The sequence below is a fragment of the Myxococcus sp. AM010 genome (assembly GCF_013372585.1).
GTDB classification, from domain to species: domain Bacteria; phylum Myxococcota; class Myxococcia; order Myxococcales; family Myxococcaceae; genus Myxococcus; species Myxococcus vastator.
On the sequence record NZ_JABXEO010000064.1, the window covers coordinates 1 to 53,378 of the forward strand.

Consider the following 53,378-nt stretch of genomic DNA (forward strand, 5'->3'; position numbering starts at 1 on the left):
GGTGATGCCGGGCGACAACATCGCCATCGAGGTGGAGCTCATCACCCCGGTGGCCATGGAGAAGGAGCTGCGCTTCGCGGTTCGCGAGGGTGGCCGCACGGTGGGCGCCGGCGTCGTGGCGGAAGTCATCGAGTAATGCCGGGTCGGCCGTGAGGCCGCCGGGCTCACTGTCCCGACTCCGAAGGGAGGGCTGCGTTGTAGTAGCCTTCCCTTCTCGTATCTGGTGAGGTAGGTCATGCCGAAGGGCAATCGTTCCATCATTTCGCTCGAGTGCACTGTGTGCAAAGAGCGGAACTACACGACCACGAAGAACAAGCGGAAGAGCCAGGACAAGCTCGAGCTGAGCAAGTTCTGTCCTCGCTGCCGGAAGCACCAGGACCATAAGGAAGGCAAGGTCTAGGTCGGTAGTTCAGGGAAGGTTCTAGGCCAGTAGCTCCAACGGTAGAGCAGCGGTCTCCAAATCCGCGTGTTGGGGGTTCGAATCCCTCCTGGCCTGCCAACTCTCAGTAGTCGCGGGGCCCCCGGTACCTGGAGGTGCCGGGGGTTCCTGTGTTTTCGCAGTCCCGCGAATTCGCATCCGCAGTACCTCGTGAGGCACCATGGCGACGGCATCAGAGGCCAGCCAGCAGGCTAACCGCTCGGCGATGGATCCGAAGCGGCTCGTGGTCATCTTCTATCTTCTCGCCGGCATCGTCCTGGCCCTCTTCCTGGAGCGCTTGCTCGGGTTGCTGTGGGCGCGGTTCAGCTGGAGCGACCCGGTCCTCATCGAGGGCTTGGACTGGAAGGTCTCCACCCTGGTGGGCTACGTGCTGGCCGTGGGATTGGCCGTGGGCGCGTACTTCCACCCGCGCACCCATGCGCTGTCCATCGACGTGGCTTCGGAGTTGATGAAGGTCACCTGGCCTACCTGGTCGGAGACCAAGGCGTCGACCATGGCCGTCGTCGTGGCGTCCTTGGTGGCCGCCGTCATCCTCTTCTGCATCGATACCGCCGCCTACAACCTGATGGTGGAGTGGCTGCCGGCCGTGTGGGGGAAGCTGTAATGGCGATGAAATGGTACGTGGTCCACACCTACTCGAACTTCGAGAACCAGGCGAAGAAGAGCCTGGAAGAGAAGGTTCGTCTGGAGGGCCTTCAGGACCAGTTCGGTGAAATCCTGATTCCGATGGAGCAGGTCGTCGAAATGGTGAAGGGCGAGAAGAAGACCTCTCGTCGCAAGTTCTTCCCTGGCTACATCTTCGTGCAGATGGAGCTGAACGACCGGACGCTCCACCTGGTGAAGAACACGCCGAAGATCACCGGTTTCCCGGGAACGGCGCAGCATCAGAATCCACTGCCCATCTCCGACCAGGAGGTGGCGCGCCTGACGTCCCAGATTTCCGAAGGCACGCTCAAGCCGAAGCCCAAGGTTCAGTTCGACGACGGCGACACGGTGCGCGTCATCGACGGTCCGTTCGCCAACTTCAATGGCACCGTGGAAGAGGTCAACGCCGAGAAGGGCAGGGTGAAGGTGCTGGTCAGCATCTTCGGCCGCGCCACCCCGGTGGAGCTGGACTTCATGCAGGTGGAGAAGACCACCGGCTAGCAGTTGATGCCGCGCCGTGCACCCCTGTATGGGGTGCGCGGCGTTCGCATTTCCGGTCCCCGTATCGGGGCCGGGCTCATGGGTGGGAGGGCTTCCCCGTCTGGTAGCCCGCTCGCACCACCCACTCGAAAGGCAGTTGTCGTTCGATGAAGAAGATCACAGGTCAGGTCAAGCTGCAGATTCCCGCCGGAAAGGCGAACCCCGCTCCGCCGATCGGCCCCGCGCTCGGTCAGCAGGGCGTGAACATCATGGAGTTCTGCAAGCAGTTCAACGCGAAGACCCAGGCGGAGGCCAAGGAAGCGCTCATCATCCCGGTGGTCATCACCGTGTATGCGGACCGCTCCTTCACCTTCATCCTGAAGACCCCTCCCGCCGCCGTCCTCATCAAGAAGGCCGCGGGTCTCCACACGGAGAAGAAGAAGGGGTCGGGCGCGAAGAAGCCGGGCAAGGAGAAGGTCGGGCAGATCACCCGCGCTCAGCTCGAGGACATCGCGAAGAAGAAGATCCAGGACACCACCGCCGCGTCGCTCGAGGCCTGCATGAACACCATTGCCGGCACCGCACGCTCCATGGGCATCGACGTCGTCGGCTAGGCCGCCGCGCACCCACTCACGACAAGGATTTCTGTCATGGCTAAGACTGGGAAGAAGTTCCGTGCGGCCACCGCTCTGGTTGACCGCGACAAGCGCTACGCCCTCGGCGAGGGCTTTCAGCTCCTGAAGAAGACGGTGGAGGCTCGCGCCACCAAGTACGACCAGACGGTCGACGTCTCCATCAACCTGGGCGTGGACCCGAAGCACGCGGACCAGATGGTCCGTGGCGCCGTGGTGCTCCCGCATGGCACTGGCGCCACCGTGCGCGTGGCCGTGTTCGCCAAGGGTGAGAAGGCCACCGACGCGGCCAACGCCGGCGCGGACGTGGTGGGCGCCGAGGACCTCCAGAAGCGCATCGAGGAGGGTTTCCTCGACTTCGACACCGTCATCGCCACCCCCGACATGATGGGTGTCGTCGGTCGCCTCGGTAAGGTGCTCGGTCCCCGCGGCCTGATGCCGAACCCGAAGGTCGGCACGGTGACCATGGATGTCGCGAAGGCCATCCGTGATGCCAAGGGTGGTAAGGTCGACTTCCGCGCTGAGAAGGCCGGTATCGTCCACGCGAAGCTGGGCAAGTGCTCCTTCGAAGTGGAGAAGCTCGAGGCCAACTTCAACGCGCTGGTGGACCTGGTGATGAAGCTGAAGCCGGCCGCCGCGAAGGGCGTGTACCTCCAGGGTATCGCCATCTCGTCCTCCATGGGCCCGGGCATCAAGCTCGACACCACGGAGATCAAGGCGCGCCACGGCTAGTCGCCGCCCGGACAAGGGGGCGCAGCCCGGACTTTGAGTCGGGGCTGTCACCTGTCTGACGTCACAGGTTCGAAAGTTCTGGATCTTTGCTGAAGCCGGGGGTATAGGCCCCCGGCTTTTGCAATTGGGGCGCCACGTCGTGAGGCGCGGCGTCCCGACACCTGGTTCATGACAGCAGGGACCTGGGTGGAGAGGATGCATGTTCCGTTGGCAGCCGGGCAACCGGCCGGACGGCATCTTCGACCCCTGGTTCAAACGACCGCAAGGTCAGCCCTGCCGAGACTGGAGGTGCGGTGTGGTGCCTCTCGGAGGCTCCTCTCGCTCTGCCACTTTGGCCCAGGCATCACGCCCGTCCTGAAAAGGCGGGCCCAGTAAGGAGGTGAGTCAAAGTGCTGAAGAGCGAGAAGGAAGAGATGATCAAGGAGCTCCACGAGAAGTTCTCGAGGACGACCTCCGCCGTCGTCGCCGAGTTCACCAAGGTGGACGTGGAGACGGTGACCAAGCTCCGCAAGAAGTTCCGCGAGGGCAACGTCGAGTACAGGGTCATCAAGAACACGCTGGCGCGCCGTGCCGCGCAGGGCACGTCCGTGTCGGTCATCGCTGATGACTTCACGGGCCCCGTGGCCCTGTGCATCAGCTACGGCGACGTGGTGGCTCCCGCGAAGATCCTGGTCGAGTTCGCGAAGGACATCGAGGACAAGATCAAGATCCGCACCGCCGTCGTCGAAGGCCGCAAGGTCGACGTCGCCGGTGTGAAGGCCCTGGCGAAGCTGCCGGGTCTGCCCGAGCTTCGCGCGCAGCTGCTGGGCGTCATCAGCCAGCCCGCGAGCAAGCTGGTTCGGACCATCGCGGCTCCGGGTTCGCAGCTCGCCCGAGTCGTCCAGGCCAACGCGGACAAGGCGCAGGGGTAGTTTCCCCTCATCTGTTCGAGAAGTTTTTCTACCGCAACCTCTCCGGCCGAAACTCTCCAAAGGGGAGTTGGCCGTTAGTCGAAACCAGAAGGACACATTTCAATGGCTGACCTGAACGCGATTGTTGACCAGCTTTCCTCCCTGACCGTCCTCGAGGCGGCCGAGCTCGTGAAGCAGCTCGAGAACAAGTGGGGCGTGTCCGCCGCCGCCGTGGCCGTTGCCGCGGGCCCGGCCGCCGCCGCCGCTCCTGTCGAGGAGCAGACGGAGTTCACGGTGGTGCTGGCCAACGCCGGCGCCAACAAGATCAACGTCATCAAGGAGATCCGCGCGATCACCGGCCTGGGCCTGAAGGAGGCCAAGGACCTGGTCGAGGGCGCTCCGAAGAACGTCAAGGAAGCCGTCAGCAAGGACGACGCCAAGAAGATCAAGGACCAGCTCACCGCGGCTGGCGCGACCGTCGAAGTCAAGTAATTTCTACAGGGGCTGCCCGGTTTTCCGGGAAATTTCGGGCAGCCTCCTGACCGGATGTGCAGGCCGGCGCTCCCTGAGTGGGGGCGCCGGCTTTGCCCATTTGACCGTTGCAAATTTCCCGGCGCCGCCGCGCGTTACTGAAGTTTGCCCGCCCGAGCAGTAGTCCCCGGAGCCAGAATGCCGACGCAGATCCAGAACAATTTCCGCGTGCGGAAGACCTTCGCGAAGATCGCGAAGATCATCGACATTCCCAATCTTATCAACATCCAGAAGCAGTCCTACGAGAAGTTCCTCCAGGCGGACATTGCCGCCGACAAGCGCGAGGACCTCGGTCTTCAGGGCGTCTTCAAGTCGGTGTTCCCCATCCGCGACTTCAACGAGACCTCCTCGCTGGAGTTCGTGAGCTACCACCTGGAGCGCCCGAAGTACGACGTAGATGAGTGCCACCAGCGTGGCATGACGTATTCGGCGCCCATCAAGGTCGTCGTGCGCCTGGTCGTGTGGGACAAGGACGAGGAGACCGGCGCCCAGTCCATTCGTGACGTGAAGGAGCAGGAGGTCTACTTCGGCGAAATCCCGCTGATGACCCAGAACGGCACCTTCATCATCAACGGTACCGAGCGCGTCGTCGTCAGCCAGCTGCATCGCAGCCCGGGCGCCTTCTTTGACCACGACAAGGGCAAGAGCCACTCGTCTGGCAAGCTGCTCTACAACGCCCGCATCATCCCCTACCGCGGTTCGTGGATCGACTTCGAGTTCGACCACAAGGACCTGCTGTACGTGCGCATCGACCGTCGCCGCAAGCTGCCGGCCACGGTGCTCATCCGCGCGCTCGGCGCCGTCCCGGACACCGCGAAGAAGAACCCGCTGGAGTTCAAGGGCTCCACCGAGGAGATCCTCAACTACTACTACGCGACGGAGACGATCTACCTCCATAGCGCGGAGGAGTTCGAGAAGAGCGTCGAGCTCGAGCTGCTGCCCGGTCAGCGCGCGACGCGCGACATCAAGACCAAGACGGGCGAGCTGATCGTCAAGAAGAACCGCAAGTTCACCCGCGCCGCCATCAAGAAGCTCGAAGCGGCGAAGATGAAGACGCTCCCCATCGATGCGGACGAGCTCTTCACCAAGGTGTCCGCCTACGACGTGGTCGAAGAGACCAACGGCGTGGTGCTCCTCGAGTGCAACGAGGAGGTCACCCAGGAGAAGGTGGACGAGCTCCTCAAGCACGGCATCAAGGAGTTCAAGGTCCTCTTCATCGACAACCTCAACGTGGGGCCGTACCTGCGTGAGACGTTGATGCTGGACAAGCTCGAGACCCCCGAGCAGTCCATCATGGAGATCTACCGCCGCCTGCGCCCTGGCGATCCGCCGACGCCGGAGACGGCCATCAACCTGTTCACCAACCTGTTCTTCAACCCGGAGCGCTACGACCTCTCCAAGGTCGGCCGCCTCAAGCTGAACTTCAAGTTCGGTCTTGAGGAGCCGCTCGACGGGCAGATCCTCACCAAGCGGGACATCCTCGAGGTGATCCGCTACCTGATCGATCTGAAGAACGGCAAGGGGACCATCGACGACATCGACCACCTGGGCAACCGCCGCGTCCGCGCGGTGGGCGAGCTGCTGGAGAACCAGTACCGCATCGGCCTGGTGCGCATGGAGCGGGCGATCAAGGAGCGCATGAGCCTCCAGGAGATCGAGACGCTCATGCCGCACGACCTCATCAACGCCAAGCCCGTCACGGCGGTCATCAAGGAGTTCTTCGGGTCCAGCCAGCTGTCGCAGTTCATGGACCAGACGAACCCGCTGTCCGAGGTCACGCACAAGCGGCGCCTGTCGGCGCTCGGGCCCGGTGGCCTGACCCGCGAGCGCGCGGGCTTCGAGGTGCGCGACGTGCACCCGACGCACTACGGCCGCATCTGCCCCATCGAGACGCCGGAAGGTCCGAACATCGGCCTCATCGCGTCGCTGTCCACCTACGCGCGCGTCAACGAGTTCGGCTTCGTGGAGACGCCGTACCGCAAGGTCGAGGGCGGCGTGGTGACGACGGACGTGGCCTTCTACTCCGCGCTCGAGGAGGAGAAGCACACCATCGCCCAGGCGAACGCGGAGACGGACAAGAAGGGCAAGTTCGCCAACGCGCTGGTGTCCAGCCGCCGTGGTGGTGAGTTCGTCCAGGCGCGCGCCGAGGACGTGGACCTGATGGACGTGTCCCCGAAGCAGCTGGTGTCGGTGGCCGCGTCGCTCATCCCGTTCCTGGAGAACGACGACGCCAACCGCGCGCTCATGGGCTCCAACATGCAGCGCCAGGCCGTTCCGCTGCTGCGCACCGCGGCGCCGCTGGTGGGCACGGGCATCGAGTCCATTGTCGCCCGCGACTCCGGCGTCACCTGCGTGGCCCGGCGCGACGGCATCGTGGAGAGCGTGGACGCCGGCCGCATCGTGGTGAAGGCGGACGTGCCGGCCTCGCTGAGCGACGTCACGAGCGAGGTCGACATCTACAACCTGCTCAAGTACCAGCGCTCCAACCAGAACACCTGCCTCAACCAGAAGCCCATCATCAGCAAGGGCGACCGGGTGAAGAAGGGTGACGTCATCGCGGACGGCCCGGCCACCGAGACGGGTGAGCTGGCGCTGGGGCAGAACGTGGTCGTCGCGTTCATGCCGTGGCAGGGCTACAACTTCGAGGACTCCATCCTCATCAGCGAGCGCATCCTCAAGGACGACGTCTACACGTCGATCCACATCGAGGAGTTCGAGTGCATCGCGCGTGACACCAAGCTGGGCAAGGAGGAGATCACCCGCGACATCCCGAACGTGGGTGAGGAGGCCCTCAAGGACCTCGACGAGAGCGGCATCATCCGCATCGGCGCCGAGGTGAAGCCCGGCGACGTGCTGGTGGGCAAGATCACCCCGAAGGGCGAGACGCAGCTGTCTCCCGAAGAGAAGCTGCTGCGCGCCATCTTCGGTGAGAAGGCCGGTGACGTGCGTGACAGCTCCCTGCGCGTCCCGCCGGGCGTGGTGGGCACCGTCATCAACGCCAAGGTGTTCAGCCGCAAGGGCGTGGAGAAGGACGAGCGCGCCAAGCAGATCGAGTCCATGGAGGAGGCGAAGCTCCTCAAGGACCAGAACGACGAGATCAAGGTCCTCCAGGACAGCGCGTTCGGCCGCATCCGCGGCCTGGTGCGCACCAAGGAGGTCCAGGGCAAGCTCGTGGACGACAAGGGGAAGATCCTCCTGAAGAAGGGGGACATCCTCGACGACGAGCTGCTGTCCACGGTGCCCTACAAGTACTGGGGTGAGATCTCCGTCGGCGATCCGCTGGACTCGCGCCTGCGCGACATCCTGCGTCACCTGGAGGAGACGAAGGAGGCCGTGAAGCTGGCCTTCGGCGAGAAGATCGCCCGCATCAAGAAGGGCGACGAGCTGCCGCCGGGCGTCATCAAGATGGTGAAGGTGTACGTCGCCATCAAGCGCAAGCTGGCCGTGGGCGACAAGATGGCCGGCCGCCACGGAAACAAGGGCGTCGTGTCCCGCATCCTCCCCGAGGAGGACATGCCGTACCTGGAGGACGGGCGTCCGGTGGACATCGTCCTCAACCCGCTGGGTGTGCCCTCGCGCATGAACATCGGGCAGATCCTCGAGACGCACCTGGGCTGGGCCGCCAAGGGCACCGGCGAAGCGCTGCAGCGCTACGTCGAGTCCAACTGGAGCTCGGACGCCATCAAGGAGCGCCTCAAGGTCATCTACAGCGACCCGGCGTTCGGCGAGTTCCTCGACAAGCTCGACGACGAGGAGATCAAGCAGCTGTGCCGCCGCTCCAAGCGGGGCATCCACGTCGCCACGCCCGTCTTCGACGGCGCGGAGGAGACGGAGATCCACGCCCTGCTGGACGAGGGCCAGCTGCCCCGCACGGGACAGATGGTGCTCTTCGACGGGCGCACCGGTGAGCCGTTCGACCAGAACGTCACCGTGGGCGTCATGTACATGCTGAAGCTGCACCACCTGGTGGACGAGAAGATCCACGCCCGCTCCATCGGACCCTACTCGCTCGTCACGCAGCAGCCCCTGGGCGGCAAGGCGCAGTTCGGCGGTCAGCGTCTGGGCGAGATGGAAGTCTGGGCGATGGAGGCCTACGGCGCGGCGTACACGCTGCAGGAGTTCCTCACCGTCAAGTCGGACGACGTGGTGGGCCGCACGCGCATGTACGAGGCCATCGTCAAGGGCGACAACGTCCTGGAGAGCGGCCTGCCCGAGTCGTTCAACGTGCTCCTCAAGGAGCTCCAGTCGCTCGCGCTCGACGTGGAGCTGCTGGAGAGCGCCCCACCGGAGCGGCAGCGCAGCTTCGGAGGCGACTTCCTCGGCGGTGGTGACGGCGAGGAGCGCAAGACGGGAACCGAGGCCTGATTGCACGGAGCGCCCGCCTGACCGGCCGCCCGCCGTCCCGAAAGGGGCGGGCGCGGCCGGAACGGGGCGGGGGCCCGAATCAGCTGGCGGCCCCCCTTGGAAGAGGGGGGCGCCCAACGAGATTTCGGAGGCAACGTGAAGGACATTTTCAACTTCTTCGAGAAGCCGAAGGACCCGCTGTCGTTCAACGCCATCCGCATTGCGCTGGCGTCGCCCGACAAGATTCGCCAGTGGTCCCATGGCGAGGTGAAGAAGCCGGAGACGATCAACTACCGCACCTTCAAGCCGGAGCGGGATGGGCTCTTCTGCGCCCGCATCTTCGGGCCGGTGAAGGACTACGAGTGCAACTGCGGCAAGTACAAGCGCATGAAGCACCGCGGCGTGGTGTGCGAGAAGTGCGGCGTGGAGGTCATCCAGTCCAAGGTGCGCCGTGAGCGCCTGGGCCACATCACCCTGGCCACGCCGGTGGCCCACATCTGGTTCCTCAAGTCGCTGCCGAGCCGCATCGGCAACCTGCTCGACATCACGCTGAAGGAGCTGGAGAAGGTCCTCTACTGCGAGAGCTACATCGTCCTCGATCCGAAGGCGACGCCGCTGCAGAAGGGCGAGCTCATCAGCGAGGACAAGATGCACCGGCTCTACCAGGAGCACGGTGAGGACTCCTTCACCACGGGCATGGGCGGCGAGGCCGTCCGGGAGATGCTCAAGTCGCTGAACGTCGAGAAGCTGTCCGAAGAGCTGCGCAAGGACATGCGGGAGACGACCAGCGAGGCGAAGCGGAAGAAGTACGCCAAGCGCCTGAAGGTGGCCGAGGCGTTCCGCGTCTCCGGCAACAAGCCGGAGTGGATGATGCTGGACGTGATTCCGGTGATTCCGCCGGACCTGCGCCCGCTCGTTCCCCTGGATGGTGGCCGCTTCGCGACCTCCGACCTGAACGACCTGTACCGCCGCGTCATCAACCGCAACAACCGGCTGAAGCGCCTCCAGGAGCTGAACGCTCCGGACATCATCATCCGCAATGAGAAGCGGATGCTGCAGGAGGCCGTGGACGCGCTGTTCGACAACGGCCGCCGCGGAAAGACCATCACGGGCCCCAACAAGCGCCCGCTGAAATCGCTGTCCGACATGCTCAAGGGCAAGCAGGGCCGGTTCCGCCAGAACCTGCTCGGCAAGCGCGTGGACTACTCGGGCCGCTCCGTCATCGTGGTGGGCCCCGAGCTGCGCCTGCACCAGTGCGGCCTGCCGAAGATCATGGCGCTCGAGCTCTTCAAGCCGTTCATCTACAACAAGCTCGAAGAGAAGGGCTACGTCACCACCATCAAGTCCGCGAAGAAGATGGTGGAGAAGGAGCGCCCCGAGGTCTGGGACATCCTCGAGGACGTCATCCGCGAGCACCCGGTGCTCCTCAACCGCGCCCCCACGCTTCACCGCCTGGGCATGCAGGCCTTCGAGCCCGTGCTGATTGAAGGCAAGGCCATCCAGCTGCACCCGCTGGTGTGCGCCGCCTTCAACGCCGACTTCGACGGCGACCAGATGGCCGTGCACGTGCCGCTCTCCATCGAGGCTCAGATGGAGGCCCGCGTGCTGATGATGTCGACGAACAACATCCTCAGCCCCGCGAACGGCAAGCCCATCATCGTCCCGACGCAGGACATGGTGCTCGGCATCTACTACATGACCCGCGCCCGCGAGTTCGCCAACGGCGAGGGCCGCGTGTTCGCCTCGCCGGACGAGGTGCGTGCCGCGTACGACCACGGCGAAGTGCACCTCCAGGCGAAGGTCGTCTGCCGCATCGACGGCAAGCGCAAGGAGACCACCGTCGGCCGCGTCCTCCTGTGGGAGGTCGTCCCGCGCGCGGTGGGCTTCGACGCCATCAACAAGGTGCTCGACAAGAAGTCGCTCGGCGGCCTCATCGACCTCTGCTACCGCCTCACGGGTGAGAAGGAGACGGTGCTGCTCGCGGACCGCGTGCGCAGCCTGGGCTACTACAACGCCACCCGCGCCGGTATCTCCATTGCGCTCAAGGACATGATCATCCCTGCGAAGAAGCAGGAGTTCCTGGACTTCGCGCGCAAGGAAGTGTCGGAGATCGAGAACCAGTACCTCGAGGGTCTCATCACCGACGGCGAGCGCTACAACAAGGTCATCGATATCTGGGCGGAGATCACCGAGAAGGTCGCCCAGGAGATGATGCAGCAGATCTCCCAGGAGGAGACGTCCGGGGACCGCGACGGCAAGCGCGAGACGCGCAAGCAGCCGTCCTTCAACCCCATCTACATCATGGCCGACTCGGGCGCGCGTGGTAGCGCCCAGCAGATCCGTCAGCTGGCGGGTATGCGTGGCCTGATGGCGAAGCCCTCCGGCGAAATCATCGAGACGCCCATCACGGCCAACTTCCGTGAAGGTCTCTCCGTGCTGCAGTACTTCATCTCCACGCACGGCGCCCGTAAGGGTCTGGCGGACACGGCGCTCAAGACGGCCAACTCCGGTTACCTCACCCGCCGTCTCGTGGACGTGGCGCAGGACGCCATCATCAACGAGTACGACTGCGGCACCATGGACGGCCTGTTCATCGGCGCCCTGGTGGAGGGCGGCGAGATCATCGAGCCGCTCGGCGAGCGCATCCTGGGCCGCGTGGCCCTGGATGACATCCTCGACCCCGTCACGGGCGAGGTGCTGGTGCGCGCCAACGAGGAGATCGACGAGGAGCGCGTCCGCCGCATCGAGAACAGCGGCATGGACAAGGTGAAGATCCGCTCGGTGCTCACCTGCCAGGCCAAGCGCGGCATCTGCGTGGAGTGCTACGGCCGTGACCTGGCCCGCGGCCGCAAGGTGTCCGTGGGTGAGGCGGTCGGCGTCATCGCGGCGCAGTCCATCGGTGAGCCGGGTACCCAGCTCACGATGCGCACCTTCCACATCGGTGGCGCGGCGACGCGGCGCGCGGAGCAGTCCAGCCTGGAGAACCGCTACGCGGGCAGCGTGAAATTCGCGGGCCTCACCACCGTGCAGAAGACGGACGGCACGCTGGTGGCCATGAACCGCAACGGCGAAATCGTCGTCGTGGACGACTCAGGCCGCGAGCGCGAGCGCTACCAGGTCATCTACGGTGCCCGGATCCTCGTGAAGGAAGGCCAGCGCATCGAGCCGGGCGTCCTCATGGCGGAGTGGGACCCGTTCGCGATTCCGCTGCTGACCGAGGTCGGCGGTGTCGTGCGCTACGAGGACATCATCGAAGGCGTGACGATGTCCGAGGCGCTGGACGAGGTGACTGGCCTCTCGCGCAAGACGGTCATCGAGTCCAAGGACCCGGAGGCGCGTCCGCGCGTCACCATCCGCGATGCCAACGGCAACGTGAAGGACCTGCCCAGCTCCCGCAACCCGGCGAGCTACTTCCTGCCGCAGGGCTCCATCATCACCGTCAACGACGGCGATGAGATTCACCCGGGCGAGGTCATCGCCAAGGTGCCGCGCGAGACGACGAAGACCAAGGACATCACGGGCGGTCTGCCCCGCGTGGCCGAGCTCTTCGAGGCGCGCAAGCCGAAGGACGCGGCGGCGATCGCCGAAATCGACGGCGTGGTGTCGTTCGGCAAGGACACCAAGGGCAAGCGCAAGCTCATCATCACCCCCGAGGTGAACGGCGAGCAGCGCACGGACCTGGCCAAGGAGTACCTGATCTCCAAGGGCAAGAACATCAGCGTCCACTCCGGCGACCGCGTGAAGGCCGGCGAGGCGATGATGGACGGCTCGGCCAACCCGCACGACATCCTCAAGGTGCTGGGCGAGAAGGAGCTCGCGCGCTACCTGGTGGACGAAGTGCAGGAGGTCTACCGACTGCAGGGCGTGAAGATCAACGACAAGCACATCGAGACCATCGTGCGGCAGATGCTCCGCCGCGTGCGCGTCACCGATGTGGGCGACACCAACTTCCTGGTCGACGAGCAGGTCGAGAAGTGGGTGTTCGAGGAGGAGAACGAGAAGGTCATGTCGGAAAGCAAGCGTCCCGCCGTCGGCGAGCCGCTGCTGCTCGGCATCACCAAGGCCTCGCTCTCCACCGAGTCCTTCATCTCCGCGTCGTCCTTCCAGGAGACCACCAAGGTGCTCACCGAGGCCGCCATCAACGGCAAGGTGGACTACCTGCGCGGCCTCAAGGAGAACGTCATCATGGGCCGGCTCATCCCCGCCGGCACGGGTCTGCCGAACTACAAGCACCTGGACATCGCGGTGGAGAGCCCCACCGACGAGGTCAACGAGATGGAGGCCGCCCTGGCCGCCACCCACGGCGACACCGGCCCCCTGGGCGAGCCTTCCCGCCCGGTAGGCACGCAGACGACCGGCGCGGCCTAGCCCGCGCGCCAGCCGTCCTCAAAGCGTTCGCTTGAAGACAACCGCCGCTCCCGGAGCTTCCTCCGGGGCGGCGGTTTTCCTTTGTTCATGGCTAATCGCGTTAGGGGCTCGTCGTTGGCTTGACGCTCATGGCGCGCTGCGTTAGCTGTTGGACATTGCAGTGACGCACCTGGTTACCGCCCGGCGAAAGCCGGGATAGGGGAGGACGGTATGGCCACGATGAAGACCGAGACCGAGGCGACGCAGAACGAAGTTCAGAGCTCCGAGGCCGCCGCGAAGAGCGGACTGGCGCAGAACGTGGAGAGCTTCCTGAAGGCCCAGCTGTCTCAGGCGCAGAAGCGCATCGAGGAGCTGGAAGGCGAAGCGGGCAAGGTGGTGAAGAGCTTGGAGTCCCGTGGGCAGGAGGCCGCCAAGGAGGCCCAGACGCTGTGGACGAAGTTCCAGGCGGGTGAGCTGCTGACGGATCCGCGCGTGCAGGAGCTGAGCAAGCGCGCCAACGAGGCCAGCACCGAGCTGGGCCGGCGCGTGGACGCCGCGGGCACCGAGCTGCGTAAGCGCATTGACGGCATCCAGACGCGCGTCGTCGAAGCCGTGGGCGTGGCCAGCCAGGCGCAGCTGAAGGACCTCAACAAGGAGCTGGCGAAGCTGTCCCGCAAGGTGGACTCGCTGCTGAAGCCGGTGCGCCGGGTGAATGGCGCGAAGCCCGCGGGCAGCCCCGCGTCCTCGCCGCGCGCCTGAAGTTTCGTCAAATCACGACAGGCAGTGTGACCTCTCCCTTTCGCAGAGTGCGAAAGGGAAGGGGGAGGCACATCGCCGTCGTTCCCTTCACGTCGGGGGTGTGCTTATTTCGGCCGTTCCCCGACCGGTTCGGGCCTGAACGTCCGGCCCGTACACCTCCCGGAGAGACCCCATGGACAGCAAGCCCGAGGCCCCCCGAGAGAAGAACCCCGTGACGGAGACGTTCGAGCGTCTCTGGAGCCAGGCCCTGCTGGCGGTGAACACGGCCGAGGAAGAAGCCTCGCGGGCCGTGCATCGCGTGGCCTCGGTGGCGGGTTGGAGCCAGGACGAGGTCAAGCGCCAGGCCCGGGAGTTCAGTGAGCGGCTGGTGGGCCACCGCAGGGATTTGGAGCACAACGTGGAAGAGCGCGTGCGCCAGGCCCTGACGAAGATGAAGCTGCCCCGCCGCGAGGAGCTGGCGGCCTTTGGGACCCGGCTGGACAAGCTCGCCGAGCGCATCCAGGCCCTGGAGCACCGGAAGTGAAAGCCCCCGCCCCTTCGGGCGGGAGGTCCTTCGGTACGCGGCTCTTCGAACGTCTCCACGCCTTCAGCTCGGGTTGTTCCCGGCTCCCGCTGCTCGCGGGCGCGGCGCTCGTCGTGTCCGCGCGACTGGTGCCGCTGCTGGAGGAGCGGCCGGTGCAGCCCGTGGTCCCGGGCGTCGTGGCGGCGGAGGTCATCTCCCCCGACGCGTCGCTGATTGACGCGGTGCTGGCGCGCCGTGCCCCGGACCTGGGCCTGACGCTGCGCCGGCAGCTCATCCAGGCCATCGCCGAGGAGGCAGGGCGGCTCGCGTATGATCCGCTGCTGATTCTGGCCATCATCGACGTGGAGTCCGACTTCACGGAAGACGCCGTGTCCGTGAAGGGCGCGCGTGGGTTGATGCAGATCAAACCCAGCACGCTGCACTTCCTGGCGGAGAAGGAAGGCCTGCGCCTGTCCCGCGAGGAAGTGACGGCGGACACCGCGCTCTGCGTGCGGCTGGGTATCCGTTACCTGCGCTCGCTGCAGGAGCGCTTCGGTGGGGACCTGGACCTGGCCTTGATGGCCTACAACGCCGGCCCCACGCGCATCCGCAACGCCATCAAGCAGGGCGAACTGGAGCGCTTCCGGCGCTATCCACGGGCGGTCCGCCGGGACTTCCGGCGCTTCCGTGAGGGCCACGGGCTGGGCGGTGACTGGGCCCTGGCGCAGCGCGAGGTACCTCCCGAGCCCATGCCCTGAAGTGGGCTTGGGTGAATCTCCGGGCAGTTGGGCCGCTCCAACGGGGTGCACGCGCGCCTTGTTCCGTCCCGCCGGGTGCGCTAAGCGTTCCAAGTGCCCGGGACTGTTGGAGATTCTCAGGAGTGACCCACATGAAGAAGCCCCTGTTCCCCAGCGCCGCGCTGGCCGCCGCCCTGGCCCTGGCCCCGTTCGGGGCTCACGCCGGCTCCGTCTTCCTCAATGGCGTCAAGATTGACGGCGTCACCAACCAGAAGTTCGAGAAGGCCACCGTCCGCATCGACGAGGCCGGCAACGTGCACATCGACGCGCCTGGCTACGCGGCCCGGGTGTCGACGGTGACGCCCGCGGCCCCCGCCGCGCCGGCGCCGGCGCCCGCCGCCGCTCCCCCTGGGACGGCCGCCCCCGCAGCGAAGGCGCCTCCCGCGGCGCAGCAGGCGCCCGGCGCACCCACGGCTCCTGGGCGCCTCACCCAGCGCTACTGGCTGGTGACGGAGCAGACGGTGCCGGGGATGACGGGGTACGACATCGACGTATTCATCAACTCCACGTGGCTGCGCAAGCTGCGCGGCAACGAGGACCAGGTGGTGGTGGACATCACCCGCAACCTGCGGCCGGGGGCGAACAAGGTGACGTTCATCGCCCGGAAGGGGAACCCCGGGGACGCGCGCAGCAGTTCGCCTGCCCACGTGTTTCGGGTCATCATTGGCGAGGGGAACGAGGGCGGCGGGAACGTGATGATCGACAATCCCCTTCTGCGCTTCCAGAAGACCGCGGCGGACACGCAGGATGCGACGCAGGAGTTCACCCTCACCACGCGCTGACAGGTGTGGGGCTTCGGGTAACGGAGACAACCGTGTTCAACCTCGACGAGCGCTACCGCGGGCTGCCCGCCACGCGGGAACAAATCCTGGCGCTGCACACCTCCCTCAACACGCCGCACGTGGCCATTCCGGGCAAGCAGGCGGGGCCGGCGCAGGCCTTCGTCGTGGGCCTCCGGGGAGGGCAGGGGACCGCGGCGGTCTTCGTCTACCTGTACCTGGCGGAGGCCGCGGACTGCGCGGTGTACCTGTCCGGCCGGCGCAACGCGTCGGCGGAGGAGTACCGCGACGACGAGGGAGACGCGCTGGCCTTCGTGGAGTCGCTCGGGTTCATGATGGATGACGCCAACTGGCGCGCGCTGGCCCCCGAGCAGCAGGACGAGCACCTCAAGACGTTGCCGGTGTTCTTCAAGGACCCGACGCTCGTGCCCGCCGTGGTGGCGCGCGCCGAGGAGAAGAAGAACGTCACCACCACCCTGGGCCGCTTCCTGGCCGCCTTCTGAGTCTCCGCCCCCTCACCCTCGTCGAGAGCCGCTCCCCATGTTCCGCCTTTCCACCGCGTCCTGTTCGCTCGCGCTCCTGCTGGTGTCCTCCGGTTGCTCCCACACGCCCACGGAGAAGGAGAAGCGGAGCGCCGAGATTCACTACGACCTGGCGCTGCAGGCCCAGCAGGCCGGCGAGCTCCAGGAGGCGCTGCGCGAGCTGCAGCTGTCTCTGAAGAACGACCCGGACTACCCCGACGCGAACAACGCCATGGGCATCCTGTTGCACCTGGCGTTCCGCCGTCCCGACGAGGCCGTCAAGCACTACACCAAGGCGCTGGAGGTTCGCCCCGACTTCTCCGAGGCGCGCACCAACCTGGCCAACGTGCACCTGGACCAGGGCCGCTACGACGACGCCATCAAGCTTTATGAGTTGGTCCTCAACGACATGCTCTACCCGACGCCCTTCATCGCCCAGGGAAACCTGGGGTGGGCGTACTACAAGAAGGGTGAGGCGGAGCGCGCGGTGGAGAGCATCAAGGCCGCGGTGACGACCAACCCCAGCTTCTGTTTGGGCTACAAGAACCTGGGGCTCATCTACGACGAGACGGGGCGCACCTCCGAGGCGTGCCGCCAGTTCACGCACTACCGCGAGAATTGCCCGGACGTGGCGGAGGCGTACATGCGTGAGGGCGTCTGTCAGGCGAAGCTGGGGCAGGTCGATGCGGCGAAGGAGGCCTTTGCCACCTGTGAGAGCAAGGCGAAAGCTGGTGAACAGGTGATGAAGGACGACTGCCGGAGGCTGCTGGAAAAGCTCTAGCGCGTTGGGTATCTGGGGACCCGTGGACCACGTCGACTTCGGCAAATATCTGAGCCAGCAGCGAGAGCTCCGAGGACTCTCGCGTGACGACGTCGCGCGGGAGACCAAGATTCCTCCCACGCTCATCACCGCGCTGGAGGCCGGGCAGGTGGAGCGGCTGCCCTCGCGCATCTTCGTGGTGAACTACATCCGCGCGTACGCGCAGGTCATCGGCATGTCTCCGGAAGAGGCCGTGCTGCGCTACGAGGAGGTGGACAAGTCCGTCCCGGCGCCATCGCCCGTGCAGTTGGAGCAGGAGCGGCGCAAGCGGGCCTACGTGGGGCTGTCCGTGCTGCTGGCGGCCCTGCTCCTGGGTGTGTACCTGTTCCTGGTGCTGAGCGGAAAGCTCCCCAACCCGCTCGCGGGTTGAAGCATCTCCATGGAGCGATACGACGACGACGCGCTCGTGCTGTCCTCGGTGGACTATGGCGAGTCCGACCGGCTCGTCACCTTGCTGACGCGCGAGCACGGGAAGCTGACGGCCTTCGCGGCGGGCGCACGCAAGAGCAAGCGGCGCTTCGCCGGCGCGCTGGAGCCGTTCATGCGGCTGCGCGTGCACATCGTCGAGACGCGCGGCAGCACGGTGCGGCTGGACGGCACGGACATCGTCGCGGGCTTCTATGCGGCGCGCGAGGACCTGTCCCTGATTGCCCGGGCCCTGTACGCGGTGGAGCTGTGCCGCGAGCTGACGAAAGACCATGAGCCGCAGCAGGAGCTGTTCGCCCTGCTGGAGTCGTACCTGACGCGGCTGGATGCGAAGGAGGCCGGGCCCACGTCGCTCCTGGCCTTCGAGCTGTTCGCGCTGGCGCACGCGGGGTTGATGCCTCGCTTCGACACGTGCGCGCTGTGTGGCGGCGCGCCGGGCGAGCGGCCCCGCTTCGACCAGGCCCATGGCGGCGCGGTGTGTGAGCCGTGTGGCGCCCGTGCGCGTGAGTCCGTGGCGGTGCCGGTGGCGCTGCTGTCGGGCCTGCGCGCGCTCCAGGAGGGGGCTCGCACGCCGCTGCCTCCGGACCTGCGCGCGCGTGCTCGCGGCCTGCTCAACGTCTTTATCGCCCATCACCTGGGCCGCCGCCTCAAGAGCGTGGACTTCATGGCCCAGGTGGGCCTGGACTGACGGAGTTCGGAAGCGAGGGGCTCATGCCGCCGCCGGATGTCGTGTGCTTTGGCGAGACGTTGGTGGACTTCCTCCCGGCGGCTCCGGGGCACCGGGTGCGCGACGTGCCCGCGTGGCATCCGTGTCCCGGTGGCTCGCCGGCGAACGTCGCGGTGGGGCTGGCCCGGCTGGGGCTGCGCCCGGCCATGCTGGGCGTGGTGGGCGCGGATGAGTTCGGTCACTTCCTTCGCGAGCGATTGGCGGCGGAGGGCGTGGAGGTGAGCCACCTGCGTCAGACGGCGGAGGCGCGCACCGGACTGGTGTTCATCTCCCTGGATGGGAAGGGCGAGCGCAGCTTCACCTTCTTCCGGACACGCTCCGCTGAGTTCCTGCTGGGGCACGCGGATGTCGACGCGGCGTTCCTGTCGGGGGCGAAGGCGGTGCACTGTGGCTCCAACTCGCTCCAGTGGCCGGAGGCGCAGGAGGCCGCGGTGCGGATGCTGGGCCTGGCGCGCGACGCGGGGCTCATCGTGAGCTGTGACCCCAACCTGCGGCTGCATGCATGGGAGGACACGTCTCTGCTGAAGGGCCTGCTGGCCCGGATGCTGCCGCTGTGCACCGTGGTGAAGCTCTCCGAGGAGGAGATTGGCTTCGTCACCGGGACGGAGGTGCCCGACGAAGCGCTGACGCGACTGGCCGCGATGGGCGTGCCGCTGCCCGTGGTGACGCTGGGCGAGCGTGGCGCGCTGCTGCTGTGGAAGGGGGCGCGCATCCACGTCGCGGCGCCGCTGACGCGCGTCGTCGACACCACCGGTGCTGGTGATGGTTTCGTCGCGGGCCTGCTGCATGGGCTGGTGCGCTGGTACGGCGGCGCCGAGGGGCTGCGCGACGCAACAGGTGCGGAGCTGGCGGCGCTGGCCTCGTTCGCGTGCGAGGTCGGCGCCCGTGTGGTGGAGAGGCTTGGCGCGGTGGAGGGCCTTCCTCGTGCGGAGGCGCTGGCCCGGGTCATGCCGTCGCGTCCGGCCAGGCCTGGCGCGTAGAACGGCGCCGCTGATGTCGTCGCGCCCCCTCGCGGACAGCCCCTGGTGCGAAGTCGCTCAGGAGGCCAGTGGCGTGAGCAGCTCGTAGTCGAAGCGCTCGTACGGCGGTGTGACGGGCTGTCGACGTTGGTCGTACCGCTCCAGCACGTAGGCGGCGGGCTCCGAGCGCCTGCCTTGCGCCTGAAGCCAGGCCGCCAGCCGACTGTAGGCCGCGTTGATGGCGTCCGCCGTGCCCTGCACTGGCGTCATGGCGTAGTCGCGCGCGGGAATCATCAGCGTCTGTAACCCGTCAGTGACTGCGTCGAGGTCCCGAACCTCGGTGGTGACCCAGTACCGGTAGACGGGGTCAGCGCCCGGCTGCTCGTGGTCGCTGCCCGGCACGCAGCCATGGAACAGGTCGCGGTCCACCACGCCGGGCAGTCCGTCCACGCGCGAGAGGAGCTCCAGCCACGCCAGCGGGACGCGGTGGCTCAGCTCGCTGCGCCGGCCGACGACCTTGATGCCCACCAGCTTGATTTCACCTCGGGAGACGATGGAAACGTTCATGGTTTCCAAACCCTCCACCTTGAAGCTGGTTCAACCTCAAGGGGAAAGCCTCCGGATGCTGACGATTTCCCAGTTCGCGGACCGATGTGGCCTGGCACCGAGCGCGCTGCGCTTCTATGAGCGCAAGGGCCTGCTGCTGCCCTCCGCGAGGCGCGCGAATGGCTACCGCGCCTACGCTCCTGGACAGGTCGGAGAAGCGCGCTTCATCAGCAGCCTGCGCGCCGCGGGCATTTCACTCTCCGCCATCCGTGAGTTCCGCCGAAGAGACGCACGGACGCGCGAGGTGATGCTCACGTCATGGCGGCAGGACCTTTCCGCGCGGCTGCTTTCGCTCCAACTGGCGGACCAGTACCTCCGGGGGCTCGGCGCGTCGCCGGGGCCGCGGGTCCACCTGGAGCACTGGGCCGAGCCGTCCGTGCTCGTGTGGTTCCCCGTCACAGCTCCGCCCGGGCCCCTGGCGTTCCGCGCCGCGGTGCCCGGGTGGAAGCAGGCGCTCGAGCGTCGGGGCGTCCCCGTGCTGACGAGTGGCTACGTCCGCACGCTCGACGTGGTGGATGGGCAGCTCCTGGGCGAGGTGGGCTTCCGCATCAAACCCCGCCGGCGTCTTCCTCCAGGAAGCCGCCGGCAGGAGATGGCGCCGACCCTGTTCGCGACGCTGGAGTGCGCCGTCCGCGATGACGTGGCCGCGCACCGCGTGTTCCGCTTCCTGGCCGAACTGGGATTCCGCCCCGATGGACTCCACCTGGAGCGCTACCTGCCCGGCGTCGCGGACCGGTACCTCCTGATGCTGGGCGTGCGGCGCCTGCGCCCAGCGGTGGAGAATGGGGAAGGGGGCTCGTCCCCGAGGGCCTCGGAATGAAAAGATGGAACGGCCCATGTCTCAGCCCGTCCCCCAAGATGACTCCGAGGAAGTGGCACCGACGCAGGCCCCGCTGACGCTGCTGCGAATCCCGGGGGACTCCCCCGAGGCCCTGGACACCTTCTGGCTGCGCGAGGTCTTCCAGGCAGACAGGGTGCCGCAGCTCACCCTGCGGGCGGTGCTGCTCGGGAGTGGCATTGGCGCCATCACCTGCGCCACCAACCTCTACGCGGGCCTGAAGATGGCCGTGGCCTTTCCCGTGGCCATCACCGCCGCGTTGCTCGCGCATACGGCACACGGCGCGATGCGGCGCGTGGCGCCTGGCGTCGCCGGTGCGCCGCTCTCACCTTTGGAGACGTGCTCCGCGCAGGCGGTGGCGTCGTCCGCGGGCTATGCGACGGGCGGCGCCCTGGTGTCTGTCCAGGGCGCCTGGTTGCTCACGACGGGCAGTCATCCTCCCGGGTGGGCGCTGCTCGCGTGGACCTTCCTCCTGTCCGCGCTGGGGGTGCTCTTCGCGGTGCCCCTCAAGCGCAAGCTGGTGGACCACGAACAGCTCCCGTTCGCCACGGGCACGGCCGCGGCGGCGACCATCCGCGCGCTTCACACCACGGGCGTGTCGTCCCGTCCGCGGCTGTCGATGCTGGGCCTGGGCGGTGGTATCGCCGCGCTCGTCACCCTGGTGCGGGATGGGCTGGGCCGTCTTCCCTACGTGTTTCCGTTTCCCGGGACGCTGAGCGGGGTGTCGCTGGAGCGCCTGGGCTTCGGCTTCGAGACGAGCCTGCTTCCGCTGGGCGCGGGCGCGCTGCTGGGGCTGCGGCTCACCGCGTCCTGGCTCCTGGGGGCGCTGCTCATCCACGGCGTCGTGGCGCCGCGCGTGTTCACTTCGGGGCTGCTGCCTCCAGAGGGGGACTTCCTCGCCTGGAGCCTCTGGCCGGGAACCGCGGCGCTCACCACCGCGTCGCTGTTGCACTTCGCGCTGGAGGGCCGCGTCCTGGGGCGCGCGTTGAAGGGGCTCTTCAAGCGCTCCGCCGTGACGCCCCATCCAGTGGACGCGCTGCAGGTGCCGGGACGCTGGCTGCTGGCGGGCCTCGCGGTGTTGACGCCCGCCACGCTCGCCGTGGCCAAGGTGGGCTTTGGTGTTCCCCTGCCACACGCCGCGCTCGCGGTGGCGTTGTCCTTCGTGCTGTGTCTCATCGCCTGCCGCGTCACCGGGGAGACGGACGTCACGCCCGTGGGCCCGCTGGGGCAGGTGACGCAGATGACCTATGGCGTGCTGCTGCCTCGCAATGTGGAGGCGAACCTCGCCACCGCGGGCATCACCGTCAACGCGGCGTCGTCCGCGGCGGACCTCCTCAGCGACGTGAAGACAGGACACCTGCTGGGCGCCCATCCCCGGCGCGTGTTCCTGGCGCAGCTCATGGGCTGCGCGGTAGGGGCCGCCGCGGTGGTGCCGCTGTTCTTCCTGCTGGTGCCGGACCGCTCGGCGCTGGGAGGCGAGCGCTTCCCCGCACCCGCCGCCACGGTCACCGCCAGCATCGCCCAGGTGCTGGCTTCGGGCCTCTCGGGGTTGGAGCCGGGCACGCGTGCGGCGCTCGGCTGGGCCGCGCTGGCCGCCGCCGTCCTCACACTGGCGGAGCGGCTGCTTCCCACGCGGGTGCGACACTGGGTGCCGTCGCCCCTGGGCATGGGCCTGGCCTGCCTGTTGCCGGCCTCCACCGCGCTGGGGTTCTTCCTGGGCGGCGTGGCGGCGGCCTTGGCCCGCAGGGCGCAGCCAGGGGCGCAGGAGGGGCGGGTGGTGACGCTGGCCGCCGGCCTCATCGCGGGCGAAGGGCTGGTGGGGGTTGTCATCGTCCTGAGCCAGGCGCTCTGGTAACCTTCGTCTCACCCCATGCGCTGTCCGGTCTGCCACCGCCGTCTCGCCACCGGCGCGGTGTGTCCTGTGCATGGCCAGCGCGCTTCGTCGCCTGGCCCTGACGCGGAGCCCCTTCCGCTCCCGGACGTGCCAGGTTTACGCCCCGCGGCCTTGCTGGGCTCGGGTGGCTTCTCACACGTCTTCACCGCGTACCGCGAGGAGGATGGCCGTGAGGTCGCGCTCAAGGTGGGACGGCCGCCTCACCGTGAGCGCTTCGCCCGGGAGGCCGCCGCGCTCCACCGCGTCGGCGCGCCGACGACGCCCGCGCTCCACCAGTCGGGGGTGGTCCGAGGGCGGCCGTTCCTCGTCATGGAGCGGCTGCATGGCCAGACGCTCGCCGCGTGGATGGCGGCGCTGCCGGGTTCGGGGGCGGCGTCAGTGCCCCGCGTGCGCGAGCTGCTCAGTGGCCTCTGCGCCGCCCTGGAGCGCGTCCATGCCGCGGGCGTGGCCCACCGTGACCTCAAGCCGGAGAACATCTTCCTGCGTGAGGGAGGGGCGCTCAGCCTGCTGGACCTGGGACTCGCGCGGTTCCTGGACACGCCTGACGACGAAGCGCGCCCGGAGGCAGCGGGCCTGACGCTCGTGGGGCAGCGGCTGGGTACGCCCGATTACATGGCACCTGAGCAGTGCCTGGACGCACGCGAGGCCGGCGCCGCCGCGGATGTCTACGCGCTGGGCGTCCTCCTGTACGAGCTGCTCACCGGCGCGCCGCCCTTCCTCGGCGGGGCCGAGGAGATTCGCCACGGGCACGTCAGCCTTCGCCCAGCCCGGGTGTCGGCCCGCGCGCCCGTGCCGACGGCGCTCGACACGGTGCTGTCGCGGTGTCTGGCGAAGGCGCCCGCCGAACGCTTCCCGCGCGCTTCGGCCGTGCTCGCCGCGTTTGATGCCGCGTGCAGCCAGTCCCTGTCCATGGCTCCGCCGGAGGGTGCGCCCGCCGCGGTGCCCACGTCGTCCGGGCCGGGGGCCGGCGAGCGGTGGGTCGCGCTGCTGGGCGTCCGCGCGGACCTACCGGTCGATGCGCTTCGGCCGACCTTCGAGCCTCAGGGCGGCACGCTCGCGCGCGTCCGCACACGGGGCTATCTGGTCGGGTTCTCCGAGTCCCTGTCCGCCGAGGCCAACCTTCGCGCAGGTGCACTGGTGGCGCGCAAGCTGATGGAGGAGGGGAAGGCCGCCACCGTCCTGCACCTGGCGCGACTGCACGTTCATCCAGGCGCCACGACCACGCGCGTCGCGGGGCCCGCGCTGGAGGCCGTGGGGGACTGGTGGCCGGAAGACCTCGCCCTGGGAGAGGCGCGCGTCACTGCCTCCGCCGCGGCGCGGTTGGGGCCGGGCGCCACGGAGCCATTGTCCGATGGCGCGCGCCTGCGACTGCACGACGGTGGCGCGGCCACGTCCTCCTCGGATGCGCCGTCCCTGTCGGGCCGCGATGCCGTCCTGGCGGCGCTGGAGGCCGAAGCCTCACGCTGCATCGAAGAGGGGGTCCCGGGCCTGTGTGTTCTCACGGGCGACGTGGGGCACGGCACGTCCCGTGTCCTAGAGGCGCTGGCCACCCGGCTGGAGGCCGCGGGGCGGTGTCTCGTGGTGCGGCTCCGCGCGCCCGCTCCCGATGCCGCGTCCTCGGAGTCGTTGCTGGACGCGCTGAGGGCCACCGCCGAGCCACCGCGCGTCGTCCAGGCGCCGGGCCTTCCGCTCGTGGATGAGCGACACGCCGCCGCGCGCGCGCTCGCCGAGGGGCTCCAGCGCCAGGCTCACGAAGCCCCCCGTGTGTTGCTCGTCGACGACGCGCACCTGGCGGACCCCACCAGCCTGGACGCACTGGAAGTCGCCACCCTGGCCGGCGTGCGTGCACCGCTCTGGGTCTGTGTCGCCGCGCGGCCCGCGTTGCTCGGGTTGAGGCCGCACCTGGGTGAGCGCAGCGCCCGCGTCGCGCGAATCGCACTGCCGCCGCTGACGCCCGAGGCGAGCCGTTCCCTGTTGCTGCAGCTGCTGCGACCCGCGGAGCACGTCCCCGAGCCGGTGCTGGCGCGGCTGGAACAGCTGGCGCAGGGCGTCCCCTTGTCGTTGGTGGAGCTCGCGGGCGCGCTGCGGGCCGCGGGGGCCCTGCGGGCGTCCCCTGGGGGCGGGTGGTACATCGCGCCGGACGCGTTGCTGGACGTCTCCGTGACGCCGCTCTTCGAGCGACTCGCCGCGCGGGCGCTGGCCGGACTCCCCGCGGCACACCGAGTTCTTGCGCGGCTGTGCGCGGTGCTGGGAACGGAGGTGGAGGTGTCCCGGGTGGATGCCGCCCTGCGACACCTGGCGCCGAGCGAGGACCTGGCGCGCGTGACGTCGCTCGACGCGGGGGCCGGGCTCCAGCGGCTGGCGCGCTCGGGGCTGCTACGGCCCACGGCGCCGGGCCACTTCGCCTTCCGTCACCCCTTGCTGCGCGAGGCGCTGGAGGCCTTGCTGCCGGCGTCCTCGCGTCGCGTCCTCCACGCCGCGGCGCTGCGTGCCACGCCCCGGGACGGGATGGCCGAGCGCCGTCGCTGGGCCCACCATGCCGCGGCCTGTGGCGCTCACGCGGAGGCCACCACGGCGTTCCTCGCGCTCGCGGAGTCCGCGCGCCGCGCGCACCTGTCCGTCGAGGCGGAGCAGCACTACACGCGCGCGCTCGCGTTGTTGCCGGAGGGAGAAGTGGAGCGCAGGGCCCTGGCGCTGTCGGGGCGTGGGCGCGTCCGCCACCGGCTCCAGCGCTTCCGGGAGGGGCTGGCGGACCTGGGCGCGGCGCGGGCGCTGGCCGTGGCTCGTGGTGACGAGGCCCAGCAGGTGGAGCTGCTCCTGGAGGAAGCCACCGCGCGCGACTGGATGGAGGACGTGGAGGGCTCCTCGGCTTGTACGCGTGAGGCCTTGGAGCGCATCGAGCGGCTGGATGAGCCTCGCCTGTCCTTGCGCTGCTCGCTGGCCCGTGGCCGGCTCCACGTGCGGCTGGGCGAGTGGGGCGCCGCCGTGCGCGTCCTCACTGGCGTGGTGGAAGGCGCGGAGCGGGCACATGACCACGAGACGCTCGTGGTGTCGCTGGCGCTGCTGGGCTCGGCGCTCACGTTCCTGGACCGGACCGACGACGCCGCGTCCCACTTCGACCTGGCGCTGCTGCGCTGTGAGCAGGCCGGGGACGCACTGCACCGGGCCGCCACGTTCATCAACCGCGTGCTGCTGTGGTTGCGCCTGGGGGACGTGGCTCGCCTGGAAGAGGACCTGCGCCGCGCGATGGCGCTGGGCCGGGAGCTGGGCCATGCGCAGGTGGAGCGCTGGTCCACCTTCAACCTCGCCGAGGTGCTCTACATGCAAGGCCGCCTGGAGGAGGCGCTGCCGCTGGCCCGGCGTGCTCACGAGCTGGGGGTGCGCTTCTTCCGTGAGCATCCCGTCCCGGTGGATGCGTTGCTGCTCGGGCGCCTGGCCGCCGCGCTGGGCGACCTGGAGGAGGCGACGCGGCAGCTCCGGTGGATTGACGCCCACTGCCCGCCCGAATCGCTGCCCCCTACCGCCGTCATGCGCAGGCTGGTGGAGCTGCAGGTCCAGGACGCACGGGGCGGTGGCTCGGCGCGGGAGGCGTGGCTGGCCCTGGCGGACGACGCGGACACCCTGGCTTCGGCGGATGAGAAGGCGGAGATACTCCTCCAGGCCGCCCAGGGCGCGCTTCAGGCGGGACGCGCCGACGAGGCGCGCACCTGGGTGCTTCGAGCCGAGCGCGCGGTGGAGGAGGGCGCGCCCCTGTGGCGAGCCCGCCTGGAGTCCCTGCGGGCCGCCCTTTTCAACGTGTAACGAGAAATGTCACTGTCTGGCGGCGGTGTGACGTGAAGCGCTACGCGAATGCTGCCCGCAGATCTGCTCTCATGTCACCGCACACAACCTCCCAGGCTGGCTCGGCACATGCTTGCTGGGAGGAAGCTCTCCTTCCTTCCGTCGTTCCTGGAGGACGTCTCATGGCCCTTGGTTCGCCTCGCCTGTTGGCGGTTACCTCGCTCCTGTTTTTCGCCCTGTGGGGTTGCGGAACCGGGCCTCACGAAGAGGAGACGCCCACGGTAGGGGCGCAGGTGTCGGAGATTCGCATCGCCAACGCGCTCACGACGCAGGCGCTGGTGCTCAACGCCATCTCCACCAACGCCGAGTCCAACGAGCTGCTGGGAACCTCGGCCCTGCTCCAGCTGTTCCACCCCACGCTGGGCGACGCGAACACGCGCCGACGGCTGCATGACCCCAATGCGCAGCGGTTCATGGAGTACCTGGTGGGCTGCGCGCTGACGCCTGAACAGGAGGTCGCCTATTACGACCCGCGGCTGCCCAGCCCCGGCATCCGGAAGTGGGTTGGACAGGCGGGGCTCTGCCCTGATTGGGCCACCGCCGCGCCGTCGGAGGAGTGCCTGGAGCGCGTCTCCGCGTGCGTGCTGGCGCGCAACAACGCGGAGGGCCGGCGCGTGGAGCTGTCCATGCGCGGCGAGCACCAGTTCTACGCGTCGGGGCCCAACATCTACACGCTGGATGCGAAGACGCTCCCGGCCCGGCACGCTCCCATCACGGGCAGTCCGCTGGCCAGCTTCGAGGACTGCGTCCTGGGCGAGTCAGGCGCGCAGCGTGACTGCGGTTGGACGCCGGATGGCATCGGTAGCTGCACGCCCTCCTCGACCGTCGTGGTGGGCGCTGGCGGCCCGCTGTCCTGCGCGGGGCCGTCTCCCACGCTGGGCTCCAGTGTGAATGGGCCCGCCGCCCTGCGGGTGTGCCAGGGCATCGCGGGGTGCGACCATTTCGACGGGCGCAACCTGGGCGAGGCGACCGGGACATGCGGGGCCGCGCCCGCCAATCCGGTGGTCGTCTTCACCTGCCCGGCCGGGGGCTACTACAGCGTGATGACCGCGCCGGCTTCGAGCACGACCGTGGGGCTGGTGGCGAACGTCGAGTCTCATCCGGACTCCGCGTCCACCTATGGTCTCTCCGAGCAGCAGGTCTATGCCGTGCGCGAGGGCGCGTTCTACGGAAACATCTTCGTGCCGGGCGAGCTGGGGGCGGAGGTGGAGGTCGTGGCGCTGGGCGAGGGAGACAAGCGGCAGTACGTGGTGGTGGGCGCCGACGTCATCGTGCGCGGCTCCATCTACCGGAAGATGTTCTCCTGCTACGACCCGGCCTGGTCCAGCGGGGCGGCGTACGCGGCGAACCGCGTCTGCGCGCTGCCCACGTCGGGCTCCAACTGCGCCGCGCGCGTGACGGGGGCCTGCTTCATGTCCCTCAAGCCGCCGGTGGCCGGCAAGTGCCTGGTCCAGGATGGGCCCCTCACGCCGGGGGACGGTGACTACGAGCTGTGCCGCGACCATACCAACGCGCTGTGGACGGAGTCGGTGACCACCTACCTCCATGCCCCGTGTGACACGGTGCCGAAGGAGCAGCGCGCCCAGTCCTGCGTGCGCGCGGCGGTGCCCACCGAGCAGCTGCCTCCGGTGGGGGAGCTGCCCTTTCCCTTCCCTCGGAAGAAGTAGGCCACCTGCCGCATGGCGCCGGGTGACGAAGAGGCCCTTTATGGCGAGGAGCTGGGCGTCGGCGCCCTGGTGTCGGACTGGCTGGTGGAGCAGGTCCATTACCGGGGACCTGTCTCCACGCTCTACCGCGCCCGTCATGTCCGCACGGGCGGGCCCGCGGCGCTGAAGGTCCTGCTCCCGCAGCCCTCGGACGTCGCGCTGCGCCGCTTCCGCCGGGAGGCGGAGACACTCCAGCGGTTGAGCCATCCGCACATCGTCGATGTGCTCGGCTATGGGACGCTCGCGGACGGGCGGCCCTTCATCGCGATGGAGTGGCTGGAGGGGAGGGACCTCGCAGCGGAGCTGGCCTCACGCGGGCCGCTGTCGCCGGGAGAGGCGCTGGAGGTGCTGGAGCAGGTGGGCGGCGCGCTGCGTGCCGCCCACCAGGCCGGCGTCGTGCACCGCGACTTGAAGGCCCAGAACGTGGTGCGCTTGAGCACGGGCGGTGGCGCGCCGCGCGTGAAGCTGGTGGACTTCGGCGTGGCGAAGGGGCTGACGCCGGATGCGCCGGGCGCGTCCACGCTCACGCTGACGGGCGTCTCCCTGGGCACGCCGCTGTCCATGGCGCCCGAGCAGATTCGCGGCGAGCCGCCCGACGCCCGCACGGACCTGTACGCGATGGGCGTGCTGCTCTTCCAGCTCGTCACCGGACAGCCGCCGTTCCAGGGGGCAACCCGGCACGAGGTGGAGGACCTGCACCTGAATGCGCCGCCTCCTCGGCCCAGTGAGCGCGCCCCGGTGCCGGCCGCGCTGGATGCCGTGGTGCTGCGCAGCCTGGGAAAGCGGCGCGAGGACCGCTACCCGGACGTCGATGCCTGGCTCGACGCGCTCCGGCGCGCGGTGAAGGGCAGCCCCACGAAGGACGCCCCCATGCTCGCCGTGGCGCTGTACGCGGAAGCCCGGCTTCACGGCGCGGTGGAGCCTTCCGCCTTGGAGCGGCTGGATGTGTTGCTGGAGCGCGTGGGGGGAGCCGCGCGCGCCGCGGGGCTGGACGTGCGGCTGGAGGGGAGCGGCTGCCTGCTGGCCTTCGCGCCGCTGCCTCCGGACGCAGGGGCGGAGCAGGCCGCGCGAGCACGCGTCCTTCACGCCGCGCTGGCCCTGGTGGAGTTCGTGGCGGCGAGCGAGGCGCCGCGCCCGGTGGACCTGGCCATCACCGTTCACGTCGCGGAGCTGCCTGGCGAGGCTGGTGGCGGCGGTCTGCTGCACCTGCCGGGCTGGGTCGCGGAGCCACCGGGGACGGACCTGGTGGCGACCTCGCGTGCGCTCGAGGGCCTGGAGGCGGGCTTCCTGGCGACGCCCGTGTCCGCCGCGGGGCTGGGGTGCTGGCGCGTCAGCCGCCCGCGTTGAGGCTCACGGCTTGATGCCGTGGCGTCGCAGCAGGCGGTAGAGGTGGACGCGGTCCATGCCGGCGGTGACGGCGGCCTGGGCCACCTTGCCCTGGTGCTTCTCCAGCAGCGCGCGCAGGTAGCGGCGCTCGAAGTCGTCGACGACGTGCCGCCGCTGGTCGGCGTACGGCTGCGAGGGGTCCACCTCGGGCGGGCCGGAGCGGCGGGCCTCTTCCTCGGAGAGCTCCACGGCCTCCTCGAAGACGAGGCAGCGCTCCAGGTAGTTGCGCAGCTCGCGCACGTTGCCGGGCCACGCCGCGTGCCGCAGCCTGGCCAGGAAGTCCTGCGTGCGCAGCGCGCCCGTGCGCTCGCGGTCCGCGCCGAGCAGGTCGAGGATGCCCTCCACGAGCATGGGCAGGTCCTCCGGGCGCTGACGCAGCGGTGGAAGCAGCAAGCGCAGCACCGCGAGCCGGAAGAAGAGGTCGGAGCGGAACCGGCCCGCGTTGACCTCCGCGCGGAGGTCCCGGTGCGTGGCGGCGAGGAGGCGCACGTTCACCGGTTGATAGGTGTTGCTGCCCACGCGGCGAATCTCGCGGTTCTCCAGCACGCGCAGCAGCTTGGGCTGCAGCTCCGGGGGCAGCTCGCCAATCTCGTCCAGGAAGACGGTGCCTCCGTCGGCTTCCTCGAAGACGCCCGCGCGGCGCTGGACGGCGCCGGTGAACGCGCCCTTCTCGTGGCCGAACAGCTCGCTCTCCAGCAGGTGCTCGGGGATGGCGCCGCAGTCCACGATGAGGAAGGGGGCGTCTCGCCGGGGACTGGCCTGGTGGATGGCCAGCGCGGCCTGGCTCTTGCCGGTGCCCGTCTCACCTTCGAGCAGCACCGTCACGTCGCGGCCCGCCGCGCGCTCCATCATCGCGAAGCAGCCGCGCATGGCCACGGAGGCACCCACCAGCGTGCCGAAGCGCGTGCTCTCCGACAGCGGCAGGCGGTTGTTCTCCGCGCTGAAGTCGAAGCGCAGCACCACGCGTCCCAGGCGCAGCAGGCTGCCGCTGCGCAGCACGCCCTCCACCACCTGCACCCCGTCGACGATGACGCCGTTGAGGCTGTCCAGGTCCTTCACCTGGGGGCCCCGAGGCCCGATGCGCACCTCGCAGTGGAACCGTGACACCGTGGAGTCCTCCACGGCGAAGTCGTTCAGCGGGTGTGAGCCCACCGAGCACGTGTCGCCCGTGGACTCCCACGTCGTCCCCATGTTCGGACCTTCCGCCACCGTGAGCCGGAACCGGCGCACCGTGGAGGCGTCATAGCCCCGGCGTGCGTGCTCGTAGGGCAGCGTGACGTGCAGCGGCGTCTCACCCCCACCTTCGACTTCCATCCTCCATTGCGATTCGCCCTTCACGTCCGGCGAGGAGGGTGCGGCCCGAGCCCGATCCAGTGCAGACATGGAAGTCAAGATATCACGGGGGCCGACATCCGAACGCTTCTCTCCCGGGCTCATTTTTATTGTGGGGTGGGTATTGGCCGCCCGCTCTGGGAGCAAGGCAGGGCCCGCGCGGAAGGCGCGGCGTCTCCGGGGTTTCCGCTAGTCGAGGCTGTCTGGACCTCTTCGCCTGAGAGCGCTGTGTCACAGCGGACTCGGAGTGTCACGGACCCCACAAGTCGACGCGAGCGGTCGCGCCGGTGAAATCACAGACATGACACCGCGGGTGCCGCGCGGCGCCACATCCGCCCCGGGGGACTTCATGTCTGTCATTTCACGTTCACCGAACATGACGCGGGGTGCCCCGAGTACCCGCGCGTGCGTGTTGCCGCGGCGCGTCCGGCGCTGGTCCCCGAGCTGTTGGAGGACGCGTGGCGGCGGAGCGGGCGCGGGGCGCGGACTGACGCCAGCGTTTTCGCGGCGGGCGTTGGCAGGCCCGGCATTCAATGCGAGTCTCTGGGAGAAGAGGGGGGCAGGCCGGGAGGGGGCGCCACGCGTTGGCAGCGCCCATGCTGGCCGGTCTCACCGGAACGGGAGACCCAACATGTCAGAGTCAGCAGGTGGCCAGGGCGAGGGGAGCGGGCGGCTGCGCACGCCCGTGGAGGGGGCCCTCCGCGCGGTGCGCTCCCTGGTCGAGTTGGAGGACACGGACCGGGCGGCGCAGCTCTACGAGGAGCTGGGCGATGCGCAGCGCGAGCGCATCCGCCACGAAGCCGAACAGGGTCCGGCGAAGGAGCGCCGGGGCTTCGTCGAGGTGCTGCGGCGCGCGCGGGACTTCCTGGGCGCGGCCCGGCTGATGGATGGCCAGGGCGAGGACGCCACCGCCGGGGACCTCTATTTCCAGAGTGGCCAGTACATGGCCGCCGCGGAGAGCTACCTCCGCGCGGGGGAGGCCGAGCGCGCCGCCGCCGCCTTCGAGCGAGGCGGGGCGCTGGAGCGCGCGTTGGCCGTCTATCAAGAGCTGGGCTCGCGCGAAGCCATGGCGCAGTGCCTGGTGCGTCTGGATCGCCCCTTCGAAGCGGCCACGCTCTACCGGGAGCTGGGGCAGGCGCACGCGGAGGTGGAGGCGCTCGGGGGCGTGCGCGTGGAGGACTCGCGCTTCGTGGAGGCGGTGCTGCGCATCTGCCAGTTGCTGGACGCGGAGGGCTTCACGCACCGGGCGCTGGCGGTGCTCGCGGACGCGGTGAGCAGCTCGGAGGACGCGCGCGGAGACCCGGCGCTGGTGACGGAGAAGGCCCGGCTGCTGCGCCGCATGGGGATGGAGGCGGAGGCGGAGGCCATGCTCATCCGCCGCTCCGGAGGCGCGTCGGCGCCCGCGGCGAACGGGTACCGGTTCCTCAAGGCCATCCCCATCTTCGGCGAGCTGTCCCTGGAGGACATGAAGGACCTCTACCGGCTGGCGCGTCAGGTCGTCATCGCGCCCGGCGCGGTGTTGCTGGAGAAGGGCGCGCCCGGCGTGGGGCTCTTCGTCCTGATGGACGGCTCCGTGGACGTCTTCAGTGGACCCGAAGAGGACGCTCGGCACCTCAACGCGTTGGGGCCAGGGGCCTACCTGGGGGAAATCTCCCTGGTGCAGGACGGGCCCGTGTCCGCGCACGTCCGTGCGCGGACCTCCGTGCGGGCGCTGCGCATCAGCCGCGCCGACTTCGACCGCTTCGTGGACACGCACGAGGCGGCGGCGCTGCGCATCTACCGCCTCTTCACCCAGAACCTCGCGGGCCGGGTGCGTGCGCTGAGCACCTGACGGCGACGGCCCAGGGCGCGCTTCTACGTGGGGCCGAGCGGGAGCCGGACGCTGAACGTGCTCCCCTGGCCCACCACGCTGGACACCCGGATGTCACCCCCGTGCGCCGTGACGACCTGGTGGGCGATGAAGAGGCCGAGCCCCAGCCCGCTGTAGTTGTGGCCGGACACGGCCCGCATGAACCGGTCGAAGACGTGGGGCAGTGCCTCCGGCGCGATGCCGATGCCTTCGTCGCGGATGTTCAGCAGCGCCATGCCACCTTCCGCGCGCAGGCTGACGTGAACCGGCTTGCCCTCTCCGTACTTGATGGCATTGGAGAGGAGGTTGGTCATCACCTGCTCCACCCGGCGCGTGTCCCATTCGCCGCGCACGGGCTCCGGCGCGTCCAGCGCCACGGTGCTTCCGACCTGGGTGGCTTGTGGCAGGTAGCGCGCGATGACCTCCCGGAGCAGCGCGGTGAGGTCCGCGGGCACGTGCTCCAGGGTCAGCTTGCCCACGCTGATGCGTGACACATCGAGCAGGTCGTCCACCAAATCCACCAGCTTGCGCACCTGACGGACGGCGACGTCGAGGTCGCGTTCCACGCGCGCGCTTGGCAGCAGGCCACCCGAGGCGTTGTCGATGGCGCGGCGCATGGCCGTCAGCTTCAGTTGCAGCGGGGTGAGCGGGGTGCGCAGCTCGTGGGACGCCACGGACAGGAAGTCGTCACGGATGCGAAGCGCCTCCCGCAGGCGTTCCATCTCCCGTTGCTCCTGGGCCTGATAGCGGGCGGTGAAGTCGCGCGTCACCTTGCCGAAGCCACGCAGCTGTCCCGTCTCGTCGTACAGCGCGGTGATGACGACGTTGGCCCAGAAGCGGCGGCCGTCCTTGCGGACGCGCCAGCCGTCCTCCTCGAAGCGGCCTTCACGCGTCGCCACGTCGAGCCCGTACCGCGGCCGGTCCCGCGCCACGGCTTCGGGTGGATAGAAGCGGCTGAAGTGCTGCCCCAGGATTTCGTCCGCCCGGTAGCCCTTGATGCGCTCGGCGCCCGGGTTCCAGCTCGCGACGTACCCGTCCAGGTCGAGCGTCAGGATGGCGTGGTCGGTGACGCTCTCAATCAACAGCCGGAGCTGGTCCGCAGTGTCTTGCTTGGATTCGCCTTGCCCGGAGTATGCGATGCGCCTGGCGCTTCCGGGGCAGCCGTTGGTGTCTTCCATGGGCCTCCTGCTCCTGACTGGCTGGTATGAGAACACGCCCCCTTTCGTCACGGGGAATCGCGTGACGTGGCCATCGGCCAGCAGACACTCCGGTCGGTGCGCGAGCTGGCGGCCCGCCGCTACCCAGCCCCGACGCGGTGTGCCCGAGCACCCTTACGGCGCGTCAAGAAAGGGGTCGTCACGAAGGTCGACGTGGACCCAGGCGGGCGATAACATGCCGCGCGAATGTCCATGCAGGGTGGCGCCGGTGACGATCCCGATCGGGGGCGGCGCATCGGAAAATACGAAATCCTCACGCGCCTCTCGATAGGAGGTATGGCGGAGCTGTTCCTGGCCTACACCTCCGGGCCCGGGGGATTTCGCAAGTTCGTCGCGGTGAAGCAGATTCTCCCGGACATCAAGAAGGACGAGCAATTCGTCCAGATGTTCCTGGACGAGGCGCGCATCACCGCGGCCTTCTCACACGCGAACATCGGCCAGGTGTTCGACCTGGGCGAGGAAGGCGGGGAGCTGTACCTCGCCATGGAGTTCCTGCCCGGGCAGAACCTGGAGCAGGTGGTGAAGGCCTCCGCGCGCCAGGGCTACCCGCTGCCGCTCGGCTTCGTCGGGCGGGTGATTCGCGATACCTGCCTGGGCCTGCACTACGCGCACCACTTCACGGACCCGTCGGGCCGGCCCGCGGTGGTGGTGCACCGCGACGTGTCTCCGAAGAACGTGATGCTCACCTACGACGGCGTCGTGAAGGTGATTGACTTCGGCATCGCCAAGGCGCGCGGACGCTTGGGCCGCACGCAGGTGGGGACGGTGAAGGGGACCAGCGGCTACATGTCCCCGGAGCAGGTGCGGGGCGCGGCCACCCTGGATGGCCGCAGTGACTTGTTCTCCGTGGGCGTCATGCTGCACGAGCTGCTGAGCGGCCAGCGGTTGTTCAGCGGGCCACACGAAGCGGCGGTGATGATGCAGATCGCCGAGGCCGACGTGCCTCCGCTGCGCGGCCTCAACCCGGACCTCCCCGAGGCCTTGGAAGCCGTGGTGACGCGAGCGCTCTCACGGGACGTGTCCCAGCGCTTCACCAACTGCCGGGAGATGGCGCGCGCCATTGAAGCGGCGCTCGGCTCGGAGCTCTTCGACGAGGACGGCATGACCGCCGTCATGGGCGACCTCTTCGCCGACAAGCGTCAGAAGACGCGCACGCTGTTGGAGCTGGCCAGCCGCGCGGAGGACGCCCGCGTCAGCGAGGCGGCGGGTGCCCTCCAGCAGGAGGACAGCTCGGACGCCGCCCCCACGTCGCAGATGCCCGCCCCGCGCGGACGGCCCGGTTCGCCCTCGGCCCGGCCCTCGAGCGCGCCCAAGCCCCTGCGCCGTCCGGCGGAGGGCGGCGTGGCCTCGCGTGGACCCTCAAGCGCCGGCAACGGGAGCGCGCCCAAGCCCACCCCTCAGCGGCGCGCCAGTGAGGCGGCCCCTTCGGCTTCGCGCACGCCGCGCGGAGGTCAAGACAGCGCGCCGGCCTCGCGTACGCCTCGGCCGCGTTCCACTGCCCGGCAGGAGGCCCCGGCCGAGTCCTTTGACGAGCCGAGTGAGCTCCAGACGCAGCGGTTCCGTTCCAGGCCCCAGCGGCCCGGCGCGGACGGTGCTCGGGCCTCCGGACGGCCGGCGCGCCCTGGTGCGTCCCGGGCCTCGGACACGCCGGTGGAGACGCCCGCCGCCCGTCCGCCGTCGCGCTGGGCCCGTCGGCTGTTCCTGCTCCTCCTGCTGGGAGGCCTCGGCTGGGCGGCGACGTTGCCCGCCGTGCGTGCGCAGCTCCAGCCGGGCTTCGAAGCCGCCAAGGCGTGGGTGAGCGCGGAGCTGAATTCGCCGCCGCCGGAAGACCCCGCGAACCAGCCCTGGCCACCGCGGCAGGCGGGCCCGCCGCCGGGCTTCCGTCGGGCCGAGCCGGAACCCGCACCTTCCGCGCCCTCCCAGGCCGAGCAGGCCGCCTTGGACGAAGCGGCGGTGGAGGACGCACCCGGAGCCAAGGCTCCGACGAAGGCCCCTGCCGTGCGGAAGGCAAAGGAAGGCGCCTCTTCGCCGGCGCGGTGGGCGGCCGCTCCCAAGGCCGAGCCCGAACCGGCCAGTGCCAAGGTCGCGCAGGGCAGCCCACCTCCACGCGAGCCAGCGCCTCGCGTGGCGGAGGCCCTTCCGGCGGCTGAGCCCGTCACCACGGTGACGCAGGACCCGGAGGGAATGGCGGAGGTGCTGGACACCCGCACGGCGCAGGGGGCCGCGAAGGCGGGACTGGGGTGGATGACGCTCTACACGGTGCCGCGCGCGGCCGTGTTCGACGGCGCCACCCAGCTGGGGACCACGCCCCTGAAGCGATTCCCACTGCCCGTGGGCGTCTACCGCCTGCGCGTGGTGGACCCGACGGAGGTGGCTGCGGAGAGCCGGCTCCTGTCGGCCCCCATCAAGCCGGGCGAGGAGACGAAGCTTCAAATCCGGCTGGCGGACCTCCCACCGTACAAGGAGTGAGCGCCGTCCTTGACGCTCTGGACCCCCGTCACTAGGGTCCGCGCGCTATGTATTTTCAGGACCTTATCTTCACGCTCCAGAAGCACTGGGCCGACCAGGGGTGCATCAACACGCAGCCCTATGATGTCGAGGTCGGCGCGGGCACGATGGCCCCGTACACCTTCCTGCGTGCCCTGGGCCCGGAGCCCTGGAACGTGGCGTACGTGCAGCCCTCGCGGCGCCCCGCGGACGGCCGGTTCGGAGAGAATCCCAACCGCCTGTTCCAGCACCACCAGTTCCAGGTCATCCTCAAGCCGGCGCCGAAGAACGTCCAGGAGCTGTACCTGGAGTCGCTGCGGAAGATTGGCATCGACCCGTTGGCGCACGACATCCGGTTCGTCGAGGACGACTGGGAGTCGCCCACGCTGGGGGCCTGGGGCCTGGGCTGGGAGGTGTGGTGTGACGGAATGGAGGTGACGCAGTTCACCTACTTCCAGCAGTGCGGCGGCTTCGACTGCAAGCCCGTGTCCGCGGAGCTCACCTACGGGTTGGAGCGCATCTGCATGTACCTGCAGAACGTGGAGAACGTCTTCGACATCGAATGGGTCAAGGGCGTGAAGTACCGCGAGGTGTTCCACCCCAACGAGGTGGAGATGAGCAGGTACGCGCTCCAGGAGTCGGACGCGCAGATGCTCTTCGCGCTCTTCGACGCGTACGAGAAGGAGTGCAAGCGCCTCATCGAGCGCCAGTTGCCGCTGCCCGCGTACGACTTCGCGCTGAAGTGCTCGCACGCGTTCAACCTGCTGGACGCGCGCGGCGCCATCTCCGTCACGGAGCGCGCCAACTTCATCAAGCGCGTGCGCGACAACGCCAGGCTGTGCGCGGAGGGCTACCTCCAGATGCGTGAGCGGCTGGGCTACCCGCTGCTCAAGTCGCCGTGGACGGTGGGTGAGCAGCCCCCGGTGCTGGAGGGCAAGCCGGCCAGCGACTACTGGAAGACGGTCGTCCTCAACAAGCCCGTGGAGAAGAAGCAGAAGGCGGAGGTGACCCGTGGCGCGTGACCTGCTCCTGGAAGTGGGCGCGGAGGAGATTCCGGCGTCATTCATCGGCCCCGCGCTGGACGACCTGAAGCGCGTCATCACCGAGCGCATGGCCGACGCCCGCCTGAAGCACGGCGAGGTGCGGACCTTCGGCACGCCGCGGCGGCTCGCGGTGTGGGTGAGGGACGTGGCGGACGCGGGCGAGGACATCATCAAGGAGGTCCTGGGCCCCAGCGCCAAGGCGGCCTTCGACGCGCAGGGCAAGCCCACCAAGGCGGCGGAGAAGTTCGCCGAGGGCCTCAAGCTCACGGTGGACCAGCTGGGCCGCGCCACCACCGCCAAGGGCGAGTACCTGTCCGCGCGCGTGGAGGAGAAGGGTCGCCCGGCGGCGGACATCCTGAAGGACACGCTGCACGCGGCGGTGCGCGGCATCAACTTCCGCAAGTCCATGCGCTGGGGGGACGTGGACACGTCCTTCGCGCGCCCGGTGCAGTGGCTGGTGACGCTGCTGGGCGGCGACGTGCTGCCCGTGGTGTTCGGTGACGTGACGAGCGGCCGGACCACGCGGGGCCACCGCTTCCTGTCGCCCGGCGCCATCGAGCTGACGGCTCCGGCGGACTACGAGGCGGCGCTGGAGAAGGCGCACGTGGTGGCGGACATCGCGAAGCGCCGCGCGCAGCTGGTGGAGAAGGTGAAGGCCGCCGCGAGCAAGGCCGGCGCCCAGCTGTTGGAGGACGAGTCGCTGGTGGACCAGGTGACGAACCTGGTCGAGCTTCCCAGCCCGGTGGTGGGCACCTTCGAGGAGCGCCACCTGGACCTGCCCCCGGAGGTGCTGGTGCAGGAGATGAAGAGCCACCAGCGCTACTTCTCGCTGGTGGACAGCGCGGGCAAGCTGCAGCCGAAGTTCATCGCCGTGTCCAACACGCCGGTGCGCGACGAGCAGCTCAGCCTGCGCGGCTATCAGCGCGTGCTGCGCGCGCGACTGGCGGACGGCCGGTTCTTCTTCGACGAGGACCGGAAGACGCCGCTCTTCGACCGCGTGGAGAAGCTGGGCCGCGTGGTGTGGCAGGGGCAGCTGGGGAGCTACCTGGAGAAGGTGGAGCGCTTCCGTACGCTGGCGGTGTGGCTGGGCCAGCAGACGGGGCGGGCAGGGGAGGCGGCCACCATCGAGCGCGCCGCCACCCTGGCCAAGGCGGACCTCGTCACCGGCATGGTGGGCGAGTTCCCCGAGCTCCAGGGCATCATGGGCCGCGAGTACGCCCGCGCGGGCGGTGAGCCAGACGCCGTGGCCCTGGCCATCGCGGAGCACTACCTGCCGCGCGGCGCCGACGACGCGCTGCCCACGCAGGACGCGGGCGCGCTCATCGGCATCGCGGACCGGCTGGACTCGCTGTGCGGCATCTTCGCCATCGGCAAGGCGCCCACGGGCGCGGCGGACCCGTTCGCCCTGCGCCGCGCGTGCATCGCCATCATCCGGCTGGTGCTGGGGCGGGGTTACCGCTTCAGCCTGTCGGCCGCGGTGGACGAGTCACTCCGGTTGCTGGCCCCGAAGATCGCCAACGCGAAGCGCAAGGCCGGCGAGCCCGCGCCGCGTGAGCAGGTGCTGGAGTTCTTCCGCGGCCGCCTCAAGGCGCTGTGGGGCGAGCAGCACCGCACGGACGTCGTGGAGGCGGTGCTGTCCGCCGGCTTCGACGACCTGGTGGCCGCGCAGAAGCGCCTGGAGGCCCTGAGCCACCTCGTGGGCCGGGCGGACTTCCAACCCCTGGCCGCGGCCTTCAAGCGCGTGGTCAACATCGTGGAGAAGCAGGGCCGCGACGTACAGGGGGGGGAGACCAACCCCCAGAAGCTGGTGGACGAGCCGGAGCGGAACCTCCACACCGCCTTCACCCAGGCCCGGAGCACGGTGTCGGGGTTGGTGCGCGCGGATGACTTCTCCGGTGCTCTCCGGGAAATCACGGGCCTGAAGCCCGCCGTGGACACCTTCTTCGACAAGGTGATGGTCATGGCCGAGGACAAGGCCCTGAGGGAAAACCGCATCCGCCTGCTCGTGGAGATTGGCGCCCTGTTCAACCAGGTGGCCGACTTCTCGAAGATCCAGGCCGAAACGGCCGCCGCGGCCTGAGGCGTGGCCTGCCTGCCCTCCGGGGGAAGAAGCACCCCGGGGGGCACGGCGGCGTCGGGCGCACGGCGCATGGGAATGGCGCGCCGCGTTTCCGGTTGCCCGGGGGGAGGCCCCTTCCTACACTCCGCCCCCCTCTGATGCGCGCCTACCTTCTTACCTCCGCGCTGCTCCTCGTGTCCTGCAACGTTGGCACCGAGAGCAAGCCCCCCCCGTCCACCCGGCTCGTGTACCCGAGCGGTCTTGCCTTCTGGCGCCCCGAAGCGGGTCCGTCCACCAACGGATACCTCTACGTGGCGAGCGCCAACTTCGACAAGTGCTACGACTCCGGCTCGGTCATCGCGCTGGATTTGGACGCGGTGGGGGTGCGGCCCTTCGGGACGGACTTCGGCCCCGAGGAGTCGCTGCCCAACGACGTCACGTCGCTGGGGATTGGCGCCCAGTCCTACGTGCAGATTCAAAGCTTCGCCGGGGAGATGGCCATGTGGAGCCCCCCGGGCCGTCCGCCGCGGCTGTTCGTCCCAGCGCGGGCGGAGGGCAGTCTGCTTCACGCCATCGACGTGGGCGATGACGGCCTCAGCCTGAGCTGCGTGCAGGGCGGCGAGCGCGACTGCCGCGTCAACGCGCTGTCGCTGCTGGATGTCCCAGGGGCCTCCAACGGGTTGCCTTCGGCGCCGGGGCCGCTGGGTGTCAGCGTGGCCGGCAACGGCGAGGACGCTCGCGTCTGGGTGACGCACACGGAGCTGGCCGGGCCGCCGACGACCTTCGCCGAAGCGGACCTGGCGGGCTACGTGCTGCACCTCCCCGCGGCGAACCCCACGCGCGACGCGCTGAGCACCAGCGAGTTCGTGACGCTGGGGACCAATGACCGGCTCTCCGGCGTCGCCCACGCGACGGCGATTGGCAGCCGGTATGTGTACGCCTCGGGGCGCAACTCTTCCTCCACGCAGCTGGGGGCGCTGCCGGCGCGCTTCATCCTGCGGCTGGTGGACCGGACCGTCGCGGGCCGCGTGCTGGAGACCGACCTGGAGCTGTCGTACTCGGTGCGCGAGGCGCGCGGCGTGGCGGTCGTCCCGGCTGCCACGCGCGTGCCCGACCCGGCGTCACCCGAGCTCACCATCGTGGACGAGCGCGTCTACCTGCTGGCGCGCGGTCCGGACACGCTGCTCATCCTGGACGTGCTGAACGCGGCGGGCACGGCGCCCGACGCGGGGACGGCCCCCAGCGTGCGCATCGTGTCGGCGCTGCCGGTGCCCGCGGGTGCCAGCGAATTGGAGGTCATTCCGCGCGGCCCTGGCCGCGGCAACCTGGTGGCGGTGACGGGCAGCGGCGACGAGGCCGTGGCCATCTTCGACGAAGAAGTGGGGCAGCTCGTCGCCCAGGTGCAGGTGGGCGACAACGACCCGAACCAGCCCAGCCAGCCCTTCGGCCTGGCCGCGGATGTGCGCGACAACAGCGCTCGCATCTTCACCAGCACGTTTGGTGACGGCCGCGTGGCCATCATCGACATTCCCGACCTCGACCGGCCGCAGAACGCCCGGTTGGTGGCGCGGCTCGGCGCCCGGCAGGGAAGAGACCCGCGCCAGGGCACCAGCCTGTGCCAGGAGACCTCCCCGTGAAGCGCGGTACCCTTGCTCTGCTCCTCGCGAGCGCCGGCCTGTCCGGCAGTTGCTCATCGACCAACGTGACGACGGGCTTCGCTGGCCTGTCCGGCACCTTCGACGTGACGCTGGCCAACAACCTCGTCTTCGTCACGTCGTCGGACCGGGACGAGCTGCGCGTGCTCGACCTGGACTCGAACCCCCGCACCTTCGTCCCGGCGCCCAACCCGCTGGAGGCGCTGTCCATCCCCGTGCTGGACCGGCCGGACGGGCTCACGCGCGACGTGGCCTACAACGCGGAAGGCAACGACGTCCCGGGGCCGTACATCTACGCGCGCAGCTCGGGCTCGTCGGAGGTCTCGGTGGTGGCGTCGGCGCGCGACCAGCTCCGGCAGGTCGTCCGGCTCCAGGCGGCGAGCATCGTCACGGCCTTCGCGGCGCGCTCGCCCGCCGAGGGCAGCGGCGGCCCCAGCACGCTGTACTACGCCATCCAGGACCCCGACGGCCTCTTCGGCGCGGACACCGGCGGTGCCCGGGTGATGCGGCAGGAGCTCCCGGGGCCCGATGCACTGCAGGCCGCGGAGCCCGCGGCGATTCCCGAACCAGTGACGGTGTTCTGTCTCCAGCCCGGTGAGTCCATCCTGGCCATGACGATGCTGGCCGGCGAGGGCCAGTTCGCGGTGGCCACGCGGCAGGCGTCGGGCCGGTCGGGCCGCACGCTGCTCGTCACCGATTCGGGCCCGGTCGCCGACTGCCTCCAGCCCTCCGCGCCCACGGTGGATCTGTCCGAGGGCTTCGGCAGCGTGCCGGTGCGGCTCCTGGTCAGCCACCCCCGCATCGCCATCCCCGACGTCGAGCCCATCAACGCGGGCCGCTACATCTTCGGCGTCCGGGACGAGTCCGCGTGCTCCGCCGCGCGCGAGTGCTCTGGCGTGCTCGCGGTGGACACCGAGTCGTCCCCCCCCGGGCAGACGGCGCGGGACCTCAGCGGGGCGCCGATGCTCCCCATCTTCCCCGCGGGCGGCTTGCCGACCGGCCTGGCCCTGGTTCCGGACGCGCCGCTTCGCATCGTCCTGGACGACGGCTCGGTGCTCAACGACGTCCGGGTGCCGCTGCTGGGGGTGATGCCGTCATCCAACGGCTACATCACGCTCTTCTCGGCCGGCGATTTGCGCCAGTTCGACCTGTCGGGGGCGGCCGCGCGCGCCACGGTGACGCTGCTGGACAGCAACGAGCTGCCCGTCGTCATCGAGACGGCGGACCTGGTGACGGTGACTCAGGACCCGACGCTCCAGTCGACGGTGCTCTATGAGGGCTCCGTTCCGAACGGCTTCTACCGGATCATCTACCAGGGTGGATTGCCAGGGCTGAGCAGCCTGCCGCGGGACCTCGACGCCCCGCGGACCTTCGAGGCCGAGGCCACCGTTGCCGCCTCGGCGCGGGCCGGGGACCTCATCGTCCTGGAGGGCACGGATGTCCTGTGCGCCGTCGACCTGCCCATCACGTCGGTGGAGCCCGTGGCGGGGACGTCCCGGGTGCGCTTCGCCATCGCGGACGCACAGGAGATTCCGACGGACTGCGCCAGCCTGACGCGGTTCACCGTGCGTGCGGGTGGAGACCAGCCCTTCGTCCTCTTCGACGAGGCGGGCACCTTCCTGTCCCGCGATGTGACGGGGGCCTCGAGCTACAGCATCCCCACGGAGTACTTCTTCCACGCCGAAGGCTTCTACTTCGACGACGACTCCAACCCTCTGACTCCGCCGGTGCCGAACCTGTCCAGGTTCCCCCAGCCGCCGCCGCCGGTGCGCATCCGGGTGGCGGCCGTGGGCCGCGAGGTTCGTCGGGGAGACCGCTACGCCGTGACGGTGATTTCCGGCATCCGCAGCTACATCTTCACTCCGGATGTCACGGCGGGGACGGGCCTGGCATTCTACACGCTGCCTGGGCCGGTGGTCGCCGCCCAGAGCCGCAACACGAACATGGCCTACATCGCCTACCCGTCAGCGGACGGCATCCTCCAGGTTGGCTTTCAGGCCCTAACCGACAACCGGGCGCAGTCATTGGCGCTGGTCCCCTTCGAGTAACTGGGCGGACGGGGAGGCCTCTGCTATCGTCCGGGGCTTCCTGGTTCACGCGAGTCAAGACCGATGATCGATCAGAACTCCCGTCCTGCCCGCAAGGTTGGCATCGCCGACCACCTGTGGGAGACGTTCGAAGACATGGCCCAGCAGATGGGCTCGGATCGCGATGCCCTGATCAACCAGGCGCTCTTCATGTTCGCGCGCCTGAACGGCTTCCTCGAGGTGAAATCTCGCTCCGAGGCCGCCGTGGCACCCGCGGCCGCCGCTGCGCCGATGAAGCCCGTTCAGGCCGCTGCCTCCGCGCCTCCGCGTCCGTCCGCGCCGCCGGTGCTGGCGCCCGCGCCCCGTCCAGAGTCCACGCCCCCGCCCGCGCGGCCTCCCGTGCGCGCCACGCCGGAAGAGCGGGCCTCCGCCAACGGCCTCGACAATGACCCGGTGCGCCGCGAGGTGGCCGAGCGCGTCCTGGAGACCGCCGCGGAGCTGGAGCGCCTCATCAAGGGCAAGAACAGCGAGCCGCCTCCGCCCGCCGACGACCTGGTGGAGGAGGACGAGGAGCCGCTTCCCGAGGCCGAGGATCCAGGCCTCCTGGACGAGGAGCCGCTCCCCGAGGAGGCCGACGAAGAGCCCGCTGACGACCTCGCCGAGGAGGAGGAGGTCGGCGCGCTGTACCTGGTGACCGAGTCCGGTGATCAGGAGCAGATCGTCAAGGAGCGCTTCGTCATCGGCCGCGGCAAGCACTGCGACTTCGTCATCAACTCCGGCAAGGTCTCCCGTGAGCACGCCGTCATCTCCCACGAGGGTGACGACTGGATCATCGAAGACCTGGGCTCGTCCAACGGCACCTGGTTCAACAAGCAGCGCATCAAGCGCCGCAAGATTGAAGACGGGGACGAGTATTTCATCTGCAGCGAGAAAATCCGTCTCCTGGTCCGATAATCGGTGACCCAGGCCCCGTCCCGCGGGGCTTCTGGTTGTTCGCCAATTGACGGGCTCCAGGCGTCCCTGGTTTGATACCGGACGCCTGCCGCGAAGAGGACAGGCGCTGATGACGCCTGTTCAAATCGTGTTGTGGACGGTTCTTGGAGTGGCCCTCGTGATCTCCGTGGTGACGGATGTGCTTCGCCGCGAGATCCTCGACGCGGTCACCTACCCGCTGATGGCGGTGGGCCTGGGCGTGCGCCTGGCCACCGAAGGGGTGGGGGACCTGGAGCATGGGCTCATCAGTGGTGTGGTATCGGGGGGAGGGCTCGCGTTGATGCTGCTGCCGGCGGCGCTTCGTGGGCGGATGGGGTGGGGCGACGTGAAGTTGATGGGAGGGGTCGGAGCCGTGCTGGGCTTCCCGGCGGTGCTCGCGGCCGCGGCCTTCATCTCACTGGTGGGAGCGCTTCAGGCGGTGGTGACACTGCTCTGGCAAGGCGCGGTTTGGGACACGCTGGCGGCAGTGGTGCGCCGGTGGGCGGTGCGGGTGCGTTTGGCCAGCGCGGACGCGCAGCCGGCGCCCCAGCGCCACATCCCCTATGGAGTAGCCATCGCGCTCGGCACCGTTTGGGCGCTGTGGTGGCAGCACGGAACGTTGGGTTAGCTCGGACTTCTGGAAGAGAAGAGGGGACACGGACGATGTTCACACGCATCACGCATGCCGCGGCGCTAGGCGCCCTCATCGCACTGGTGGCGGGCGGCAGCGCCCTGGCGCAGGATGGCACCACCGTCAGCCTCGGCGTGGGTTCCCAGAAGGTGATCACCATTCCGGGCCTCAGCCGCGTGGCGCTCGGTGATCCGAGCGTCGCCGAGGTGAAGACGCTCGGCTCCGGCCAGCTGCTCATCACCGGTCAGGCTGAAGGCAAGACGACGCTGCTCGTCTGGAAGTCCTCGGGCCAGCGCGTGAGCTACCTGGTGGCGGTGCGCAAGCAGGACCCCAACGAGGTCATCTCCGAGATCCGGCGCCTGCTGGGGGAGATTGAAGGCGTCTCCGTCCGCATGGTGGGTGATCGCATCTACCTGGACGGTCAGGCCTACACCACGCAGGACGCCGACCGCATCGAGCAGGTGGTGGGCCTCTACCCGAACGTGAAGTCGTTCGTGAAGATCGCCCCCAACGCCAAGAAGCTGGTGGCCCAGAACCTCAACGCGGCCTTCCAGAAGGCGGGCCTGAAGAACGTCCAGGCCAACGTGGTGGGCGCCACCATCTTCCTGGAGGGCTCGGTGGAGAGCCAGCAGGACCTCCAGAAGGCGGAGCTCATCACCAAGGCCATCGGTGAGAAGGTGGAGAACCTCCTCGTCGTCGGCATCAAGCGGATGATCCTCTCCGAGGTCCAGTTCGTCGAGATCCGCCGCAACAGCCGCGACCGGTACGGCATCCGCTACCCGACCGACATCACCGGTACGGCGACGGCCATCGCCAACATCTCCCAGGAGCTCTTCCCGGGCACCTTCGGCTCGGGCGTTTCGACGCTCGCGCTCAACGCGGGCGCGGACTTCTCCTTCGGCTTCCAGGGCAACGACGGTTACGGCCGCCTGCTCGCGCAGCCCAAGCTGGTGTGCGCCAGCGGTGAGAAGGCGGAGTTCCTCGCCGGCGGCGAGGTCCCCATCCCGCTCATCACGAACAACCAGTTCACGGTGGAGTTCAAGAAGTACGGCGTCATCCTGAACCTGCGCCCCACCGCGGACCGCAACGGCAACATCCAGACGGAGATTGAAGCGGAGGCCTCCGAAATCGACACCTCCGTGGCGGTGTCCTTCGGTGGTTCGGCCTCCATCCCCGGCTTCCGGACCCGCAAGGTGAAGACGAACGTCACCGTGCGCCACGGGGAGACCATCGTCCTGTCCGGCGTGTTCAGCCACGACGAGCAGAAGTCCGTGTCGAAGCTCCCCGGCCTGGGTCACATCCCGATTATCGGTGAGCTCTTCAAGAGCCGCGGTTTCGACTCCACCAAGCGCGAGCTGGTCATCTTCGTCACCCCGCGCATCGTCAACCCGGACTCCGACAAGGTCCGGACCATCATCGAGGACGTGAAGAGCCGCTACAAGCAGGCCCGGTCCGAGGTGAACTTCAACATCTTCGACTGAGGTGGGCGCCCCGGGCGCCGCCTGAGACGGGCCTTTGGGGCCCACGGCACGGGTCGGCTTCTTCCCTTCCAGGGGCGGTTGCCGGCCCGTCGCCTTGCGGGCAAGCATGCAACCCGGTTCTCACGCTTTGAGGACGAGGGGGGCTTGCTAGCATCCGTCCCCATGTTTCTCATCACCCTCGCGGAAAAGGGCGGCGGGACCGAGCAGCGCGAGTATCACAAGAATGAAGTCACCATCGGCCGTCTGCCGGGCAATGACATCATCCTCGCGAAGGGCAACGTCTCCAAGTACCACTCGCGAATCGTTGCCAAGGACGGCAAGTTCATCATCGTGGACATGAAGTCCACGAATGGCACGTTCGTGAACGGCAAGAAGATTGCCGCGCCCCAGGTTCTCAAGCCGACCGACCAGGTCTACATCGGCGACTACATCCTCAACGTCGAGGCGCTCGCGGACGAGGGCCCGGTGATGACCCGGGCAGGGCAGCCCGAAGAGGAGTACTACGACGAGCAGGGCGAGGAGCCCTACGAGGACGAGGAAGGGGCTTACGACGAAGAAGAGCCCTATGAGGAGGAAGAAGAACCGCCTCCCGCGCCCGCGCCCAAGGGAATGCCGGCGTCGCTGGCGTCCGCCCTGGCGAAGAACAAGCGCAAGGTGGACCCGCGCCAGGAGCGCTACACCCGGCTCCAGAAGGAGATCCACGACCGGCTCATCGAGTACCTCGACCTGCGCCGCATGGACATGGACCGGCTCGGCGACGACGAGCTGTGGCGCCGCACCGAGAAGGCCATCCGCGACATCATCGACCAGATGGAAGCGGACGGAGAGCTCCCGGAGGACGTGGACCGCGAGGAGCTGCTCACCGACGTCATCAACGAGGCGCTGGGGCTCGGGCCCCTCGAGGCGTTCCTCGCGTCGGATGACATCAGTGAGATCATGGTGAACCACGCGAACCAGATCTACATCGAGCGCAAGGGCAAGCTGACCCTGTCGGAGAAGACGTTCTCCTCCAACCAGGCGGTGCTCGGCGTCATCGAGCGCATCGTGGCGCCCATCGGCCGCCGCATCGACGAGTCCAGCCCGCTGGTGGACGCGCGCCTCAAGGACGGCAGCCGCGTCAACGCCATCATCCCGCCGCTGGCGCTGAAGGGGCCCTGCATCACCATCCGCAAGTTCAAGAAGGACTCGCTGAAGATCTCGGACCTCATCAAGTACAAGACTGTCACGGCGCAGATGGCCGAGTTCCTGGAGATGTGCGTGAAGGCCCGGCGCAACATCGTCATCTCCGGCGGCACCGGCTCCGGGAAGACGACGACGCTGAACATCATCAGCTCCTTCATCCCGGAGGAGGAGCGCATCGTCACCGTGGAGGACGCCGCCGAGCTGCAGCTGCCGCAGGACCACTGGGTGCAGCTGGAGAGCCGGCCGCCCAACCTGGAAGGCAAGGGCGCCATCACCATCCGCGAGCTGGTGAAGAACTGCCTGCGCATGCGGCCCGACCGCATCGTCGTGGGCGAGTGCCGCTCCGGTGAGACGCTGGACATGCTCCAGGCCATGAACACCGGCCACGACGGTTCGCTCACCACGCTCCATGCGAACACGCCGCGTGACGCCATCGCCCGCTTGGAGACGATGGTGCTCATGTCCGGCATGGACCTGCCGGTGAAGGCCATCCGTGAGCAGATCGCCAGCGCGGTGCACATGATCGTGCAGCAGACGCGCTTCTCCGACGGGACGCGGAAGATCTGCTACATCACCGAAGTGTCCGGCATGGAGGTCGACATCGTGACCCTCCAGGACATCTTCTATTTCAAGCAGGATGGCTTCACGGAGGACCACAAGGTCCGTGGCCGCTACGTCGCTTCGGGCTTCGTGCCGAAGTTCTACGACGAGCTGCAGCGTAAGGGCATCCCCGTCAACATGAGCATCTTCCGCGAGGACTGACGCGCCCATGGCCACCCTGGTCGTCCGTCACCCTGACGGCACTGAGAACGAATTCGCCATCGCGGGCGAGCTGAAGATTGGCCGCCAGCAGGGCAGTGACATCCTCATCACCGAAGGGGGCGTGTCGCGGACGCATGCGCGCGTCTTCGACGAAGGCGGCGCCGTCTTCATCGAGGACGTGGGCAGCGCCAACGGCACGTTCGTGGACGGCCAACGCATCATGGCGCCCACGGCCCTGACGCCGCAGTCGGAGGTCCTCCTCGGGGACTACGTGCTGCGGCTCAAGGCGGCCGCCGCGCGGGGCTCGGGTGCCCGCCGCGCGGCGAAGCCCGCGGCGGGAGGCGATGAGGCCATGCCGGTGGGCGGCGAGGGCGGCGGTGCACGCGCCACCCGGGCCATGCCCAGCATCAAGAAGGGCCCGGGCGCGGCGAAGGGCGCGCCCGGCGCCGCGCTGGCGAAGCGGCCCGCGCGGCCGGCTCGTCCCGCCCCGGGTGGCGGCGCACGGCCGCCGCCGGCGGGGGGCCCGGTGCTTCGCGGCATGGTCGGTCCGTGGGCCGGCCAGACGTATCCGCTCAAGGGCAAGGTGCTCGTGGGGCGGCAGCCGCCCGCCGGCATCATGCTGGATGACGACTCGGTGAGCCGCCGCCACGCGGAGCTGGAAGCGACCAGCGCGGGCGTGACGGTGCGGGACCTGGGCAGCGCCAACGGGACGCTGCTCAACGGCGAGCCGTTGGACCAGACGCCGGTGCCGCTGGAGCCGGGGGATCAGCTCCAGTTCGGCGTGGTGGAGATGTCCTTTGAGCCCGAACCGTCCGCGGTGCCCGTGCGCCGGGGCGCGGCGGGCGCGGCGCGAGGGGGCGCGGACGAGGATCCCGCCGCCAGACGCAAGAAGCTCATCATGGTGGCGGCGGGGTTGGTGGGCGTGCTGCTGATGGTGGGCATGGTGTCGTCCATCCTGAACCCCACGCCTGTGGATGTTCAGGGGCCGGGCGCGGGCGCGCAGATGGATCCGACGCAGAAGATCCAGGAGCTGCTGAGCGAGTGCCGCTCCTACGCGTCCAGCGAGCTGGGCGCCCCGAACTGGGAGAAGGCCAACGAGATCTGCACCCAGGCGCTGGACCTGGACCCCATCCACGCGGAAGCGAACACGCTCATCCGGCGCATCAAGCTGGAGCAGGAAGCCTTCGAGCACTACTCGCAGGGCGAGCGGCTCTTGCAGCGCCTCAAGCCGGAAGAGGCCCTGGAGTCGTTCCGGAAGATTCAGAAGGAGAGCGAGTACTTCCGCCGCGCCCGCTCCAAGGCCCGCGAGGCCGCCGAGTCGGTGACGAAGCGCGCGCTGGATGACTGCAAGCGGTACCTGGGCAACTCGCAGTGGAGCGCCGCCGTGTCTCGGTGTGAGGTGTACATGTCGGTGTGGTGCCAGTCGAAGACGCGCGAGGATCTGCAGCCGCCGCTGGGCTTCACGCTGAAGCTGCTGGGCCGGCTGCGCCGCGACGAGTGGCGGCCCAAGGATCCCCTGTTCGTGAAGTTCCTCATCGCGCGCCAGAAGATGGATGCCAACGCGGCGCCCTGGGAGTGCCCGGTGGCGGAGGTGCTGGCCGGAGACGAGCGGGTCGTGGACCCGCGCACCTTCGTCATGGAGGCGGCGAAGAAGCGCTTCCCCAACAAGCTGATGCAGGCCGCGCTCCTGGACTACTGGGGGGGCCGTGGCAGCGAGGCGCTGGCCACCATGCAGAAGCTGCGCGCCAACTATGAGTCCGCGCAGTACCACGCCGAGGCGGACGAGCTGATGAAGGTCATGTCCACCGTGGATCAGCTCTTCAAGGCGGGCCAGAGCTACCTGGCCGCCGAGGATCCGGAGAAGGCCGCGGAGCCCTTCCGCGAGGCGCTGGCCATGGACAAGGCGGTGATGATGGAGCTGGCCGAGTCCAAGCCGTCCTTCTACCGGCGCAACATCCTCCAGGACATCGCGGAGAAGTCGTACCTGCGCGGCAAGCAATGGGCCGACCGCGAGGACCGCCGCCGCGCCTGCCGCGTGTGGAAGCTGGGCTTCAGCTTCTACGCGGGCAATCCGAACCTGAACAAGGCCGCGGCCTTCTGCTCCTCGCGGGCCCTGGAGGCCTTCCGTGCCGCGGAGGGCTGCGGCGACATGGCGGTGGCGCTGGACTACGCCGTCAAGGGCGACGGCGTGGAGGAGATGGTCATCGCGAAGCAGGCGGAGCTGGGCTGCAAGTAGCACGCGCCGTGGACAGGGCCGGGCGGGCGCGCTAGGCACGGGGGCATGGCCGACACCAGCCCTTCGCGCCCCGCGCCCACCCTGGTCCTCATCGACGCGTCCGGCTTCATCTTCCGCGCCTACCACGCCATCCCCCCGCTCACGACGAGCAAGGGCGTGCAGACCAACGCGGTGCTGGGCTTCACGCGCATGGTGCTCAAGGCCCTGCGCGAGCTGAAGCCCACGCACGTGGCGCTCGCCTTCGACAAGGAGAGCCGCACCGAGCGCCAGAAGATTGATCCCTCCTACAAGGCGAACCGCGAGGGGCCCCCGGAGGACCTCGTTCCCCAGTTCGCCCTCATCCGCCGCGTGGTGGAAGCCATCAACGTGCCCGTGCTGGAGGTGGCCGGCTGGGAGGCCGACGACGTCATCGGCACCCTGGCCGTGAAGGCGAAGGAGGAGGGCTTCTGCGTCCAGGTCGTCACCGGCGACAAGGACTTCGTGCAGATTGTCGACGACGACGTGCGCCTGTACGACCCGATGAAGGACGTGCACACGCTGCCCGCGGACGTGAAGGCGCGGCTGGGCATCGACCCGGGGCAGATGCGGGACTACCTGGCCCTCATCGGCGACGCGGTGGACAACGTCCCCAAGGTGCCGGGCATCGGCCCGAAGACGGCCACCGAGCTCATCCAGCAGTTCGGTGACGTGGAGACGCTGCTCTCGCGCCTGGATGAGGTGAAGAAGCCGAAGATTCGCGAGAATATCGCCTCGCACCGCGAGAGCCTCCTGCGCGCCAAGGTGCTCGTCACCTTCAAGACGGACCTGGCGCTGGACGTGCGCATGGCGGACCTGTCCCGCCGGCCGGTGGACGCGCAGCGCTCGCGCGAGCTGTTCACCGAGCTGGAGTTCTTCGCCCTCCTCAAGGAGCTGCCCCAGCAGGACGGTGTCTCCGGGGCGCCCGAGGACGTGAAGGAGAAGCCCGCGCCGCTGACGGTGACGCCGCGGCTGGTGGGCGAGGACGCGGCGCTCACCTGGCTTGCCGGCGCCGTGCGTGAAGCGGGCGCCGTCACCCTGATTCCCGCCTATGAGGGCTCGCCCTTCGCCGCGAAGCTGGTGGGCCTGGGCGTGGCGCTGCCGGACGGACAGACGGCGTATGTGCCGCTGCGGCACGCGCAGCTCGGCGTCACCCAGGTGCGCCCGGAGGCCTTCACCGCGGCCTTCCGCGAGGTGCTGGAGGACGCGGCGGTGAAGAAGGGCGGGCACGACCTCAAGGCGCTCAGCCTGACGCTGGCCAACGACGGCATCACCCTGCACGGCGCGCACGACGACGTGGAGCTGCTCAGCTACCTGCTCAACCCGTCCCGTCGCGAGCACGCGCTGGTGGACCTGTCGCGCGAGCGGCTGAACACGGAGCTTCCGCCCCTGCCGCCCGCCGCGGAGGGCAAGCGCGGGAAGAAGGACCGCGCGCTGGCGGACCACACGGTGGAGGAGGTGGCCACCGGCTTCGCCATCCGCGCCGAGGCCGCGCGCCGGCTGGCCCCCGAGCTGTGGAAGGAGCTGGAGGCGGCGAAGCTGGCGGAGCTGGCCCGGGACATGGAGCTGCCGCTGTTGCCGCTGCTCGCGCAGATGGAGCGCCGGGGCGTGCTGCTGGACACCGCCGAGCTGTCGCGCACCTCCGTGAAGGTGGACGCCGCCGTCGAGGCGCAGGTGAAGGAGGTCTACCGACACGCGGGCCGCGAGTTCAACATCGGCTCCAACCCGCAGCTGGTCGACGTGCTCTTCAACGAGCTGAAGCTGCCCATCATCAAGAAGGGCAAGACGGGCCCCTCCGCGGACCAGGAGGTGCTGGAGAAGCTGTCCGAGGAGCACCCGCTGCCGGGCGCCATCATCGAGTACCGCGGCCTGTCCAAGCTGAAGAGCACCTACCTGGACACGCTGCCCACGCTGGTGGCGGCGGACGGGCGCATCCACACCACCTACCACCAGGCGGCCACCGCCACCGGGCGCCTGTCCTCCACCGACCCGAACCTCCAGAACATCCCCGTGCGCACCGAGCTGGGCCGGGAGATTCGCCGCGCCTTCGTGGCCGCGGAGGGACACCAGCTGGTGAGCGCGGACTACAGCCAGGTGGAGCTGCGGCTGCTGGCGCACATCGCGCAAGACGCGGTGCTCATCGAGGCCTTCCTCCATGACGAGGACATCCACACCCGCACCGCGGCCGAGGTGTTCGGCGTGGCCAGGGAGCAGGTGGACCGCGAGCAGCGGCGCGTCGCGAAGATGGTGAACTTCGGCATCGCCTACGGCCTGTCACCGCACGGCCTGGCCGCGCGGCTCGGCATCGCCCAGGACGTGGCCCGCGACATCATCGAGCGCTATTTCACGCGCTACGCGGGCATCAAGCGCTACCTGGAAGAGACGGTGGAGCGCGCGCGCAAGACGGGCTACGTGGAGACGCTCTACGGCCGCCGCCGCTACATGGCGGACCTGAACTCGAAGAATCGCGGCGTGGCGCAGGCCGCCGAGCGCGCCGCCATCAACATGCCCATCCAGGGCACCGCCGCGGACCTCATCAAGAAGGCCATGCTGGCGGTGGACGCGGCGCTGACGGCCCAGAAGCTGCGCACGCGGATGCTGCTGCAGGTCCATGACGAGCTCCTCTTCGAGGCGCCCGACGCGGAGGTGGAGCAGGTGAAGGCGCTGGCGGTGAAGGCCATGTCCTCGGTGGCCGAGCTGAAGGTGCCGCTCAAGGTGGACGTGGGCGCGGGGCGCAGCTGGGCGGACGCGCACTGAGGCGCGGGCGGGGCGGCGTGGAAAAAACACGGGAGGAGCGCCCACCCCCGTAGGCTGTCTCTTATACACAACT

The 53,378-nt window shown here is 69.1% G+C and carries 38 protein-coding genes, 1 tRNA gene and 1 pseudogene; 37 read left to right on the forward strand and 3 right to left on the reverse strand.

Annotated features, from left to right (window positions below; genetic code table 11):
- The 20 genes and pseudogenes from tuf to HV826_RS25640 all read left to right on the forward strand — a co-directional run.
- Positions 1-136, forward strand: a pseudogene (tuf, locus tag HV826_RS25545) (elongation factor Tu); the annotation flags it as partial.
- 99 nt (positions 137-235) lie between these two features.
- On the forward strand, positions 236-400 hold the full coding sequence (gene rpmG, locus HV826_RS25550) for a 50S ribosomal protein L33 (protein ID WP_011553120.1): 165 nt from the start codon (positions 236-238) through the stop codon (positions 398-400).
- Between the two features lie 23 nt (positions 401-423).
- A tRNA-Trp gene (locus HV826_RS25555) sits at positions 424-499 on the forward strand.
- Positions 500-599: 100 nt separating this feature from the next.
- Positions 600-1,043 carry a preprotein translocase subunit SecE gene (gene secE / locus HV826_RS25560; protein WP_176419591.1) on the forward strand — a complete coding sequence of 148 codons (444 nt, stop codon included), beginning with the start codon at positions 600-602 and terminating at the stop codon, positions 1,041-1,043.
- Positions 1,043-1,585 (forward strand): transcription termination/antitermination protein NusG, encoded by a 543-nt coding sequence (nusG, locus tag HV826_RS25565; protein WP_090494984.1) that lies wholly within the window; start codon positions 1,043-1,045, stop codon positions 1,583-1,585. The genes secE and nusG overlap by 1 nt, the downstream gene beginning before the upstream one ends.
- Positions 1,586-1,731: 146 nt before the next feature.
- Positions 1,732-2,178 carry a 50S ribosomal protein L11 gene (gene rplK, locus HV826_RS25570; RefSeq protein WP_163783666.1) on the forward strand — a complete coding sequence of 149 codons (447 nt, stop codon included), beginning with the start codon at positions 1,732-1,734 and terminating at the stop codon, positions 2,176-2,178.
- A 36-nt stretch (positions 2,179-2,214) separates the two neighbouring features.
- Complete coding sequence (gene rplA / locus HV826_RS25575; RefSeq protein ID WP_176419592.1) at positions 2,215-2,928, forward strand: 50S ribosomal protein L1; 714 nt, start codon at positions 2,215-2,217, stop codon at positions 2,926-2,928.
- 389 nt (positions 2,929-3,317) lie between these two features.
- Positions 3,318-3,839 (forward strand): 50S ribosomal protein L10, encoded by a 522-nt coding sequence (gene rplJ, locus HV826_RS25580; RefSeq protein WP_176419593.1) that lies wholly within the window; start codon positions 3,318-3,320, stop codon positions 3,837-3,839.
- 102 nt (positions 3,840-3,941) lie between these two features.
- On the forward strand, positions 3,942-4,310 hold the full coding sequence (gene rplL, locus HV826_RS25585; RefSeq protein ID WP_176419594.1) for a 50S ribosomal protein L7/L12: 369 nt from the start codon (positions 3,942-3,944) through the stop codon (positions 4,308-4,310).
- Between the two features lie 177 nt (positions 4,311-4,487).
- Positions 4,488-8,714, forward strand: coding sequence for a DNA-directed RNA polymerase subunit beta (rpoB, locus tag HV826_RS25590; protein ID WP_163783662.1), 4,227 nt, complete (start codon positions 4,488-4,490; stop codon positions 8,712-8,714).
- A 135-nt stretch (positions 8,715-8,849) separates the two neighbouring features.
- Positions 8,850-13,061 carry a DNA-directed RNA polymerase subunit beta' gene (rpoC, locus tag HV826_RS25595; protein WP_163783661.1) on the forward strand — a complete coding sequence of 1,404 codons (4,212 nt, stop codon included), beginning with the start codon at positions 8,850-8,852 and terminating at the stop codon, positions 13,059-13,061.
- A 210-nt stretch (positions 13,062-13,271) separates the two neighbouring features.
- On the forward strand, positions 13,272-13,799 hold the full coding sequence (locus tag HV826_RS25600; protein WP_176419595.1) for a hypothetical protein: 528 nt from the start codon (positions 13,272-13,274) through the stop codon (positions 13,797-13,799).
- A 172-nt stretch (positions 13,800-13,971) separates the two neighbouring features.
- Complete coding sequence (locus HV826_RS25605; protein WP_176412683.1) at positions 13,972-14,322, forward strand: phasin family protein; 351 nt, start codon at positions 13,972-13,974, stop codon at positions 14,320-14,322.
- On the forward strand, positions 14,319-15,059 hold the full coding sequence (locus HV826_RS25610; protein ID WP_163783658.1) for a lytic transglycosylase domain-containing protein: 741 nt from the start codon (positions 14,319-14,321) through the stop codon (positions 15,057-15,059). Before HV826_RS25605 ends, HV826_RS25610 begins: the two co-directional genes overlap by 4 nt.
- 131 nt (positions 15,060-15,190) lie before the next feature.
- A complete protein-coding gene (locus HV826_RS25615) occupies positions 15,191-15,880 on the forward strand; it encodes a hypothetical protein (protein ID WP_176419596.1) in 690 nt (229 codons plus the stop codon).
- 32 nt (positions 15,881-15,912) lie between these two features.
- On the forward strand, positions 15,913-16,380 hold the full coding sequence (locus HV826_RS25620; RefSeq protein WP_176419597.1) for a social motility and stimulation tgl protein: 468 nt from the start codon (positions 15,913-15,915) through the stop codon (positions 16,378-16,380).
- Between the two features lie 37 nt (positions 16,381-16,417).
- A complete protein-coding gene (gene tgl / locus HV826_RS25625) occupies positions 16,418-17,179 on the forward strand; it encodes a social motility TPR repeat lipoprotein Tgl (RefSeq protein WP_176419598.1) in 762 nt (253 codons plus the stop codon).
- A gap of 22 nt (positions 17,180-17,201) precedes the next feature.
- Entirely contained in the window at positions 17,202-17,588 is a 387-nt protein-coding gene (locus tag HV826_RS25630) for a helix-turn-helix transcriptional regulator (RefSeq protein ID WP_176419618.1), read from the forward strand.
- A 9-nt stretch (positions 17,589-17,597) separates the two neighbouring features.
- Positions 17,598-18,332 (forward strand): DNA repair protein RecO, encoded by a 735-nt coding sequence (gene recO / locus HV826_RS25635; RefSeq protein WP_176419599.1) that lies wholly within the window; start codon positions 17,598-17,600, stop codon positions 18,330-18,332.
- A 23-nt stretch (positions 18,333-18,355) separates the two neighbouring features.
- Positions 18,356-19,351: a carbohydrate kinase gene (locus tag HV826_RS25640; protein ID WP_255208111.1), complete on the forward strand. Its 996-nt coding sequence runs from the start codon at positions 18,356-18,358 to the stop codon at positions 19,349-19,351.
- Between the two features lie 57 nt (positions 19,352-19,408).
- Here HV826_RS25640 and HV826_RS25645 read toward each other — a convergent pair whose 3' ends face one another.
- Positions 19,409-19,897, reverse strand: a complete 489-nt coding sequence (locus tag HV826_RS25645; protein ID WP_176419600.1) for a GyrI-like domain-containing protein — start codon at positions 19,895-19,897, stop codon at positions 19,409-19,411.
- A gap of 55 nt (positions 19,898-19,952) precedes the next feature.
- Here HV826_RS25645 and HV826_RS25650 point away from each other — a divergent pair, with 55 nt between their 5' ends.
- The 5 genes from HV826_RS25650 (at position 19,953) to HV826_RS25670 (ending at position 29,561) form a co-directional block, all read left to right on the forward strand.
- Complete coding sequence (locus tag HV826_RS25650) at positions 19,953-20,756, forward strand: MerR family transcriptional regulator (protein WP_176419601.1); 804 nt, start codon at positions 19,953-19,955, stop codon at positions 20,754-20,756.
- Positions 20,757-20,772: 16 nt separating this feature from the next.
- The gene (locus tag HV826_RS25655; RefSeq protein ID WP_176419602.1) at positions 20,773-22,629 is read left to right on the forward strand and encodes an OPT family oligopeptide transporter; all 1,857 of its coding nucleotides are present in this window, start codon (positions 20,773-20,775) and stop codon (positions 22,627-22,629) included.
- 15 nt (positions 22,630-22,644) lie between these two features.
- Entirely contained in the window at positions 22,645-26,469 is a 3,825-nt protein-coding gene (locus tag HV826_RS25660; protein WP_176419603.1) for a serine/threonine-protein kinase PknK, read from the forward strand.
- A gap of 161 nt (positions 26,470-26,630) precedes the next feature.
- Positions 26,631-28,175 (forward strand): hypothetical protein, encoded by a 1,545-nt coding sequence (locus HV826_RS25665; protein WP_176419604.1) that lies wholly within the window; start codon positions 26,631-26,633, stop codon positions 28,173-28,175.
- 12 nt (positions 28,176-28,187) lie between these two features.
- A complete protein-coding gene (locus HV826_RS25670) occupies positions 28,188-29,561 on the forward strand; it encodes a serine/threonine-protein kinase (RefSeq protein ID WP_176419605.1) in 1,374 nt (457 codons plus the stop codon).
- Between the two features lie 3 nt (positions 29,562-29,564).
- On the opposite strand, the gene HV826_RS25675 is transcribed toward HV826_RS25670, so the two are convergent.
- Positions 29,565-30,914 carry a sigma 54-interacting transcriptional regulator gene (locus tag HV826_RS25675; protein WP_176410666.1) on the reverse strand — a complete coding sequence of 450 codons (1,350 nt, stop codon included), beginning with the start codon at positions 30,912-30,914 and terminating at the stop codon, positions 29,565-29,567.
- Positions 30,915-31,563: 649 nt separating this feature from the next.
- On the opposite strand from HV826_RS25675, the gene HV826_RS25680 reads away from it, so the two are divergent.
- On the forward strand, positions 31,564-32,763 hold the full coding sequence (locus tag HV826_RS25680; RefSeq protein ID WP_176419606.1) for a cyclic nucleotide-binding domain-containing protein: 1,200 nt from the start codon (positions 31,564-31,566) through the stop codon (positions 32,761-32,763).
- A 23-nt stretch (positions 32,764-32,786) separates the two neighbouring features.
- Here HV826_RS25680 and HV826_RS25685 read toward each other — a convergent pair whose 3' ends face one another.
- The gene (locus HV826_RS25685; protein WP_176419607.1) at positions 32,787-33,959 is read right to left on the reverse strand and encodes a PAS domain-containing sensor histidine kinase; all 1,173 of its coding nucleotides are present in this window, start codon (positions 33,957-33,959) and stop codon (positions 32,787-32,789) included.
- Between the two features lie 225 nt (positions 33,960-34,184).
- Here HV826_RS25685 and HV826_RS25690 point away from each other — a divergent pair, with 225 nt between their 5' ends.
- From HV826_RS25690 to polA, 11 genes are all read left to right on the forward strand, one after another.
- Positions 34,185-36,467 carry a serine/threonine-protein kinase gene (locus tag HV826_RS25690; RefSeq protein ID WP_176419608.1) on the forward strand — a complete coding sequence of 761 codons (2,283 nt, stop codon included), beginning with the start codon at positions 34,185-34,187 and terminating at the stop codon, positions 36,465-36,467.
- A 47-nt stretch (positions 36,468-36,514) separates the two neighbouring features.
- Positions 36,515-37,507: a glycine--tRNA ligase subunit alpha gene (gene glyQ / locus HV826_RS25695; protein WP_176419609.1), complete on the forward strand. Its 993-nt coding sequence runs from the start codon at positions 36,515-36,517 to the stop codon at positions 37,505-37,507.
- Entirely contained in the window at positions 37,497-39,608 is a 2,112-nt protein-coding gene (gene glyS, locus HV826_RS25700) for a glycine--tRNA ligase subunit beta (RefSeq protein WP_176419610.1), read from the forward strand. The genes glyQ and glyS overlap by 11 nt, the downstream gene beginning before the upstream one ends.
- Positions 39,609-39,745: 137 nt before the next feature.
- Positions 39,746-41,224 (forward strand): YncE family protein, encoded by a 1,479-nt coding sequence (locus HV826_RS25705; protein ID WP_176419611.1) that lies wholly within the window; start codon positions 39,746-39,748, stop codon positions 41,222-41,224.
- Positions 41,221-43,290: a hypothetical protein gene (locus HV826_RS25710; protein WP_368670989.1), complete on the forward strand. Its 2,070-nt coding sequence runs from the start codon at positions 41,221-41,223 to the stop codon at positions 43,288-43,290. Before HV826_RS25705 ends, HV826_RS25710 begins: the two co-directional genes overlap by 4 nt.
- A gap of 63 nt (positions 43,291-43,353) precedes the next feature.
- On the forward strand, positions 43,354-44,223 hold the full coding sequence (locus HV826_RS25715; protein ID WP_176419613.1) for an FHA domain-containing protein: 870 nt from the start codon (positions 43,354-43,356) through the stop codon (positions 44,221-44,223).
- A gap of 109 nt (positions 44,224-44,332) precedes the next feature.
- Positions 44,333-44,869, forward strand: coding sequence for a prepilin peptidase (locus HV826_RS25720; RefSeq protein WP_176419614.1), 537 nt, complete (start codon positions 44,333-44,335; stop codon positions 44,867-44,869).
- A 35-nt stretch (positions 44,870-44,904) separates the two neighbouring features.
- Positions 44,905-46,353, forward strand: a complete 1,449-nt coding sequence (locus tag HV826_RS25725; RefSeq protein ID WP_163785805.1) for a type II and III secretion system protein family protein — start codon at positions 44,905-44,907, stop codon at positions 46,351-46,353.
- A 162-nt stretch (positions 46,354-46,515) separates the two neighbouring features.
- Positions 46,516-48,297, forward strand: coding sequence for an ATPase, T2SS/T4P/T4SS family (locus tag HV826_RS25730; protein WP_176419615.1), 1,782 nt, complete (start codon positions 46,516-46,518; stop codon positions 48,295-48,297).
- A 7-nt stretch (positions 48,298-48,304) separates the two neighbouring features.
- Positions 48,305-50,533: an FHA domain-containing protein gene (locus HV826_RS25735; RefSeq protein WP_176419616.1), complete on the forward strand. Its 2,229-nt coding sequence runs from the start codon at positions 48,305-48,307 to the stop codon at positions 50,531-50,533.
- Positions 50,534-50,578: 45 nt separating this feature from the next.
- Complete coding sequence (gene polA / locus HV826_RS25740) at positions 50,579-53,305, forward strand: DNA polymerase I (protein WP_176419617.1); 2,727 nt, start codon at positions 50,579-50,581, stop codon at positions 53,303-53,305.
- Positions 53,306-53,378: the final 73 nt, after the last annotated feature.

Excerpts from the sequence above, each read along its gene's own strand:
- HV826_RS25605 (WP_176412683.1), top strand. The coding sequence starts at position 13,972 with ATGGACAGCAAGCCCGAGGCCCCCCGAGAGAAGAACCCCGTGACGGAG.
- HV826_RS25715 (WP_176419613.1), top strand. The coding sequence starts at position 43,354 with ATGATCGATCAGAACTCCCGTCCTGCCCGCAAGGTTGGCATCGCCGAC.
- glyQ (WP_176419609.1), top strand. The coding sequence starts at position 36,515 with ATGTATTTTCAGGACCTTATCTTCACGCTCCAGAAGCACTGGGCCGAC.
- HV826_RS25645 (WP_176419600.1), bottom strand. The coding sequence starts at position 19,897 with ATGAACGTTTCCATCGTCTCCCGAGGTGAAATCAAGCTGGTGGGCATC.
- HV826_RS25600 (WP_176419595.1), top strand. The coding sequence starts at position 13,272 with ATGGCCACGATGAAGACCGAGACCGAGGCGACGCAGAACGAAGTTCAG.
- HV826_RS25660 (WP_176419603.1), top strand. The coding sequence starts at position 22,645 with ATGCGCTGTCCGGTCTGCCACCGCCGTCTCGCCACCGGCGCGGTGTGT.
- secE (WP_176419591.1), top strand. The coding sequence starts at position 600 with ATGGCGACGGCATCAGAGGCCAGCCAGCAGGCTAACCGCTCGGCGATG.
- HV826_RS25705 (WP_176419611.1), top strand. The coding sequence starts at position 39,746 with ATGCGCGCCTACCTTCTTACCTCCGCGCTGCTCCTCGTGTCCTGCAAC.
- rplA (WP_176419592.1), top strand. The coding sequence starts at position 2,215 with ATGGCTAAGACTGGGAAGAAGTTCCGTGCGGCCACCGCTCTGGTTGAC.
- rpoB (WP_163783662.1), top strand. The coding sequence starts at position 4,488 with ATGCCGACGCAGATCCAGAACAATTTCCGCGTGCGGAAGACCTTCGCG.
- HV826_RS25640 (WP_255208111.1), top strand. The coding sequence starts at position 18,356 with ATGCCGCCGCCGGATGTCGTGTGCTTTGGCGAGACGTTGGTGGACTTC.
- HV826_RS25670 (WP_176419605.1), top strand. The coding sequence starts at position 28,188 with ATGGCGCCGGGTGACGAAGAGGCCCTTTATGGCGAGGAGCTGGGCGTC.
- rplK (WP_163783666.1), top strand. The coding sequence starts at position 1,732 with ATGAAGAAGATCACAGGTCAGGTCAAGCTGCAGATTCCCGCCGGAAAG.
- tgl (WP_176419598.1), top strand. The coding sequence starts at position 16,418 with ATGTTCCGCCTTTCCACCGCGTCCTGTTCGCTCGCGCTCCTGCTGGTG.
- HV826_RS25675 (WP_176410666.1), bottom strand. The coding sequence starts at position 30,914 with ATGGAAGTCGAAGGTGGGGGTGAGACGCCGCTGCACGTCACGCTGCCC.
- HV826_RS25725 (WP_163785805.1), top strand. The coding sequence starts at position 44,905 with ATGTTCACACGCATCACGCATGCCGCGGCGCTAGGCGCCCTCATCGCA.
- rpmG (WP_011553120.1), top strand. The coding sequence starts at position 236 with ATGCCGAAGGGCAATCGTTCCATCATTTCGCTCGAGTGCACTGTGTGC.
- HV826_RS25720 (WP_176419614.1), top strand. The coding sequence starts at position 44,333 with ATGACGCCTGTTCAAATCGTGTTGTGGACGGTTCTTGGAGTGGCCCTC.
- polA (WP_176419617.1), top strand. The coding sequence starts at position 50,579 with ATGGCCGACACCAGCCCTTCGCGCCCCGCGCCCACCCTGGTCCTCATC.
- HV826_RS25655 (WP_176419602.1), top strand. The coding sequence starts at position 20,773 with ATGTCTCAGCCCGTCCCCCAAGATGACTCCGAGGAAGTGGCACCGACG.
- nusG (WP_090494984.1), top strand. The coding sequence starts at position 1,043 with ATGGCGATGAAATGGTACGTGGTCCACACCTACTCGAACTTCGAGAAC.
- HV826_RS25690 (WP_176419608.1), top strand. The coding sequence starts at position 34,185 with ATGTCCATGCAGGGTGGCGCCGGTGACGATCCCGATCGGGGGCGGCGC.
- HV826_RS25730 (WP_176419615.1), top strand. The coding sequence starts at position 46,516 with ATGTTTCTCATCACCCTCGCGGAAAAGGGCGGCGGGACCGAGCAGCGC.
- HV826_RS25735 (WP_176419616.1), top strand. The coding sequence starts at position 48,305 with ATGGCCACCCTGGTCGTCCGTCACCCTGACGGCACTGAGAACGAATTC.
- HV826_RS25685 (WP_176419607.1), bottom strand. The coding sequence starts at position 33,959 with ATGGAAGACACCAACGGCTGCCCCGGAAGCGCCAGGCGCATCGCATAC.
- HV826_RS25680 (WP_176419606.1), top strand. The coding sequence starts at position 31,564 with ATGTCAGAGTCAGCAGGTGGCCAGGGCGAGGGGAGCGGGCGGCTGCGC.
- HV826_RS25615 (WP_176419596.1), top strand. The coding sequence starts at position 15,191 with ATGAAGAAGCCCCTGTTCCCCAGCGCCGCGCTGGCCGCCGCCCTGGCC.
- HV826_RS25650 (WP_176419601.1), top strand. The coding sequence starts at position 19,953 with ATGCTGACGATTTCCCAGTTCGCGGACCGATGTGGCCTGGCACCGAGC.
- HV826_RS25665 (WP_176419604.1), top strand. The coding sequence starts at position 26,631 with ATGGCCCTTGGTTCGCCTCGCCTGTTGGCGGTTACCTCGCTCCTGTTT.
- recO (WP_176419599.1), top strand. The coding sequence starts at position 17,598 with ATGGAGCGATACGACGACGACGCGCTCGTGCTGTCCTCGGTGGACTAT.
- rplL (WP_176419594.1), top strand. The coding sequence starts at position 3,942 with ATGGCTGACCTGAACGCGATTGTTGACCAGCTTTCCTCCCTGACCGTC.